Genomic DNA, 57,671 nt, shown 5'->3' on the forward strand with positions numbered 1-57,671 from the left:
TGGGGTCGCGCCGGCCGGCGTCGCCGCGCCGGCCGGCGTTGCCCCCGCGGTCGGCGTCGCGCCCGCCGCGCCGGCCATCACTCCCGCGGCGTCGGGCACCATCCGGGACTACTTCCGCGAACACAACGTCGCCATGGAGCCCCAGACCAGCAACGGGTTCACCGCGCTCAACATCGTGATGCCCATGCCCACCGGCTGGAGCCACGTGCCCGACCCCAACGTCCCCGATGCCTTCGCCGTCATCGCCGATCGCAGCGGAGGCGACGGCCTCTACACCTCGAACGCCGCACTCAACGTCTACAAGCTGGTCGGCGACTTCGATCCGCGCGAGGCCATCAGTCACGGCTTCATCGAGAACCAGCAGCTGCCCGCGTGGCGCTCCACCGACGGCTCCATGGCCGACTTCGGCGGCATGCCGTCGTCGATCATCGAAGGCACGTACCGGCAGAACAACATGACGCTGAACACCTCGCGCCGCAACGTGATCGCGCAATCCGGGGCCGACCGCTACCTGGTCACGCTGTCGGTGACGACGAGCGCCAACGTCACGGTGGCCGCCGGTGAGGCCACCGACGGCATCGTCAACGGCTTCCGCGTCAGCGCTCCCGCTCCCGCTCCCGCCGCGCCGCCGGCCATCCCCGGTCTGCCGCCGCTGCCGGCACTGCCGCACCTGCCCGGCGTGCCCAGCTAGCGCTGCCGGATTAGGCGCCCGCGCCTGACCACTCGTATCCTCGACCGCATGCTGATCGCCGCGGTGCTGTGCCTGTGCGCCGCCACCGTCGTGGCCGCATCCGGGCTGTGGCAGCTCACCCGCACCCGGCCGGGTGACGCCGTCGCCGCCGTGTTGCGCGCAGTCGCCCCGACCCAGCTGGCCGGTGCCGTCATGATGGCCGCCGGTGGCGCCGCCGCCCTGTCGGCGCCCGCGGGTGCGGCCGTGCTGCTGCTGGGACTGTGCGTCGCCGGCGCCATCGGCACCATCGCCGCCGGGTGGTATCAGGCGGCCAAGGCCGTCGCCCGCACCGAGGCGCGCCAGGCCGCCGGCCGGTCCGGGGGCTGCGGCAGCGCGTGCGCGTCGTGCACGCTGTCCTGCAAGTGATCTAGTTGCGGCTGACGTCGATGGGATGGGTCGCCAACATCGCCGTGGGCAGCGGCTGACGCCGCAACACCCGCCCCCACAGGTCGACCCGCGGTTCCACCAGCACGTCGGTGGGCAACGCCGACGACACGATCCAGTCGTCGCGCTCGATCTCACCCTCGAGTTGCCCGATGGTCCACCCGGAGTAGCCCGCATAGATGCGCACGCCCTCCACTGCGGGGGCCACGTCGTCGGGGTCGGCGTCGAGATCCACCATCGCGATGCGCCCCTGCACGTGCCGCAGCCCGGGGACGTCGCCGGCGTCGACCCCGGGGCGCAAGCGGGCCAGACACAGCGCCGCGTCCCGCTTGACCGGACCGCCCACGAACATCGTCTTCGGCTTGGCGGCCAGCTTGGTCCACTGCGGCAACACGTTGTAGACGGCGGTCTCGCTGGGCCGGTTCAGCACCACGCCCAGCGTGCCGCCGTCGTTGTGCTCGACGACGTAGATCACGCTGCGCCGGAACGTGGGCTCGAGCAGATCCGTGTTGGCCAGCAGCAGCGTGCCCGCCCGGACACGCTGCGGCGCAGGAGCCAGGTAGTCCTCCGGGTCCTCTGACTGCGCCACCCGACCATCATGACACCCGCGGCAGCCGCTCGGGGCGAACGGGCGCGGCGATGCTCGGGACTTTTGGAAAGATTCAGGGGTGGACCCGGATCGCCCGGAAATCCGACGACGGAGCAGGATCGATCAGGTGGCAGGCACGCGAAGGCATACGGTGCTGTGGCGGGCCATGCGTGCCCTCCCGGAGTTCCGTCGGCTGGTCGAACTGAGGGTCGTCAGCCAGTTCGGCGACGGGCTGTTCCAAGCGGCGCTCGCGGGCGCGCTGCTGTTCAATCCCGAACGCGGGGCCACCCCGTGGGCCATCGCGGGCGCGTTCGCCGTGCTGTTCCTGCCGTACTCGATCCTCGGACCCTTCGCCGGTGCCCTGCTCGACCGGTGGGACCGCCGGCTGGTCCTGGTCGGAGCGAACGCCGCGCGCGTGCTGATGATGCTCGCGGTGGCCACGCTGCTGCTCGTCGGCGTCGGCGACATCGGCATCCTGTGTGGGGCGCTCATCGTCAACGGATTCTCGCGCTTCGTCTCGTCGGGTCTGTCCGCGGCACTGCCCCACGTGGTGCCCCGGGAGCAGGTGGTCACCATGAACTCGCTGGCCACTGCCGCAGGCGCGGCGGCCGCGTTCTTCGGTGCCGGCTTCATGCTGGTGCCGCGCTGGCTGTTCGGCGCCGACGACACCGGCGCGTCGGTACCAATCTACTGCGCGGTGCTCCCCGTGGCGTTGGCACTGGTGTTGTCCATCCGATTCCGGCCGCACGTGCTCGGGCCCGACCACACCCGCCGCGAGGTGCACGGATCCGTGCTCTACGTGGTGGCGACCGGCTGGGGCTACGGGTTGCGGGCCGTCGCCGGGGTGCCGACGGTCGCGGCGACGCTGACCGGGCTGGCCGCCCACCGGTTCGCGATCGGGATCAACACGCTGCTGGTGCTCATCCTGGTGCGCCACGGCGACGCCGACGCCGACGTCGCCGGCCTCGGTCTGGGCACCGCCGCCGTGTTCGTCGGCTCCGTCGGAGTCGGTGGCTTCGTGGCGAACCTCCTCACGCCGTTCGCGGTGCGACGCTGGGGGCGCTACCGCACCGCCAACGGCGCCCTCGCGCTGGCGGCGGGCGTGCAACTCTGCGGTGCCGGACTGGTGCTTCCGGTGATGATCACGTGCGGTCTGCTGCTCGGCACGCTGGGCCAGATGGTCAAACTGTGTGCCGACACGGCCATGCAGATCGACGTCGACGACGCCCTGCGCGGTCACGTGTTCACCGTGCAGGACTCGCTGTTCTGGGTGTCGTTCGTCGGGGCCATCGCCGCGGCGGCGACCGTCATCCCCGGTAACGGCGACTCGCCCGGTCTCGTCGTCGCCGGCGCATTGGCCTACCTGCTGGGCCTGTTCGGTCACCTCAGCCTGGGGCGCCGGTCCAAGCCGGCGCCGTGACCACCGCGGTCTAGGGTCACTCGAGTGGCCACCGACGTCCTCACGAGCACCGTCAACGATCTCCGCGACGAGAGCGCCGACCTCGACGCGCTGGTCGCCGACCTACCCGCCGACACATGGCGGACCGCCACGCCCGCCGCGGGCTGGACCATCGCCCATCAGATCGCGCACCTGCTGTGGACCGACCGGGTGGCGACACTCTCGGTCGGCGACGAGCCCGCGTTCGCCGCGGTGGTCGCCGAGGCGGGCAAGAACCCCCTCGGCTTCGTCGACGACGGTGCCGAGGAACTGGCTCGCACGCCCCCCGCCGAACTGCTCGCGCAGTGGCGTGCGACCCGCACCGCACTGCACGACGGTCTGCTCCACGTCGCCGACGGCAGAAAACTACCCTGGTTCGGACCGCCGATGAGCGCGCCGTCGATGGCGACCGCGCGGTTGATGGAGACCTGGGCGCACGGGCTCGACGTCGCCGACGCCCTCGGGGTGCGGCGGCCACCCACCCCTCGGCTGCGTGCCATCGCCCACCTCGGCGTGCGTACCCGGGACTTCGCCTTCACCGTGCACGGGCGCACCCCTCCCCCGGCACCGTTTCACGTGAAACTAACGGCACCGGACGGCAGCGCCTGGACGTGGGGGCCCGACGACGCCGAGCAGCGCGTGACGGGGTCGGCCGCGGACTTCTGCATGCTCGTCACCCAGCGCAGACCGCGGGCCGACCTCGACGTCACCGCCGAGGGTGCCGACGCGCAGGAGTGGCTCACCATCGCGCAGGCGTTCGCGGGGCCGCCGGGGGCCGGCCGCGGCTAACGGAATCGCCCGCCGGCCCACCACGTCAGCACGCGCCACGCCGCCAGCGTGAGCCACTTCGACGGTTCACCCTCGGGCACGTCGACGTCGAACCACGTCCGCCCCGGGAGCCGCTCGCCCTGCAGCCAGCGGCCGTCGGGGCCGCCTGCCGCGCGGACGATCTCGACCGCGTCGGCCAACCGCGGGTCCAATGCCACGCCGTCGTGCGCCGCCGCCACCCGGAAGTGGTCCAGCGCACCCAGCACGCTGTACATCCAACGCTGCGGATACCGGAACCGGTGCGCCCACGACCCGACGACGCCGCCCGTCGACAACCGCCGGTCCAGACGGCGAACCAGCAGGTACTCCTCACCCGCGCGCCGCGGCCCCGCGGCCGCACCGGTGGCCTGCTCGTGGGCCAGCAGGCCCCGGCACGCGTTGAGCGTCGAGTGGAACGACGACCGCGTCGAACCCTCCACCCACTCGCAATTCCACCCGCCGTCGGCCAGCTGGTGCTCGCCGAACCACGCCGCCAGACCGGCGACGTCGACGCCCAACCATGCGCCGTTGGCCAGCGTCCACGCGTTGATGCAGACGTCGACCTCCCCGTCCCAGTACGGCAGGTCCTCGTACTCCCAGCGGGCGTTCGCGGCGATCAGTTCGGCGGTCCGGCGAGCCCGCAGCACCTCGGCGTCGACGCCCCACTCCCGCAGGTCGTTGAGCGACCACGTGGTGGCCGTCCACGGCTGGCCTTCGGTCTCCATGGCGGCGACGTCGAAGTCCGCGGGAAAGAACGCGCCGCCGTCCCACAGCCCGGTGCCGACGTCCTGCAGCGCCAGCAACCGCGCGCCGAACCCCTCGACGGCGACGCGCGCCCGCGTGGCCTGCCACGTCGGATCCGGCGCCCCCAGCAGGTCGCGCTCCACCTGCCAACGCAACGCCGGGTCGGAGTCCAGCAGCCAGGCCAGCACGTCCGCCGGCATCTCGATGGGCAGCTCTGGCATCTCGCTGGGCGCCACCCGCCCAACCTAGCGAGGCCGCCTACGGTGTCCCCGCCGAATCGGCGAACCCGTCACTGTCGACGTCGCCGAGCATCAGGTCCCAACGTCCGTCACCGTCGGCGTCGACGTAGGCCCGGCCGCCGTCCCGCCCGCCGTCCCGGCCGTCGTCCCGGCCGTCATCCCGCCCGCCGGTGAGGACGCGATCGGCCAGGCCGTCGCGATCGTGGTCCAGCAGCCGGTCGTCGGCCTGGCCGTCGCCGTCGAAGTCCACCAGCGGTCCGCCCGTCGCCTCGACGCCGTCGAGACCAAACCAGCGCAGTGCCGCGCCCCGCTGCGCCGCGACCGCCCAGGTACCCGAGCCGTCGTCGGTGAACCGCGCCTCCCCCGCGCCGACGTCGAGCACCAGGTGATCGGCGTGCCCGTCGCCGTCCAGATCGGCCAACGCGTCGTCGGGCCTGCCGTCCCCGTCGAAGTCCAACCCGATTGCGTCGAGCACGCCGTCGGCGTCGACGTCCAGCGTCGGCTCCCCCGGCCAGACGACCGCGTCGCCCAACCCGTCACCCATGCAGTAGTCCACGTGCATCCCCTCGATCCCCTCGACGAGGTTGGACGCATCAGGTCTGCCTGGCGTTCCACCACTTCTGCAACTCGGCGACGGCCTCGTCGTGGTCCAGGGGCCCGCGGTCGAGCCGGAGCTCCTTGAGGAAGTTCCACGCCTGCCCCACCACCGGACCCGCCGGGATGTCGAGGATCGCCATGATCTCGTTGCCGTCCAGATCCGGGCGCACGCGCGCCAGATCCTCCTTGGCCGCCAACTCGGCGATGCGGTGTTCGAGGTCGCTGTAGTTCGCCTGCAATCGCGCCGCCCGACGCTTGTTGCGCGTCGTGCAGTCGGCGCGCACCAGCTTGTGCAACCGCGGCAGCAGCGGACCGGCATCGGTGACGTAGCGCCGCACCGCCGAGTCCGTCCACGTGCCGTCACCGTATCCGTGGAACCGCAGGTGCAGATACACCAGCTGCGAGACGTCGTCGACCATCTGCTTGGAGTACTTCAGCGCCCGCATCCGCTTGCGGGTCATCTTCGCGCCCACCACCTCGTGGTGGTGAAAGCTCACGCCGCCGTCTTGCTCGTGCCTGCGGGTGGCGGGCTTGCCGATGTCGTGCAACAGGGCCGCCCAGCGCAGCACCAGGTCGGGGCCGGCCTCCTCGAGATCGATGGCCTGCCGCAGCACCGTCAGGGAGTGCTGGTAGACGTCCTTGTGCTGATGGTGCTCGTCGATGGCCATCCGCATGTCCCCGACCTCGGGGAGGACCTCGGCACCCAGCCCGGTCCGGACCATCAGGTCCACCCCCGCCACCGGGTCGGCGCCCAGCAGCAGCTTGTCGAGTTCGGTGGCCACGCGCTCGGCGGTGATGCGCCGCAGCTCCGGGGCCATCCGCGTCATCGCCTCGGCCACCCGCGGGGCGGGCGTGAACTCCAGCTGGGAGACGAACCGCGCCGCTCGCAGCATCCGCAGCGGGTCGTCGCCGAATGACACCTCGGGGGCCGACGGCGTGTCGAGGATGCGCTCGGCGGCCGCGCTCAACCCGTCCATCGGATCGTGGAATCGGCCGACGCCGCCGGGCTGGTCGGGGTCGACGCGCACCGCCATCGCGTTGACCTTGAAGTCGCGCCGCACCAGGTCGTCGGCGAGGCTGTCGCCGAACTCGACGGTGGGGTTGCGCGACACCTGGTCGTAGCTGTCGGCCCGAAACGTCGTGATCTCGATCCGGTTCGCGCCCTTGGCGGCCCCGATGGTGCCGAACTCGATGCCGGTGTCCCACAACCCGTCGGCCCACCGCCGGATGATGCGCGCGATGGCGTCCGGGCGGGCGTCGGTGGTGAAGTCCAGGTCGTTGACCGGTCGGTTGAGCACGGCGTCGCGCACGCTGCCGCCGACGAGGTACAGCTCGTGCCCGGCCGCGGCGAACAGCGCACCCAATTCGGTGAGCACGGCCTGGTGCGGCGCGAGGCTGCGCATGGCGGCGGCGAGCAGCGCTGCTTCCGCACTGGGGTCGGTCGGCACGTTCGGTGAGCCTACTGGGGCGTCGGCGGTGGCACGGGCCGTGGGGCCCGCGGCGGTACCGGCCACGGGGCGGACCGTAACGAGTGCGCATCAGCCCGGCGCCTTCGGCCAGTGGCGCCCAGGTCCAGAGGAGGTGGCAGCTACTATCGCTTGGGTGTCGGAGGGCGAACAGGCCAAACCACGACGGCGCCGGGGAAGGCGCCGCGGCCGACGCTCGGCAGGTCCGCCCCAGAGTGCCGCCCCCAACAGTGCCGCCCCCAACGCCGCCGCCCGCAACGCCGCGCCCGCGCCCGGCACCCCCGTCGACCCCGCAACCGGGCCGCCGCCCGCCGCCGACGCACCCCGCCCCGTGCCCAGGGCGGTGCCAGCACCCGGCCCCCGGGGCGCGGCCACCGCCCGCCGCCCCCACGACCGGCTGCGCACCGTGCACGAGACCTCTGCGGGCGGCCTGGTGATCGACGGCATCGACGGCCCCAAGGACGGGCAGGTGGCGGCGCTGATCGGCCGCGTCGACCGCCGGGGCCGCATGCTGTGGTCGCTGCCCAAGGGCCACATCGAGATGGGTGAGACCGCCGAGCAGACCGCCATCCGCGAGGTCGCCGAGGAGACCGGCATCCGAGGTGACGTACTGGCCGCGCTGGGCAGCATCGACTACTGGTTCGTCACCGAGGGCCGCCGCGTCCACAAGACCGTGCACCACTACCTCATGCGCTTCCTCGGCGGAGAATTGTCCGACGAGGACGTCGAGGTGACCGAGGTGGCGTGGGTGCCGCTGCGCGAACTGCCCTCCAAACTGGCGTACGCCGACGAACGCAAGCTCGCGCAGGTCGCCGGCGAACTCATCGACAAGCTGCACACCGACGGACCGGAGGCACTGCCGCCGCTACCGCGCACGGCGCCACGCCGCCGGCCCCAGACGCACTCGCACACCCGCAACCGGCGCACCGAGGAGCCCCCATCACCGAAGCCCGGCCGGCGGGCGAACGGCTGCGGTCAGGGCCCATGATCGAACGCGCGGCGCGGGTGACGGCCTCTCCGATCGCCCTGCGGCTGCTGGTCGCCGTCCTGTGCCTGCTGCTGGCGGTGGCGCCTGCCCTGCTGGCCCCCGGCGCGGCGGCTGCCCCCGGCGGCACCCAGTTCCTCAAGATCAGCATCGAGACCGTCACCCCCGACATCGTGAGCACCGCCGGTCCCCCCGTGGTCACGGTCTCGGGACGGGTGGCCAACATCGGCGACCGATCCGTGCGCGACGTCGTGATCCGCCTCGAGCACGGCGACGCCGTCACCGCCTCGGCCGGGCTGCGCACCAGCCTTGCCGGGGGGCTCGAGGAGTACCAACCCGTCGCCGACTTCATCACCGTGGCACCGGAACTGAACCAGGGCGACAGCGTGCCGTTCACGCTGTCCTATCCCGTGCGCGGGACCGGCGGGCCGTCGTTGCGCATCGCCGAACCGGGCGTCTACCCGCTGCTGGTCAACGTCAACGGCACCCCCGACTACGGCGCCCCCGCACGCCTGGACGACGCCCGTTTCCTGCTGCCGGTGCTGGGGGTACCGCCGGACCCGCAGGAGGCGGCCGCCGACGCGGCGAACCCCCTGGCCGCCGTCGTGGCGCCGGACACGTCGCGCCCGGTGCGCATCACGATGCTGTGGCCGCTGGCCGACCGTCCCCGGCTGGCGGCCGGGGTTCCGGGCGGCACGACGCCCGCCCGGCTCGCCGACGACGACCTGGCGACCTCGCTGGCACCGGGCGGCCGGCTCGACACCCTGCTCTCGGCCGCCGACTTCGCGACCAGCCCACGGGTGGATCCATCGGGTCAGGTGCGCAGCGCGATGTGCCTGGCCGTGGATCCCGACCTGCTGGTGACGGTCAACGCGATGACCGTCGGGTACGTCGTCGTCGACTCCCCCGACGCCGGCCTGACCGGGACGACGCATCCGGGTACCGGCCAGGAGGCCGCGGTCAACTGGTTGAGCCGGCTGAAGGCGCTGGCGCAGCGGTTGTGCGTGACGTCGTCGGTGTACGCGCAGGCCGATCTGACCGCGTTGCAGCGCGTCGGCGACCCCGGGTTGTCCTCGATCGCGACCGTCGACGCCGCCGACGTGGTGGATCAGATCCTGGGCGTGCAGTCGGTGCGCGGTGCGACGCTGGTGGGCGACGGCGCGTTGACGGGGCCCGCCGCGCGGTTGCTCGCGGACCGCGGGCCGACCGTGGCGATCGCCGCGCCGCAGTACGTGGCGCAGGATGCCAACGGCGTGCCGCCCCAGGTCGACCTGACGCCGCAACGCTACGGACCGCAACTGGTCACCGCGCCGTTCGATCCGACGGTCGGGGCGGCGCTCGCGGGCGCGGGGACGCGCCCGACGACGCCGTCGTACCTCGATCCGTCGCTGGAGGTTCCGGTGGCGCACGACTCGCCCGTGGCGCGCCGCCAGGACGCGGTGGCCGCGATCCTGTGGCGCGGGCTGCGCCCGGCGGCCCAGCCGCGCACCGAGATCCTGATGCCGCCGCTGGTGTGGGACCTGCAGCAGGAGGACGCCGCGGCCGTGCTCTCGGCGCTGGCCACCTCGATCCACTCGGGTCTGACGACCCCCCGCCCCCTGACCGCGGTGGTCGACGAGAGCGAGGCCGTGGGTCCCCCGACCGACCGGACGCCCGCGGACGCCTTCGGCAATCCCCGCGCGACGTTCACGGCCGGGGTCACCGGCGAGATCGCGTCGGTGACGGGACGGCTGTGGGGGTTGACCGCAGCACTGACCACCGACCCGCGTACCGGCCTGACCGGCGCGCGCTACACCGCGCCGCTGCGTGAGGACATGCTGCGCGCGCTCAGCCAGTCGGTCCCCCCCGATGCACGCAACGGGTTGGCCGAGCAGCGCATCCGCCGCACCGACGCCACCGTCGACGACCTGTTCAACGCCGTGACGATCGTCAACCCCGGCGGCTCCTACACCTTGGCGACCGAGCGCAGTCCGCTGCCGCTGGCCCTGCGCAACGACCTTCCCGTCCCCATCCGCGTGCGCCTCGACGTCGACGCCCCACCGGGGATGACGGTGACCGACATGGGTGTCATCGAACTGCCGCCCGGCTACCTCCCCCTGCGGGTGCCCATCGAGGTGCACTTCACCCAGCGGGTCGCCGTCGACGTCGCCCTGCGCACCGCCGACGGGCTCCCGCTGGGCGAGCAGGTCCGCCTGTCGGTGCACTCGAACGCCTACGGCAAGGTGCTGTTCTTCATCACGCTCACCGGCGGCGTCGTGCTGGCGCTGCTGGTCGGCCGCCGGTTGTGGCATCGGTTCCGCGGCCAGCCCGACCGGGCCGACCTCGATCGTCCGCCGCGCCGCGACGCCGAGCGGGGCGATCCGTTGGAGACCGCCATCGCCCACGGCGGGGACGACACGTGACCACGCCGCGTCGGCCCGCTCCCGCCCCGCCCCGCCAGCGCATCCCCCGGGGCCCCGCCCCGCGTCGTCGTGCGGGCAAGGCAGGCCCCGTCCGCGAGGAACTGTCGGACGCGGCGGTGGTGTCCCGGTCGTGGGGCATGGCGTTCGCGACGTTGATCAGCCGCATCACCGGGTTCATCCGCATCGTGCTGCTGGCCGCGATCCTGGGCGCCGCGCTCTCCAGCGCGTTCTCGGTGGCCAATCAGCTGCCGAACATGGTGGCGGCGCTGGTGCTCGAGGCGACGTTCACCGCGATCTTCGTGCCGGTGTTGGCACGCGCCGAGCGCGACGATCCCGACGGCGGAACGGGTTTCGTGCGCCGCCTGGTGACGTTGGCGACGGCGCTGCTGCTGGTCACCACGATCCTGTCGGTGGCCGCCGCGCCGCTGCTGGTGCACCTGATGCTGGGCGACGACCCGCTGGTGAACCGGCCGTTGACGACGGCGTTCGCGTATCTGCTGCTGCCGCAGGTGATCTTCTACGGCCTGTCGTCGGTGTTCATGGCGATCCTGAACACCCGCAACGTCTTCGGTCCCCCGGCCTGGGCGCCGGTGGTCAACAACCTGGTGGCGATCGCGACGCTGGGTCTCTACGTGCTGGTGCCCGGTGAGCTGTCGCTCGATCCCGTGGAGATGGGCAACGCCAAGCTGCTGGTGCTCGGCATCGGCACCACGCTGGGGGTGTTCGCCCAGAACGCGGTGCTGTTCGTCGCGATCCGGCGGGAACGGGTCAGTCTGCGCCCGCTGTGGGGCATCGACAAGCGGCTGAAGAAGTTCGGCATGATGGCGCTGGCGATGGTGCTGTACGTCGTGATCAGCCAGATCGGCATGATCGTCGGCAATCAGATCGCCAGCGGCGCCGCCGCGTCCGGGCCCGCGATCTACAACTACACGTGGCTGGTGTTGCAGCTGCCGTTCGGCCTGATCGGGGTGACGGTGCTGACCGTCGTCATGCCGCGGCTGTCGCGCAACGCGGCGGCGGGTGACGGGCCCGCCGTCCTGGCCGATCTGTCGCTGGCCACCCGCCTGACCATGGTGACGCTGATCCCGGTGGTGGCGTTCATGACGGTCGGGGGGCCCGCGATCGGCAGCGCGCTGTTCGCGTACGGCAACTTCGGCGCGACCGACGCGGGCTACCTGGGCATGGCGATCACACTGTCGGCCTTCACGCTGATCCCCTATGCGATGGTGCTGCTGCAGCTGCGGGTGTTCTACGCCCGCGAGCAACCGTGGACGCCGATCGCGCTGATCCTCGTCATCACCACCGTCAAGATCGTCGCCTCGCTGGCGGCGCCGCATCTGACCGACGACCCCGACCTCGTCGCCGGCTACCTGGGTCTGGCCAACGGCCTCGGCTTCCTCGCCGGCGCCACCCTGGGCCACGTCCTGTTGCGTGCCAACCTCAAACCGCCGGCGGGGCGTCTCATCACGCTGCCGGTGATCCGCACCATCCTGGTCACCATCGCCGGGTCGCTGGCGGCGGGCCTGGTGGCGCACGTGATCGACCAGCTGACGGGCCTGGAGACGCTCACCGAGTCGGCGGGCGCCGGCGGTTCCCTGCTGCGCCTGCTGGTGCTCGGCCTGGTGATGTTGCCGATCATCGGTGCGGTGATGGTGGCGGCCAAGGTGCCCGAGGCCGCTGCTGCGCTGGCGTTCGTGCGGCGCCGACTGGGTCGCGGTACGGCGTCGACGCCTGCCGCCGCATCGGCTCCCGCGGCGCTGTCCGGCGGCACGGTGAGCGGTCCGCGAGGACCCTCGGCGGCACCGGCCGTCCCGCCTGATCGGCGACACCCCTTCCCGTACCCTGAGCACATTGATTCGCATCCGCGAGCCGCCGGCCCGTCCCGGCCGGCCCCGCGGGTGATCCCTCCGGCAGGAGTTGCCGGAGTCCCTCCGTGGAAAGGACCAGCGGTGAGCGACGACTCCGCACACGGTTCCGCGGCGGGCGCCGACGCCGGAGCCACCACGCGCCTCCCGGTGCCGTCGGCCGACGACTTCGAACCCGACGTCTCCGATCACGAGTCGGCGACGGCGTCGGTTCCGGTGTCCGGCCGCCCACCGGCCGACTACGCCGGGGATCCCACGCGCGAGCCCATGACGTTCGGCGTGCCCAGCGAGCCCGCCATCGAGGCCGCCACCGACGACGAGGTGCACCTCATCCCCGGCGCCACCATCGCGGGCGGTCGCTACCGGTTGCTCGTCTCCCATGGCGGACCACCGCACCTGCAGTTCTGGCATGCCCTCGACACCGCACTCGACCGGCAGGTGGCGTTGACGTTCGTCGACCCCGACGCGCAACTGCCCGACGCCGAGTTGCAGGAGATCCTGGCCCGCACCCTCAAGTTGAGCCGGCTCGACATGCCCGGTGTGGCCCGGGTGCTCGACGTGGTGCACACCGGTTCCGGCGGGTTGGTGGTCTCGGAGTGGATTCGTGGCGGGTCGCTGGTCGAGGTGGCCGAGACGGCCCCGTCGGCCATCGGCGGTGCGCGGGCCATCCAGTCGCTCGCGGCGGCTGCCGAAGCGGCCCACCGGCTGGGTGTCGCGCTGTCGATCGATCATCCCGGCCGCGTCCGCGTCAGCATCGACGGCGACGTCGCGCTGGCCTTCCCCGCCACGCTGCGCGAGGCCACCCCGGAGGGTGACATCAGGGGCATCGGCGCCGCGCTGTACGCGCTGCTGGTGAACCGCTGGCCGCTGCCGGAGATCGGGTCGCCCAGCGGGTTGGCACCTGCAGGCAAGGACACCGCCGGTCAGGCGCAGGAGCCGCGCGCCATCGATCGGGACATCCCGTTCCAGATCTCGGCGGCGGCGGCGCGGGCCGTTCAGGAGAACGGCGGCATCCGCACGGCGGGCACGCTGCTGAACCTGCTGCAGCAGGCGACGGCCGTGGCCGACCGCACCGAGCTGCTCTCCCCCGTGAACGGGCCGGACGGTTCCGAGGGCGGCGCGCCCGACGGCGCGGTGGGCAGCGGTGCTGCCCTGAGCAGGCGGCGCAAGGGCCTGATCATCGGGTTGGCGGTGGGCGCGGTGATCCTCGTCGGCGGTCTGGTGGCGTTGGCGTCCGCCCTGCGGGGCGTGTTCGGCGACGTCGGCGGCGGCATCGACCGTCAGCAACTCGGTCTCAACGCGCCCACCAGCGAGACCAGCACCGCGAACACCGGTGTGGTGAAACCCGTTCGCGCAACGGTGTTCTCACCGGGCGGCGAGGCGGACAACCCGCAGGACGCGGGGCTTGCCATCGACGGCAACCCGGCGACGGCGTGGCCCACGGACACCTACAGCGACGCGGCGCCCTTCCCGTCGTTCAAGAGTGGCGTCGGGCTCATCCTGCAGCTGCCCGAACCCACGGCGGTCGCGTCGGTGACGCTGAACCTCAACAGCACCGGCACCTCGATCCAGATCCGCTCCGCACAGTCTGCGACGCCCGCGGCGCTGTCGGACACCACCGAACTCACGCCTCCGACGCCCATGCGGCCGGGGTCCAACACCATCGACATCGCCAATCCCACGCCGACGTCGAACCTGCTGGTGTGGATCACCACGTTGGGCACCGTGGACGGCAAGAGCGAAACCGCGCTGTCGGACATCCAGCTCAAGACGGCAGGCTGAGTTCGGGCGCCCAAACTGGTGTCACGAGGGGGCCTCGAGCCGACCTAGGGTTTTGCTGTGAGCAGCTTCGCCGATGGGGACGGCACCGAGCCGTCCGACGCCGAACTCCTGGCAGCCCACGTCGCCGGTGACCGGCACGCGTTCGCCACGCTGTTCGGCAGGCACCGGCTGCAGCTGCGCCGGGTGGCGCATCGGGCGAGCTACAACCGCGACGACGCCGACGATGCCCTGCAGGATGCCCTGTTCTCGGCGCATCGCGCGGCGGCAGGGTTCCGCCACGATGCGTCGGTGAGCAGCTGGCTACACCGCATCGTCGTCAATTCGTGCGTGGACCGCTTGCGCCGCAACAAGATCCATCCGACGGTGCCGCTGGAGGACGACGCGCACCCGAGCGCTGACCCGACCGCGAACGTCGACACGGCCGTGGTGGTGCAGCGCGCCTTGCTGCGCCTGCCCGTGGAGCAGCGTGCCGCCATCCTCGCGGTGGACATGCACGGCTATTCGGTGGCGGAGGCAGCCGCCCTTCTGGGCGTACCCGAGGGCACGGTCAAGAGTCGACGCGCCAGGGGGCGGGCCCGCCTGGCGGAGTATTGCCGACCGCTGGTGGCCGACGGGCCGTCAGTAGCCGTAGCCCCCGAACCCATAGCCCGGCCCGCCGTTGACGACGGACGACAGGCATCCCGGGATGTTGCGGCAGGCGATGATGGCCCCGGCGCCGGGTGAGGCGCCCCGCACCGCGGGTGGGTTGTTCGGGATGCCGCAGGTCTGCAGGTAGGGGTTGAACGGCTGGATGAACTGAACGCACGGCTCGGCCGACGCGACACCGGGCGCCGCCGCGATGGTGACCGCGGCCGCCAGGGTTCCGGCTCCCGCGAAGGCGGCCGATGCCAGGGCCATCAGCCTTCGACTAGACATCAGTGCCGACCTTCTTCCATCACGTGCGCAGCTTCTTCGTCCAACCATTGAACGCCCGCCGGGGGCTGAACATTCCCTGAATGCGCGAACGAGTGCGTACCACCGGCCGCGCCGGGGAACAGCGGGCCCTACGCTGGTGTTATATGCGTGCCGACGCGCAACGCGCGCACCGGCGAGAAACGAGAAGGGTGGACATGACCTCCAATCCCACGGTTCACGACGTCATCATCATCGGTTCGGGCCCTGCCGGCTACACGGCCGCGGTCTACACGGCGCGGGCGCAGCTCAAGCCCTTGGTGTTCGAGGGCGTGCAGTTCGGTGGCGCATTGATGACCACCACCGAGGTGGAGAACTACCCCGGGTTCAAGGAGGGCATCACCGGCCCCGAGCTCATGGCGGAGATGCGCGAGCAGGCCGAGCGCTTCGGCGCGGACCTGCGCATGGAGGACGTCGACGCGGTGTCGCTCGAGGGACCCGTCAAGACGGTCACGGTCGGTGACGAGACGTTCCAGGCCAAGGCCGTCATCCTCGCCATGGGTGCGGCGGCCCGTCATCTCGGGGTGCCCGGGGAGCAGGAGCGCATCGGCACCGGTGTCAGCACCTGTGCGACGTGTGACGGCTTCTTCTTCCGCGACCAGGAGATCGCCGTCGTCGGCGGTGGCGACTCGGCGATGGAGGAGGCGCTGTTCCTGACGCGGTTCGCCAGCCACGTGACGCTGATCCACCGGCGCGAGGAGTTCCGGGCCAGCAAGATCATGCTGGAGCGCGTGCAGGCCAACGAGAAGATCACGGTGCTCACCAACACGGTGGTCACCGAGGTCGAGGGCGAGCCCAAGGTGTCGGGTCTGCGGTTGAGCAACACCGTCACCGGCGAGGAGTCCAAGCTGGCGGTCACCGGTGTCTTCGTCGCGATCGGGCACGACCCGCGGTCGTCGCTGGTGCGCGGCCAGGTCGAGCTGGACGACGAGGGTTACGTGAAGGTGCTCGGCCGCACCACCTCCACCACGATCGACGGCGTGTTCGCCGCGGGTGACCTCGTCGACCACACCTACCGCCAGGCGATCACGGCGGCGGGCAGCGGCTGTTCGGCGGCCATCGACGCCGAGCGCTGGCTTGCCGACCACAAGTGACGCCGTTCCCGAACACGCTGCACCAGAACCACATCCACCGAACACACGTCCACCGAACAACCCCATCGAAGGAGCGCAACCATGAGCAGTGACGGTGCGACCGTCAAGGTCACCGACGACACGTTCGCGGCCGACGTCCTCTCCAGCTCGACCCCCGTGTTGGTCGACTTCTGGGCCACCTGGTGCGGTCCGTGCAAGATGGTCGCGCCCGTGCTCGAGGAGATCGCCACGGAGAAGGCCGGCGCGCTGACCGTCGCCAAGATCGACGTGGACGCCAACCCGGCGACCGCACGCGACTTCCAGGTGGTGTCCATCCCCACCATGATCTTGTTCAAGGACGGCCAGCCGGTGAAGCGCATCGTCGGCGCCAAGGGCAAGGCCGCGCTGCTGCGCGAGATCGGCGACGCCGTCTGACGTCGTGACTCCCGGATGCGGGGGTGTGGCACACGCCGCGCCCCCGGCCTCCGGGTTTCCGGATTCTGCGGCCGGTCTGAGACAATACTGGCTAGTCCGTCAGCGGCCGCCACCATGCGGGTCGCGGCCGTCCGTGACTGAAAGGCCTGGTTATGTCGAGTCTGCGCCGCGGCGACCGGGGAGGCGCGGTCGTCGAGATCCGTGCGGCCCTCGCCGCCCTGGGACTCATCGACAACCCCGACGCCGATCTCACCACCGGCAAACACGTCGCCTTCGACGCGTTCGACGACGAACTCGATCACGCCGTCCGGGCCTTCCAACAGCACCGTGGCCTGCTCGTCGACGGCGTCGTCGGCGAGGCCACCTACCGTGCCCTCAAGGAGGCGTCCTACCGGCTGGGCGCCCGTACGCTGGCCCACCAATTCGGTGCCCCGATGTACGGCGACGACGTCGCCACGCTGCAGGCCCGGTTGCAGGAACTCGGGTTCTACACCAACCTCGTCGACGGCTACTTCGGGTTGCAGACCCACAACAGCCTGATGTCCTATCAGCGGGAGTACGGCCTGTACCCCGATGGCATCTGCGGTCCCGAGACGCTGCGGTCGCTCTACTTCCTGGGTTCTCGCGTCACCGGCGGATCGCTGCACGCGATTCGCGAGGAGGAGTTGGTCCGCCGCTCCGGACCGCGACTGTCGGGTAAGCGGGTGATCATCGATCCGGGCCGCGGCGGTGCCGATCACGGCGCCATCATGAACGGGCCCTCGGGTCCGATCAGCGAGGCCGACATCCTGTGGGACTTGGCGAGCCGTCTGGAAGGTCGCATGACGGCCATCGGCATGGAGACGTTCCTGTCGCGCCCGGTGGCCGGCAGCCCGACCGACGCCGAGCGCGCGAACACCGCGAACACCGTCGGCGCGGACCTGATGATCAGCCTGCGCTGCGCCAGCCTGCCGGCGTCGGCGGCCAACGGGGTGGCGTCGTTCTACTTCGGCAACGCGCACGGCTCGGTGTCGACCATCGGCCGCAACCTTGCCGACTTCATTCAGCGAGAAGTGGTGGCGCGCAGCGGTTTGCGTGATTGCCGCACCCACGGTCGGACTTGGGATCTGTTGCGGCTCACCAGGATGCCCACCGTACAGGTGGACGTAGGCTACACCAGCAGCCAGCACGATCGAGAGCTGATGGCGTCTCCGCAGATTCGCGACTGCATCGCCGAGGGCATCCTGGCCGCGGTGAAGCGGCTCTACCTGCTGGGCAAGAACGACCGCCCGACGGGTACCTTCACCTTCGCCGAGTTGCTCGCCCACGAGATGTCGGTGGAGCAGCAGGCCGCCAACGGCTGACCGCCGCCTTGGCGCCTCGCCTCAGAGGCACGGGCCCGCTCCCGCACCCACCGGCTGGGTGAGTTGGGCGGTGGCCAGCAGGCGTTCGAGCGCCGCCTCCACGTCGGCCTTCCATCCCAGGCCCTGTTCGAGTTCCAGTCGCAGCCGCGGAAAGTAGCGGTGCTGCGCGACGACGACGAACCCGACGTCGGTGAGGAAGTCGGCGTCGACGATGCACTGCTCGGCCGAGCAGTCCCCCAGCGCCTGCAGGACCGGACGCACGTCCGGGGTGACGAGCCGGGGGTCCGTCAGTTCGGCGGCCTCGGCGGTACAACCGAACGCCTCGAGAGCGCGCACGCCGCGACGCACCAGGTCCTCGACCACCGCCGCGATCAACCCCTTCGGAAGCGCGTGTGCGTCCTCGTCCGAGGTGTCGACTCCGACCGTGGTGAGCAAGACTGCGTCGGCGCTGACCGGACCGGTCGGGAAGACTCCGGCACGGGGGATGGCGCGGGGCGGCGCGTAGAAGGCGTACCCCAGGCAGGCGGCGTCCGCGTCGGGCAGCACCGGGGCGCGGTCGGCGTCCTCGGGCGGGCAGTGCACCGCCACCTGGCCGCAGGACCCCCACTCGAGCATGACCATCGACAGCCACGCTTCCTTCTCGAACTCGGGGTCGACGAGGTGATCGTCACCGTTCATCGCCGCGGGATCGACTTCCCAGAACACGCACCGGCGGGCGTGCTTGGGGAGCTGCTCGAAGGCTTCGAGCCGCAACGCGGTGATTCGTGCGGGCACTACGCTCCCCCGGTCTGTGCTGACGACGTCTCGTGCCCCTCCAGGATAGGAGACTGGCGCGGCTTGGGCCCGACGCGTCGGCTCTGCTCGACCGTGACGCTCATCGCCGATGAATCTGGCTGGGACACAACGTCTTTCTCCTCGATACCGGAATCCGTCACCCCGACGGCCAGGTGGCCGTCACAGTGACGGAATGACCCGGTGTCGTCGTGCATGCCTCGACAGCGCCGAAAATCGCCTCCGGGCCGTCCTCAGTCCTTCGCCGAATTCATCAGGTCGACGATTCGCTGCAGATCGTCCACCGAGCCGAACTCGACGACGATCTTGCCCTTGCGCTTGCCGAGGCTCACCGTCACCCGGGTGTCGAACGCCGAGGACAACTGCTCGGCCACGTCCTGTAGGCCCGGCATCTGGATCGGCTTGCGTCGCGGCGTCGGGCCCGACTCCTTGCCGTCGCGGTTGGCCAGGGTCACGGCCTCCTCGGTCGCGCGAACCGACAGGCCCTCGGCGACGATGCGCGCCGCGAGTTCCTCCTGCTGTTCCGGGCTGCCCTCGAGTGCCAACAGCGCTCGCGCGTGGCCCGCCGACAGGACGCCCGCCGCGACGCGGCGCTGCACCGCCACCGGCAACCGCATGAGACGGATCATGTTGGTGATCACCGGCCGCGACCGTCCGATGCGCGCCGCCAACTCCTCGTGCGTCACGTCGAACTCGTCGAGCAGTTGTTGGTACGCCGCCGCCTCTTCGAGGGGGTTCAGCTGGGCACGGTGGATGTTCTCCAACAACGCGTCGCGGAGCATTGCGTCGTCGGCGGTCTCCCGGACGATGGCCGGCAACGTGGCCAGCCCGGCCTCCTGCGCGGCACGCCACCGCCGCTCCCCCATCACCAATTGGTAGCGGGCGCCGCCGGCGGAACCGTCGACCGGTCGCACGACGATCGGCTGCATGAGACCGAACTCGCGGATCGAGTGCACCAGCTCGGCGAGAGCGTCACCGTCGAACACGCTGCGCGGCTGCTTCGGGTTGGGTTCGATGGCCGCGGGATCGATCTCGCGGTACACCGCCCCGACGTCCGACACCGGCAGATCGGGAACCGCCGTCGGTGCGGGCTGCCCTCCGCCGATCACGACGTCGGCGGCGGCGTTGCCCATGCGCAGATCGCTGCGCTCCCCGTCGGGCGGCCCGGTGGGGATCAGCGAGGCGAGGCCGCGGCCGAGACCACTCTTCTTGCTCCGCGGCTGGTTCACTGGCGTCCTCTCGTCGTTCCGCGTTCTGCGATCTCCCGGCTGGCGTCCAAGTAACTCATGGCACCGCGCGATCCCGGGTCGTAGTCGAGGATGGTCATCCCGTATCCGGGTGCCTCGGAGACCTTGACGCTGCGTGGGATCACGGTTCGCAAGACCTTGTCGCCGAAGTGCGCCCGCACGTCGACCGCCACCTGGTCCGCGAGCTTGGTGCGGCCGTCGTACATCGTGAGCACCACGGTGGTGACGTCCAAGCTCTGGTTCAAGTGCGCCTTCACCATCTCGATGTTGCGCAGCAGCTGCCCCACGCCTTCCAGCGCGTAGTACTCACATTGGATCGGAATCAACACCTCGGGTGCCGCGACCAAGGCGTTGATGGTCAAGAGTCCGAGCGACGGTGGGCAGTCGATGAAGACGTAGTCGAAGTCGTAGTTGGTGAGTGCGGCGAGCGCGCTCCGGAGCCGCGTTTCACGTGCGACCATGCTCACCAACTCGATCTCAGCGCCCGCGAGGTCGATGGTCGCGGGGACGCAGTAGAGCCGCTCGTTGTGCGGGCTCTGCTGCAACGCCTCCTCGAGCGAGATCTCGCCGATGAGGACCTCGTACGACGACGCGGTACCCGGACGGTGCTCGATGCCCAACGCCGTGCTGGCATTTCCCTGCGGGTCCAGGTCGATCACCAAGGTCTTCAGTCCCTGCAGTGCCAGGGCCGCCGCGACGTTGACCGCAGTGGTCGTCTTGCCGACGCCACCCTTCTGATTCGCGATCGTGAAGACCCGTTGCCGCTCGGGGCGGGGCAGCCCCTGCCCCTTGGCCTTGTGCAGCAGCCGTACCGCGCGCTGTGCTTCCGCACCGATCGGGGTGTCCACCGCGGGCTCCTGCCACGTCGGCTCTTCCGGCGCCACCCATGTTTCACGTGAAACATCGCTCGACTTTGCGTCCGCACCAGACGGCGGCGGTGCCCCGGGGGGAACGTCCTGACGACTCATCGGCGCGCTCCCCCGCGGCTCGCTGGACGACCCTGCCGCGGCTTGCGCACCACGCGCCGCGCGACGACCACGGTCGCGGGTGGAGTCAAAAAGTTCACGCCACATTTCACCACTTTCACGTCCTCGGCACCCAACGACTCCATGACACCGCGGTGTCTGATGATCTCGTCCTGCGCACGTTCACCCTTCATCGCCAGCATCCGGCCGCCGTCACGCACCAGCGGCAGACACCAGCGGCTCAGCTTGTCGAGGGAGGCCACGGCTCGTGACGTGACCGCGTCGATCTGGCCGACCTGCTGCCGAACGTCCTTGTCCTCGGCACGACCGCGGACGACGGTCACTTCGATGCCCAACTCGTCGACGACCTCCTGGAGGAAGTCCGCGCGACGCAGCAACGGCTCGATCAGGATGACACGGACTCCCGGCTTGGCCAACGCAATGGGGATGCCGGGAAGGCCGGCGCCACTGCCGACGTCGGCCACGGTCTCCGCGGGGTGTATGAGGTCGGCGACCGCCGCACCGTTCAGGACGTGGCGGGTCCACAACCGGTCGACTTCGCCGGGTCCGATGAGACCGCGTTCGATGCCGGCGCCGGCCAAGATCTTGGTATACGTGGTCGCCTGGTCGACGCGCGACCCGAACGCCTGCTCGGCCTCCGGGGGCGTCGGCGGGACTTCACCATGTTTCACGTGAAACATCCTCCGCGGCCGAAACAGGGAAACTACATCTATGTAAGTAGGGCCGGCACGATCTTCGTGCCGGCCCCGGTGCCATCAGGCGGGGAGAACCACCACGCGTCGGGATGGCTCCGCGCCCTCGCTCTCGCTACGGACCCCGTCGACGACGGCGACCGCGTCGTGGACGATCTTGCGCTCGAACGGCGTCATCGGATCGAGGACTTCGCGCTGCCCCGTCTCCACGACGCGCCGCGCGATCCGGTCACCCAGTTCCGCCAACTCGTCCCGGCGGCGTCGCCGCCAACGCGCGATGTCGAGCATGAGGCGACTGCGCTCGCCGGTCTTCTGGTGCACGGCCAGTCGGGTCAGCTCTTGCAGCGCATCGAGCACCTCGCCCTTGCGCCCCACCAGCTTGTTGAGGTCTCCCCCGCCGTCGATGCTCACCACCGCGCGGTCACCCTCGACGTCGAGGTCGATGTCACCGTCGAAGTCGAGCAGGTCGAGCAACTCTTCCAGATAGTCGCCGGCGATCTCGCCCTCGGCGACCAACCTCTCCTCGAGATCGGCAGCCTTGGTCGACTCGCCAGCGGCGCGTTCGGTGGTATCGGCGTCTGTCATGTTCGTCCTTCCTGATCTGCAGGTGAATCACGGAGAGTCGGCATGGGGATCGAGCCCCGACGCCTCCCCGTCAAGATCGTCGTTTCCGCGGACGGTTGTTGGTGCGTCGCGCGGTGGCACCCTTCGCGGTGCCGTTACGAGGTGTCGCCTTCGGCGGGGACGCCTTCTGGGTCTCGCCTACCGCCGGCGCGTCGGACGACGTCGGCACGTCGTCGGCGTCGGCCCCGCCGGGCGTCAGGGGCTCCGAGGACTCCGCGGACTCCGCGTCGTCGCCGGCCGGTGTGGCCGCCCCGGGCTTGCCGCCGGGCACGGGCTTGGCACCGGGGGCGGGCTTGTTGCGCTTGGGCCGGGCACCGGGGGCCGGGGCATTGGACGACTGCCGCTCCTTGGCGGCGAGCTTCGCCTCTTCTTCGCGCTTCTCGATCTTGCCGAACACGTAGTGCTGCTGGCCGTAGGTCCAGATGTTGTTCGACACCCAGTACAGGATGATGGCGAGCGGCAGGAACGGACCACCGACCACGACGCCCAGCGGGAAGACGTACAGCGCCAGCTTGTTCATCATCGCGGTCTGCGGATTGGCCGCGGCTTCTGGACTCTGTCGTGCCACCGACGCCCGGCTGTTGAAGTGCGTCGCGATGCCGGCGATCACCATGAGCGGCAACCCCACGCAGATCACGGCGATGCGATCGAACTCGGTGAACGCGTCCAGGCCGACCGTCTGGATCATCGACGCACCCAACGGCGCACCGAACAGGTTCGCGTCCAGGAAGTGCGCGACGTCCGTCGCGCTGAAGAGGTAGTTGCCGATCGAGCGGTTCTCTTCGACGCTGAGGCCCAGTCGACCGATCCCGGTCTGGGTGCGGTTGAACGACATCAGCACGTGGTAGAGACCGAGGAACACCGGTACCTGAGCCAGCATGGGCAGGCAGCCCAGGATGGGGTTGAAGCCGTGATCCTTCTGCAGCTTCTGCATCTCCAGCGCCATCCGCTGACGATCCTTGCCGTACTTCTTCTGGAGCGCCTTGATCTGCGGTTGCAGTTCCTGCATCTGCCGCGTCGTCTCGATCTGACGCACGAAGGGGCGGTACAGGATCGCGCGCAGCGTGAAGACCAGGAACATGACCGACAGGGCCCAGGCGAAGAAGTTGGTCGGTCCGAGCAGGAAGGCGAACAGCTTGTACCAAAGCCACATGATCGCCGAGACCGGATAGTAGATGTAGTCCAGGCTCGCCCAGTTAAACACGTAAATCGCTCCTCAACGTCGCGGCCGGGTCGGCGGTGGTGCCGTCATCGGCATCGGCATCTGACTTGGTGGACGGCCGCGGGTCCGGTATCGGATCCCATCCTCCCCGATGCCAGGGACCGCACTTGCCCAAGCGGACGAGAGTGAGGCCCACACCCCGCAGCAAGCCGTGCACGCGAAGGGCGTCGACGGCGTACTGACTGCACGTCGGGGTGAACCGACACGCGGGGGGCCGGAACGGCGAGATCATGTTGCGGTACAGCTCGATGAGCTGGATGGCGGCGCGGGCCACGACGCGCGACGGCGAACGATCCGTCATCGTCGGGCTTTCCGCAGCGCCGTACGTAGGTCGCCGTCGAGCCGCGCGGATTCGGCGCCGGCGCTCTTGGGCAGCGCACGGATGACCAGACGATCGCCCGGTTCGAGTTCGGCGAGGACGCCGCGCGCCACGTGCCGCAGCCGACGGGACACCCGGTGGCGTACGACTGCGTTGCCGACGGACTTGGAGACCACCAAGCCGACGAGGGGTGGACGGGTGTCTTCGGCCGATCCGCGCAGCGCGTGCACCACGAGGTGCGGCTGGGCGGCTCGCACTCCTCGAGTGACCGTCAGCCCGAAGTCCGTCGACCGTGTCATCCGGTACTGGGCCGGAAGCACCGCGCTGGAACCTGCGTCACATCACGCAGTGAGGGAGCGGCGACCCTTGCCCCGGCGAGCGGACACGATGGCCCTACCGGCACGGGTGCGCATGCGCAGCCGGAAACCGTGCACACGCGCGCGGCGACGGTTGTTGGGCTGGAACGTCCGCTTGCCCTTGGCCACGGCTGTCACTCCTCAGTTACGTTTGGCGGCACCGCAGTCATCACGCGTGAGCGAGACGGTGCGAACCACTGGGTAGTCCCGGCGCGTACCCCGAAAGCCTCTCGGGTCGCTGCCGTGTCGCCACGTTCGGGCCGACCGTTCGAGGGTACTGACGAGATTTCCCTAGGTCAAACCGCTCCCGTCCCGCCCCCACCCCGGGTCGACGACGCCGGAACCGCGGTGTTTCGCAGACCACTTCCGACGACCGCTGCGACGCACGTCCGCCGCTGCCGCGAGCCCTCCCGGATCGATCCCCGCCAATGTTGCAGAACGGTTGGCACCCGCGGCGAAAACTGTTAGCTTCTGGCAGTGCCGTTTCGGAATGGAGCGGCAGACGACCACAAATCGAGGATGGCCACCAACCCGCGAGCCCACAGCCGATCACTGTGACGAGCCCAGGGTGCAACCGTCCCATGCACACGACATCGACACGACGCCGCTGCACGCTGTCCACAGACTGTGGATAAGTATGTGGACAGTTTCGTCGTCGTTCTATATGGCCACGTCAGCGCGGTGGCTTCAAGGGGGTACGCCACGTGACCGGTGACCCCGACGCACCCTTCGTCACCATCTGGAACGACGTCGTCGCCGAACTCAACGGCGACGGCAGTTCGTCGCGGGGCTCCGACGGCGTCGCGTTGTCCACCTTGACGCCGCAGCAGCGTGCGTGGCTCAAGCTGGTCAAGCCACTCGTCTTGGCCGAGGGCTTTGCGCTGTTGTCGGTCCCGTCGTCGTTCGTCCAGAACGAGATCGAACGCGGGCTGCGTGAGCACATCGTCACCAGCCTCAGCCGCCGGCTCGGCCAGCGCGTCGAACTCGGGGTCCGCATCGCCGACCCCGAGCCCGACACCGAGCATGCCGACGATCGCGGACCTGCCGCGGCCCCGGCGCACTCCGACACCGACGAGGTCGACGAAGACGGTGAGGCGCTCGCCAGCGCGGAGGCCAGTTGGCCGAGTTTCTTCACCAGCCGCCCGCCGGCGTCCACCACCTCCACCGACGTCAGCCTCAACCGGCGCTACACGTTCGAGACGTTCGTCATCGGTGCCTCCAACCGGTTCGCGCATGCGGCCACGCTCGCCATCGCCGAGGCGCCGGCCCGCGCGTACAACCCCCTGTTCATCTGGGGAGAATCCGGTCTCGGCAAGACGCACCTGCTGCACGCGGCCGGCAACTACGCCCAACGTCTCTTCCCCGGGATGCGCGTGAAGTACGTCTCCACCGAGGAGTTCACCAACGACTTCATCAACTCCCTGCGCGACGACCGCAAGGCGTCGTTCAAGCGGAGCTACCGCGACATCGACGTGCTGCTGGTCGACGACATCCAGTTCATCGAGGGCAAGGAAGGCATCCAGGAGGAGTTCTTCCACACCTTCAACACCTTGCACAACGCGAACAAGCAGATCGTCATCTCGTCGGATCGGCCGCCCAAGCAGCTGGCCACCCTCGAAGACCGTCTCCGGACCCGGTTCGAGTGGGGTCTGATCACCGACGTCCAGCCACCCGAACTCGAGACGCGCATCGCGATCTTGCGCAAGAAGGCCCAGATGGACCGCCTGGACGTCCCCGACGACGTCCTGGAGCTGATCGCCAGCAGCATCGAGCGCAACATCCGCGAGCTCGAGGGCGCGTTGATCCGCGTGACGGCCTTCGCCTCGTTGAACAAGACCACCATCGACAAGTCGCTGGCCGAGATCGTCCTGCGCGACCTGATCTCCGATGCCAGCACCATGCAGATCAGTACGGCCACCATCATGGCGGTGACGGCCGACTACTTCGAAACGTCGGTGGAGGAGCTGCGGGGGCCCGGCAAGACGCGCGCCCTGGCCCAGTCGCGTCAGATCGCGATGTACCTGTGTCGCGAGCTCACCGACCTCTCGTTGCCCAAGATCGGCCAGGCCTTCGGCCGCGATCACACCACGGTGATGTACGCCGAGAAGAAGATTCGCAGCGAAATGGCCGAGCGGCGCGAGGTTTTCGACCACGTCACCGAACTCACCACGCGCATCCGCCAGCGTTCCAAGCGCTGACGCACGGCGTTTCTCGTCGACTCCTGATCGACTGCCGGTCGACTCCCCCGCGACGCCCGTCGGACCCCGGCGAGCGCGTCCACGTCGCCCTGCCGTGCCGTCTGACGGCGTCTCGTCACGCTCGCACGTAGCCGGCCGCGCGGCGACGTGTCCGGCGTGTCCCGCACCCGACACGCTGTCGGCGCTGCCATACTGCGGACCGTCGGCCAACACATCGCGTCACATCCGCACCACCCGTCACCCCGAGACCTCGTGGACACGCTCGTGCACAACCGTCTAATGGACACCCGTCAGCCGAGGCGGGCCGTGGATGAGACACCACTCATCCACGAGCACTCCCGGACACCTCCGCCGACGTCCACGAGCCATCCACACCCGCCGAACCGCTCCGACCTGCGATGAGGTGGTCTGGTCCACAGCTTCCACACCCCCTAATACTGTTACCTAGATATCTTCTAGAGAAATCCCTTAGAACACAGGGCTTGGGGACGCACCGAACGAGCGCCGGTGGCACCCCCTCGGACGGCGGTCCGTCGGTGGCATCGATTAGCTTTCAACTTGGAGCCGGAGGCTCTACGGTGGTTCTTCGACGACCCGCCGCGGTCGTCGCAGTGCAGCGTCACGAACGACCGCGAGAGCGTCGCAGGTCCGCTGCTTGACGCATGTAGTTCGGGTCATCGAAGGGACGCTATGGACGTGGCGACGACAGCCGGTCTGACCGACTTGAAGTTTCGCCTGGTGCGCGAAGACTTCGCCGACGCCGTCGCGTGGGTGGCACGGATCCTGCCGAGCAGGCCCACGGTCCCGGTGCTCTCCGGTGTGCTGCTGACCGGCTCCGACGACGGGCTGACCATCTCGGGCTACGACTACGAGGTGTCGGCCGAGGTTCGCGTGGCAGCCGAGATCGCCTCTCCTGGAAGCGTTCTGGTGTCCGGACGACTGCTGTCCGACATCACCAAGGCACTGCCCGCAAAGCCGGTGGACGTCAGCGTCGAGGGCACGCGCGTCGCGCTGAGCTGCGGTAGCGCTCGGTTCTCGCTGCCGACCATGGCCGTCGAGGACTACCCGACCCTGCCCACCATGCCGGAGGACACCGGCGTCGTGCCGTCGGACGTCTTCTCCCAGGCGATCGGTCAGGTGGCGGTGGCGGCCGGCCGTGACGACACGTTGCCCATGCTCACCGGCATCCGCGTCGAAATCTCGGGTGAGAAGGTCGTTTTGGCGGCCACCGACAGGTTCCGGCTCGCCGTGCGCGAACTCACGTGGGCCAACGCCGCCGCGGACGTCGAGGCCGCCGTGTTGGTTCCTGCGAAGACGCTGTCAGAGGCAGCGCGCGCCGGATCCGACGGTGCCGACGTGCAGTTGTCACTGGGCTCCGGCGAGGCCGTCGGGCGCGAGGGTCTGCTCGGCATCCGCAACGGGGGCAAGCGCACCACCAGCCGCCTGCTCGATGCGGAGTTCCCGAAGTTCCGGCAGCTGCTGCCCGCCGAGCACACGGCGGTCGCGACCATCGGCGTCGCCGAGCTCACCGAGGCCATCAAGCGCGTCGCGCTGGTCGCCGACCGCGGCGCCCAGGTGCGGATGGAGTTCGACGGCGACGTGCTGCACCTGTCCGCCGGCGCGGACGACGTGGGTCGCGCCGAGGAGGACCTGCCGGTGGAGTTCTCCGGCGAGCCGTTGACCATTGCGTTCAACCCCGGGTATCTCACCGACGGTCTGGGTTCGTTGCACTCCGAGAAAGTGACGTTCGGTTTCACGACACCCAGCCGTCCCGCGGTGTTGCGGCCCGCGGGGGATGATGGTGGGTACGCGGAATCCAGCGGGCCGTTCCCGGCCGCGCAGACCGATTACGTGTATCTGTTGATGCCGGTGCGGCTTCCGGGCTGACCGGTCCGACGTCCAGGAGAGCGCACATGCAGATGGGGTTGGTTGGCCTCGGCAAAATGGGTTTCAACATGCGCGAGCGGTTGCGCAAGGGTGGTCACGAGGTGATCGGATACGACCCCCGCCCCGAGGTCAGCGACGTCGAGTCGCTGGCGGCTCTGGCCGAAGCCCTGGAGGCCCCGCGCGTGGTGTGGGTCATGGTGCCCTCGGGCGACATCACCCACGAGACCATCGGGTCGCTGGCCGACGTGCTGTCGGAGGGCGACCTGGTGATCGACGGCGGCAATTCTCGGTACACCGAGGATGGTCCGCACGCGAAATTGTTGGCGGAGAAGGGAATCGGCTTCGTCGACGCCGGCGTCTCGGGCGGGATCTGGGGTCTCACCGAGGGATACGGCCTGATGGTCGGCGGTAGCGATTCCGATGTCGCCAAGGTGATGCCGATCTTCGACACGCTGCGCCCCGAAGGCGACGTGGCCGACGGCTTCGTGCACGCCGGCCCCGTGGGCGCCGGGCACTTCGCCAAGATGGTGCACAACGGCGTCGAGTACGCGTTGATGACGGCCTACGCCGAGGGCTACGAAATGCTGGCCGCCGAAGATCTGATCAAGGATCCGCAAGCGGTGTACCAGGCGTGGACCAACGGCACCGTCGTGCGGTCGTGGCTGCAGCAGCTGCTGGCCAAGGCGCTCAAGGAGGATCCCGAGCTCGCCGAGATCAGCGGCTACACCGATGATTCCGGCGAGGGACGGTGGACGGTGGAAGAGGCCATCCGGTTGCGGGTACCGGTGCCCGGCATCGCCGCGTCGCTGTTCGCGCGTTTCCTCTCGCGGCAGGACGACTCCCCCACCATGAAGGCCGTTGCGGCGCTTCGGAATCAATTCGGTGGGCATGCCGTCAAGCGGGTGAGTCAGTCCGGTTAGTCCGGCTCGACCGCGAGGAGCAGCTGCTTGTACGTCCGTCGTCTTGCCCTGATCGACTTCCGGTCGTGGCCCCGGGTGGAGGTGGACCTCACCCCCGGTCGCACCGTCTTCGTTGGTCGGAACGGTTTCGGCAAGACGAATCTCGTTGAGGCGCTGTGGTATTCGACGACTCTTGGTTCACACCGGGTGGCGTCGGACGCCCCTCTGATCCGTGCGGGTGCACCGCGCGCGGTGGTGTCGACCATCGTCGTCAACGAAGGACGCGAGCTGGCGATCGACCTGGAGATCACGTCGGGCAAGGCGAACAAGGCGCGGTTGAACCGCTCCCCCGTGCGCAGCCCGCGTGAGGTCCTCGGCGTGCTGCGGGCGGTGCTGTTCGCACCGGAGGATCTGGCGCTGGTGCGCGGCGACCCCGGCGATCGACGCCGGTATCTCGACGAGCTCGCGACGACCCGGCGGCCGGCGGTGGCCGGCATCCGGGCCGACTACGACAAGGTGGTGCGACAACGGACGGCGCTGCTGAAGACCGCCTCGGGCGCGCGGTTCCGTGGTGACGGCGGGGCCCTGGCGACGCTGGACGTGTGGGACGGTCACCTGGCGACGTACGGCGCCCAGCTCATCGCGGCGCGGGTGGGTCTGACGACCGAACTCGCGCCCGAGGTGGCCAAGGCCTACCAACTGTTGGCACCGGCGTCGCGGCCCGCCGCCATCGCCTATCGCAGCGGGGTCGAGACCGTGGAGTCCGAGGCGGCCGCGGGCACGGTCGACGTCCAGGTGTACGAGGCGGCGTTGCTCGCCGAACTGGCCCGACGACGGTCGGCCGAGCTGGAACGCGGTGTGTGTCTGGTGGGCCCGCACCGCGACGATCTCGAATTGCGACTGGGTGACCAACCGGCGAAGGGTTTCGCCAGTCACGGCGAGTCGTGGTCCATGGCGTTGTCGTTGCGGTTGGCGGCCTACGAACTGCTGCGTGCCGACGGCAGTGACCCGGTCCTGCTGCTCGACGACGTGTTCGCCGAACTCGACGCCGCCCGCCGCCGGGCACTCGTCGACGTGGCGGCGTCGGCCGAACAGGTGTTGGTGACCGCCGCGGTGCCCGAGGACGTCCCCGGGGACTGGGATGCCCGGCGCATCGAGATCGGAATGCGCGACGACGACGAGGGAAGGATGTCGGAGGTGGTGACATGACCGACGAAGAGTCCTATCCGCCAGCACATCTGGCTCATCTCAAGGGGATGGACCTGGTGCGCCGCACCCTGGAGGAGGCGCGGGGTGCGGCCAAGAGTCAGGGCAAGGACGTGGGCCGGGGTCGCAGTACGCCACCGGCCCGCAAGGTGGCGGGCCGCGGGAATCGGCGCCGGTGGTCCGGCCCGGGACCCGACGTGCGGGACCCCCAGCTCCTCGGATCGCTGACGCTGGACTTGGCTCGGCAGCGGGGGTGGACCACCAAGGTCGCCGAGGGAGCGGTGTTCGGAAAGTGGTCGGAGGTGGTCGGTGACCAGATCGCCGAGCACGCGGCACCCACCGCGTTGCACGAGGGCGTCCTCACCGTCACGGCGGAGTCGACGGCCTGGGCCACGCAGTTGCGCATGGTGCAGTCGCAGTTGCTTGCCAAGATCGCGGCCGCGGTCGGCGACGGGGTGGTGACGGCGGTGAAGATCGTGGGTCCGACGGCGCCGTCGTGGCGTAAGGGGAAGTATCACATCGCGGGCCGCGGGCCTCGCGACACCTATGGCTGAGAGCCGCGCCAGGGCCGATTTGGCATTCGCCGAGCGGCCGGACGCATGGATCACCGAAAAATCGCGACTCTGGCGCAATCAGGTGCATGGAAACGCCGCCTGAGATCCTGTGCCACCGGTTGCGGACGGTAGACTTGGGAGAGGCCCGCGCGCGGTGTTTCGACACCACACCGGGCATTCCGTCAGAGATCAAGGAGACGCGTCCAACGTGGCTGCCCAGAACAACGCTCCGAGCGAGTACGGTGCCGATTCGATCAAGGTCCTGGAAGGCTTGGAAGCGGTTCGCAAGCGGCCCGGCATGTACATCGGCTCCACCGGAGAGCGCGGTCTGCACCACTTGATCTGGGAGGTCGTGGACAACGCCGTCGACGAGGCCATGGCGGGCTTCGCCAGCAAGGTGCAGGTGCGCATCCTCGCCGACGGCGGTGTCGAGGTGACCGACGACGGCCGTGGCATCCCCGTGGCGATGCACAGCACCGGCATCCCCACCGTGGACGTCGTCATGACGGTGCTGCACGCCGGCGGCAAGTTCGAGGAAGGCGCCTACCAGGTGTCCGGCGGCCTGCACGGCGTCGGCGTGTCCGTGGTGAACGCGCTGTCCACGCGGCTCGAGGCCGACATCCGCAAGGACGGCTACGAGTGGTTCCAGACCTATGACAACTCGGTGCCCGGCACGCTGCGCCAAGGCGACAAGACCACGAAGTCCGGCACCACCATCCGGTTCTGGGCGGACCCGAACATCTTCGAGACCACGAACTACGACTTCGAGACCATCGCGCGGCGACTGCAGGAGATGGCGTTCCTGAACAAGGGTCTGACCATCGAACTCACCGACGAGCGGGTGGCCCCCGACGAGGTGGTCGACGAGGTGGTCAGCGACACCGCTGCGGCCCCGAAGTCCGCCGACGAGAAGGCTGCCGAGCCGGTCCACAAGGTCAAGCACCGCGTCTTCCACTACCCCGGCGGGCTGGTCGACTTCGTCAAGCACATCAACCGGACCAAGACCGCCATCCAGCAGAGCATCATCGACTTCGAGGGCAAGGGCCCCGGACACCAGGTCGAGATCGCCATGCAGTGGAACGCGGGCTACTCCGAGTCGGTGCACACGTTCGCCAACACCATCAACACCCACGAGGGCGGCACCCACGAGGAGGGTTTCCGCAGCGCCCTGACCACCGTGGTGAACCGGTACGCCAAGGACAAGAAGCTGCTCAAGGAGAAGGACCCCAACCTCACCGGCGACGACATCCGCGAGGGCTTGGCGGCGGTCATCTCGGTGAAGGTGTCGGAGCCGCAGTTCGAGGGCCAGACCAAGACCAAGCTCGGCAACACCGAGGTCAAGTCGTTCGTGCAAAAGATCTGCAACGAGGAGTTGCAGCACTGGTTCGACGCCAACCCGGCCGAGGCCAAGATCGTGGTGAACAAGGCGGTGTCGTCCGCGCAGGCGCGGATGGCGGCGCGCAAGGCCCGAGAGTTGGTGCGCCGCAAGAGCGCAACGGACATCGGCGGACTCCCCGGCAAGCTGGCCGACTGCCGTTCGACGGATCCCAAGAAGTCCGAGCTGTACGTGGTGGAGGGCGACTCGGCCGGTGGCTCGGCCAAGAGCGGCCGCGACTCGATGTTCCAGGCGATCCTGCCGCTGCGCGGCAAGATCATCAACGTCGAGAAGGCGCGCATCGACCGCGTGCTGAAGAACACCGAGGTCCAGGCGATCATCACGGCGCTGGGTACCGGCATCCACGACGAGTTCGACATCGCCAAGCTGCGCTATCACAAGATCGTCCTGATGGCCGACGCCGACGTCGACGGTCAGCACATCTCGACCCTGCTGCTGACCCTGCTGTTCCGCTTCATGAAGCCGCTGGTCGAGAACGGCCACATCTTCCTGGCGCAGCCGCCGCTGTACAAGCTCAAGTGGCAGCGCAGCGAGCCCGAGTTCGCGTACTCCGACCGCGAGCGCGACGGGTTGTTGGAAGCGGGTCGTGCGGCCGGCAAGCGCATCAACGTCGACGACGGCATCCAGCGCTACAAGGGTCTGGGTGAGATGGACGCCAAGGAGCTGTGGGAGACCACCATGGATCCGTCGGTGCGCGTGCTGCGCCAGGTCACGCTCGACGACGCCGCGGCCGCCGACGAGCTGTTCTCGATCCTGATGGGCGAGGACGTGGAGGCGCGCCGCAGCTTCATCACGCGCAATGCCAAGGACGTCCGCTTCCTCGACGTCTGAGTCGTCCGAGGCCACGAGTTCCACGAATTAAGGCTGAACACACATGACTGACACCACTCTGCCGCCCGGCGACGAAGCCGGCGACCGCATCGAACCGGTCGACATCCAGCAGGAGATGCAGCGCAGCTATATCGACTACGCCATGAGCGTGATCGTGGGCCGTGCGCTGCCCGAGGTCCGCGACGGTCTCAAGCCGGTGCACCGCCGCGTGCTGTACGCCATGTACGACAGTGGTTTTCGGCCCGACCGCGGGCACGCCAAGTCGGCGCGCTCGGTCGCCGAGACCATGGGCAACTATCACCCCCACGGCGACTCGTCGATCTACGACACGTTGGTGCGCATGGCGCAGCCGTGGTCGCTGCGCTACCCGCTGGTGGACGGCCAGGGCAACTTCGGCAGCCCCGGCAACGATCCGCCGGCCGCCATGCGGTACACCGAGGCGCGGCTCACTCCCCTGGCCATGGAGATGCTGCGTGAAATCGACGAGGAGACAGTCGATTTCATCCCGAACTATGACGGCCGCGTGCAGGAGCCCACGGTCCTGCCCAGCAGGTTCCCGAACCTGCTGGCCAACGGTTCCGGCGGCATCGCCGTCGGCATGGCCACGAACATGCCGCCGCACAACCTGCGTGAGCTCGCCGACGCCGTCTACTGGTGCCTGGAGAACCACGAGGCCGACGAAGAGGCGACGCTCGCCGCGGTCTGCGAGCACGTCAAGGGTCCGGACTTCCCGACGCACGGTTTGATCGTTGGCTCGCAAGGCATCTCGGACACCTACAGCACCGGTCGTGGTTCCATCCGGATGCGTGGCGTCGTCGAGATCGAGGAAGACCAGCGGGGTCGCACCTCGATCGTCATCACCGAGTTGCCCTACCAGGTCAACCACGACAACTTCATCACCTCCATCGCCGAGCAGGTGCGCGACGGCAAGCTGGGCGGCATCTCGAACATCGAGGACCAGTCCAGCGATCGCGTCGGTCTGCGCATCGTGGTGGAACTCAAGCGCGACGCCGTGGCGAAGGTGGTGCTGAACAACCTCTACAAGCACACCCAGCTGCAGACGAGCTTCGGCGCGAACATGTTGGCGATCGTCGACGGCGTGCCCCGGACGCTGCGGCTCGATCAGCTGATCCGCCATTACGTCAACCATCAGTTGGACGTCATCGTCCGGCGGACGCGGTACCGGTTGCGCAAGGCCAACGAGCGCGCCCACATCTTGCGCGGCTTGGTCAAGGCCCTCGACGCGCTCGACGAGGTGATCGCGCTCATCCGCGCGTCGGCCAACGCCGACGTGGCCCGCAGCGGCCTCATGGAGCTGCTCGACGTCGACGAGATCCAGGCGCAGGCCATCCTCGACATGCAGCTGCGCCGACTGGCCGCCCTCGAGCGTCAGAAGATCGTCGACGACCTCGCCAAGATCGAAGCCGAGATCGCCGATCTCGAGGACATCCTGGCGAAGCCGGAGCGGCAGCGCGCCATCGTCCGCGACGAGCTCAAGGAGATCGTCGACAAGTACGGCGACGACCGTCGGACCCGGATCATCGCGGCCGACGGCGACGTGGCCGACGAGGATCTGATCGCGCGTGAGGACGTCGTGGTGACGATCACCGAGACGGGCTACGCCAAGCGCACCAAGACCGACCTGTACCGCAGCCAGAAGCGCGGCGGCAAGGGCGTCCAGGGCGCGGGCCTCAAACAGGACGACATCGTCAACCACTTCTTCGTGTGCTCGACGCACGACTGGATCCTGTTCTTCACCACGCAGGGGCGGGTGTACCGAGCCAAGGCGTACGACCTGCCGGAGGCGTCGCGCACGGCGCGCGGCCAGCACGTGGCGAACCTGCTGGCGTTCCAGCCGGAGGAACGCATCGCTCAGGTCATCCAGATCAAGTCCTACGAGGACGCGCCCTACCTGGTGCTGGCCACCCGCAACGGGCTGGTGAAGAAGTCCAAGCTGGTCGACTTCGACTCCAATCGCTCCGGCGGCATCGTCGCGGTGAACCTGCGCGACGGTGACGAGTTGGTCGGTGCGGTGCTGTGCTCGGCCGACGACGACTTGCTGCTGGTGTCGGCGAAGGGGCAGTCGATCCGCTTCTCGGCGAACGACGAGGCCCTGCGTCCGATGGGTCGCGCCACCTCCGGCGTCCAAGGCATGCGGTTCAACGAAGAGGACACGCTGCTGTCGCTCAACGTGGTCCGGGAGGGCACGTATCTGCTGGTCGCGACATCGGGCGGGTACGCCAAGCGCACGGCGATCGAGGAGTACAGCCCGCAGGGCCGAGGCGGCAAGGGCATCTTGACCATCCAGTACGACCGCAAGCGTGGCAACCTGGTGGGTGCGTTGATCGTCGACGACGACACGGAGCTGTACGCCATCACCTCCGGTGGCGGTGTCATCCGGACCGCGGCACGTCAGGTGCGCAAGGCCGGGCGGCAGACCAAGGGGGTGCGCTTGATGAACCTGGGTGACGGCGACACACTGATTGCCGTCGCACGTAATGCCGACGAGGATGCCGCGGAGGAACTGGCGGCCCTTGACGACGACGGCGCGACCGAAGGTGCCGGCGAGGGCGACGTGCAGGACACCCAGCAGGACACCGTGCAGGGCGACGAGTCGGACTCCGGCGACGCCGCAGACGAAGGGACCACCGAGGAATCGTGACGCGACGCGCAGCGATCGGTAGCCCCACCGAGCGAAGGAGCCGAGGGTGACCTCACCGAACGACCCGGGACACCCGCGTACGGGTGACGGGCCAGGAAGTGGCACCGCCAACGGTTCCGGCGCCGGGTCCCCGGAGGGCACGCCCACCGGCCCCGCGCATCGTGCCGCTCCGGCGGGCGAGCATGCCGACGTGCCGCCGTGGCAGCGCGGGGCGGCACGGGCCCGGCAAGCGCAAGGCCCCGGCCAAGCGCAGGGTCCCGGTCAGGCGGCGGCACAGTCGCGGACCGGCGAGGCGCCGGGGCACGGGTCGGGAGTGGACGCCCGCATCAACCGGTTCATGTCCGGTGGGCCGGCGGCGCCCGCGCGCGAGGCCGACGCGGCGCCGCGCACCGAACGTCCGGATACGCCCCGCCCGGAACCGCGTCCGGAGCAGCCCCGTCCGGAGCAGCCCCGTGCCGAACAGGCCCGTCCCGAGCAGCGGCAGGACGCCCGTCCGGAACCGCGCAAGGAGAAGTACGGCAGCGAGCTGCCCGACCTCTCCGGTCCCGCGCGTTCCGGTGCGCGCAAGCAGGCGGCGTCCGACTCGCCGCAGCGACCCGCGACGCGGACGCAGGTGATGAACCGGCCGCACGGTGGTCCGGTGCGCGCGAGCATGCAGGTGCGCCGCTTCGATCCGTGGAGCGTGCTCAAGGTTTCGCTGGTGCTGTCGGTGGCGCTGTTCTTCGTGTGGATGATCGCGGTGGCGTTCCTGTACCTCGTCCTGGGCGGTATGGGCGTGTGGACCAAGTTGAACAGCAACGTGGGCGACCTGCTGACGAGCGCAGGCGGCAGTGGTGGCGAGCTGGTGTCCAGCGGGGCGATCTTCGGCGGCGCAGCGTTGATCGGGTTGGTCAACATCGTGCTGCTCACCGCCATGGCGACCTGTGCGGCGTTCATCTACAACCTGACCACCGACCTGGTGGGTGGCATCGAGGTCACGCTGGCCGATCGGGATTGATGCTCGGGCAGCTGCCGTTTTGGGAGTTGGGCGGTGCTTGCGGTAATCTCGCTCGGTCGCTTGCGACATCCGGGCCTATAGCTCAGGCGGTTAGAGCGCTTCGCTGATAACGAAGAGGTCGGAGGTTCGAGTCCTCCTAGGCCCACGGTTTTCCCTCCAGGAAGGTGTGCCGTGAGGCGGTTCGTCGTACTGGCCACGGTGGTGGCGGGTGTGCTGATCATCCGGTCCCGCACCCGTGACGAGGTCTGGCACGTCGCCGCAGAACAGTCACACTGACCCCCAAGGGGCCTTAGCTCAGTTGGTAGAGCGCTGCCTTTGCAAGGCAGATGTCAGGAGTTCGAATCTCCTAGGCTCCACTCATCCGATCGTCGGGCCAGACCGTAGAGGTCTGGCCCGTTGTCGTTTCCGGCGGTGGGCGACCGGCGTCAAACGTGCGGCCATGGCGGGAATCAGGCGTATGCCCCGCCATGGCCGCACGTTCGATGGCCGTCAGGGTTTGGGCGTGACGTCCACGCTCGGCGGCAGGGGCGACGGCTCCGGCTGCGTGGAGCGCCGCACGATCGAGAACGTCACCGCCCCCACCGCCAACACCGCGACGCCGGCGGCGGCGAGCACGACCGGGCGCGGGCGCCGCTTGCCGCGGCGGGCCTTGTCCAGCTTCTCCGGCAGCGCCGTGACCGCCTGCTGCGCGTTCGCCAACTCCGCCACGATGGCCTCCTGGGCCGCTTCGAGGTCCTTGCGCAGCTTGCCGCTGCGGTACCGGTCGCGCGCCCACCCGGCGGTCGACCCAACGGACTGCACGCTCAGACCCAACGCTCCCCTGGTGACGTCCACCGGGCCCACCGTCGAATACTTCAACCCCCTGGCGAAACGCTCGCGGGGCGACAGTGCGGGGGCTTTGATGCGGCTCATGGTCTTGGCCTCTCTCGGGTGTCAGCGGTGCTGTGCGACAACGGTACCGACGCCGGGAGCGGGCGTGCACGAGAACCACGGCCACGCGGTCACGCCCGGGTGGCCCTGCGCTTGGGTGCGGCCTTCTTGGCCTGCCGCGCCGCCTTCGCGGCGACCGGCGGTACCGCAGACGCCATCACGGCCTCAGCCCGGTCCCAGACCCGGTGCAGTCCAAGGGCGGCGAGCAGGTCGGTACCGAACGACTTGTCCGCAGCCCCGGAGACCAGCACCCCGGCGGAGTCGGGCAGGATGCCGGCCGCCTGCAGCAGCACCGCGCCGTCGGCCCACGCTCCCAGTGGCTTGCAGTGGCGATGGGCCTCTTGCAGCAGCACCGTCAGCTTGATGTCGGTGGTGGGCGCGGTGCCACCGGCGATCACCACCGCGTCGAACTCGATGGAGCGCGCCGTGGCGAACGTGCGCTCGACGACCAGGGTGCGTCGCCCGGACTTCAACGTGCCGCCGGCGGCGGAGAGCACGTGGGCCACCACGCCCTTGGCCCTGAGCGTGCGTGTCAGCTGCGTGATGCCGGCGAAGTCGGAGTCGGCATCGGCCACGATCGCGACCTTGCGGCCCGCCACCGGACCCGGGGCCGTGACCACCTGGGTCAGCGCCGCGGAGGTGACGACGTCCTGCGGCGGGGTGCCCTTCGGGGCGGGGAGGCCGAGGCCCTGGGCCACCTGCTGGCACAGGTCGGCATCGACATTGGCCAGGACCTGCAGCTGACGCTCCTTGACGGCCTGCCCGTAGCACTTGCCGAGTTCGAAGGTGAACGCCTCGACGACGTGCACCTTCTCGACGGCGGTGAGGCTGCGGTAGAACATGGCGGGCTGGGTGAAGTGGTCGTCGAACGACGCCGGGTTGGCCCGCACCACGGGACCCTCGACGGTGCGGGGGGTCTGGACGTAGCCGCCGTCGGCGGCGTCGGCGACCACCGGTTCACCGTCGTCGAGCGAGTTGGGGCGGTACGGTGCGATGCCGGTGTGGATCGCGGTCTGGTGCATCCCGTCGCGCAGCATGTCGTTGACCGGGCAGTGCGGCCGGTTGATGGGCAGTTGCGTGAAGTTGGGGCCGCCCAGCCGCGTGAGCTGGGTGTCCAGGTAGGAGAACAGCCGCGCCTGCATCAGCGGATCGTTGGTGACCTCGATGCCCGGCACGAGGTTGCCGGTGTGGAAGGCGACCTGCTCGGTCTCGGCGAAGTAGTTGGTGGGGTTGCGGTCGAGGGTGAGCTTGCCGACGCGGCGGACGGGCACCAGCTCTTCCGGAACCAGCTTGGTGGGGTCCAACAGGTCGATGCCCTCGTAGGCGTCGGTGCCGTCGTCGGGCATCACCTGGATGCCCAGCTCGTACTCCAGCGGCGCCCCTGCGGCGATGCCCTCGGCCATGTCGCGACGGTGGAAGTCGGGGTCGCATCCCGCCGCGATCTGGGCTTCCTCCCACACCAGCGAGTGCACCCCGGCCACTGGCTTCCAGTGGAACTTGGCCAGGCTGGTGCGGCCGCCCGCGTTGACCAGCCGGAAGGTGTGGACGCCGAACCCCTCCATGGTGCGGTAGGAGCGCGGGATGCCGCGGTCGCTCATGTTCCAGAACACGTGGTGGGTGGCCTCGGTGTGCAGTGACACGAAGTCCCAGAAGGTGTCGTGCGCCGACTGCGCCTGCGGAATCTCGATGTCCGGGTGCGATTTTGCCGCATGCACCACGTCGGGGAACTTGATGCCGTCCTGGATGAAGAACACCGGCATGTTGTTGCCGACGAGGTCGAAGTTGCCCTGCTCGGTGTAGAACTTCACCGCGAACCCGCGGGTGTCGCGGACGGTGTCGGCCGAGCCCCGGGATCCCAGGACCGTCGAGAACCGACAGAACACCTCGGTGCGCGTGCCCTTGGCCAGGAACGCGGCCGACGTGACGTCGGAGGCGTTGCCGTAGGCCTCGAAGTTGCCGTGAGCCGCCGCTCCGCGGGCGTGCACCACGCGCTCCGGGATGCGTTCGTGGTCGAAGTGCGTGATCTTCTCGCGTAGGTGGCAGCCCTCGAGCAGGGTCGGCCCGCGCGGCCCGGCCTTCAACGAGTGATCGGTGTCGGGTAGCCGGACCCCCTGTGCGGTGGTCAGGTAGCGCCCGGTTTGAGAACGTGGAACATCCTGCGGCACAGCCGTTTCGGCGTCTCCGGTCGGGCCGACGGGAGGTGGCGCGGATTGGTCGCGGCGACGGGAGGGGGGCACGGAGGCTCCTTTCGAGCACGGGTACGTGCTTATCGGGTGCCGTGCGCAGTACCCCTCGTCAGCGGTCGAAAACGTCTCGGAACGCCTCGAAATCGGCGACACCCGAGGTGAATACGCCGTGATCGTGGACGTCAACGGGGGTGATGAGGCGCAGGACGCCCGCGGTGACGGTCTCGAATTCCGCTGAGTTTTGCGAGAATTCGCCGATCAGCACCGTGGCCAATGCCCGTCGCCGCCCGTGTCCCCGTCCGTGTCCCTGGTGGGCGTACTCGCCCGCCGCCAGGATCGGAGGCAGTCGCGTGGGTCGAGTGCGCATGGGGTCGCGGCTACCCGCGTCGGCGGACGTCATGCGGGCAATGGCAGACTGGGATTCCGTGACGAGCCCCATTCAGACCGCGACTGCAACCCTGCACACCAACCGCGGCGACATCAAGATCGCCCTGTTCGGTAACCACGCCCCCAAGACCGTCGCCAACTTCGTCGGCCTGGCCCAGGGCACCAAGGACTACAGCACCGAGAACGCGACCGGCGGTGCGTCGGGTCCGTTCTACGACGGCGCGGTGTTCCACCGCGTCATCGCCGGCTTCATGATCCAGGGCGGTGACCCAACGGGTACCGGCCGTGGTGGGCCGGGCTACCAGTTCGACGACGAGTTCCACCCGGAGCTGCAGTTCGACAAGCCCTACCTGCTGGCCATGGCCAACGCGGGTCCGGGCACGAACGGCTCGCAGTTCTTCATCACGGTGGGCAAGACGCCGCACCTCAACCGTCGGCACACCATCTTCGGCGAGGTCGTCGATCCGGAGTCGCAGAAGGTGGTCGACGCCATCGCGACCACGGCGACCGACCGTGGCGATCGCCCCACCGAGCCCGTCGTGATCGAGTCGGTCACGATCTCCTAGTTCGACGGCGCAGCCGATCTTCGACCGCCGCGGCCGGACGTGCATGGCACGTCCGGCCGTCGCGCGTCAGGGGACGTAGCCGGCGGCGGTGAGCGCGTCGAGCACGTCGAGGGGGTCGGTGCCCAGGTCCCACCGCGAGAACACGATCAGCCGGTCGTCGGGCGCGGTGTCGATCTCGAGTAGCCGCACCTTGCGGCCGATGCGGCGGAACTCGGTGATCCGCACGGATGCGATCGCGGTGCGCGGAAGCGTCCGCACCTGCCACCAGCCGCGGACGACGAGGCCGTCGCCGGTGATTGCCAGTTTTGGACGCGCGCGCCACGAAACGACTGCAAAGCCCACCAGCCCGGCGCCGGCAACACCGGCGAGGAAGCGTCCCGGAGCGTCTGTGACTGCGGTCACAGCGGCCACCAGCATGACGAGGCCCACGATTCCGCTCACGGCGATGGATGCCGGGCGCGGACCCCAGGATGTTTGCTGCATGGTCTCGTCACACCCCGCGAGCTTGACCGACGTGGTTATCCACAGGCGCTATCCCCAATGGGGATGAATCACATCGATGTGATTGGGTTTCGAACAGGTTGCGAAACGGACAACGACCAGGCGGCGGGATGAATTCATCTGCCCCGCGGCCGGGGTCACCGCCACCGCATCGTGAGCAACAGACCCGTGATCATGAAGGCAAACGCGATGGCGTAGTTCCACTGCGCCAGGTTCGCCATCCACGTCAGCCAACTGGGGGCGTCGACGGGGTTGGTGGCGGCCAGCTGGAACACCAGCAACCACATCAGGCCGATCAGCATCAGCCCGATGAAGAGGGCCACGAACCACACGCTCGACGGGCCTGCCTTGACCTTCACCGGAGTACGACTCACCGGGTTGACGGTGAAGTCGTTCTTCTTGCGGACCTTCGACTTGGGCATGGGTACCTTCAGGCGGTTCGACTACTGCGACGATTTCCATCTCATGGTGCGACGATGGAGCGGATGCACCCAAGAGAGTAGCTCAGCGGACTGGACGGCCGGTACGTCCACCGACGCGCATCCGACACGACACGGGAGGCAGCATGCAGGACACGCCCGCCGTGACGCCCCCGCCGGGGCGGCGCTCGATCTGGCGATTCGGCGTACCCGTGGTGTGCCTGTGGGCCGGTCTGCTGCTCGCGACCACCCACACGGTGTCCGGCGGCACCGAGATCCGCCGCAGCGACGCTCCACGCCTGGTCGACCTGGTGCGAGAGGCGCAGCAGTCCGTGGACCGGCTCTCGGCGCAACGCGACGGCCTGGCCGCCGAGGTCGACAACCACCACGGGGGCTCCCCCGGCGCCACCGCGGCGCTGACCGCGATCACCGCACGGGCCGACGCGCTGGCCGCCGATGCGGGCGTGGCGCCCCTGCGCGGCCCCGGGCTGGTGGTCACCCTCAACGACGCCCAACGCGACGCCAACGGCCGATTCCCCGGGGACGCCTCGCCCGACGACCTGGTGGTGCACCAGCAGGACGTGCAGGCGGTCTTGAACGCCATGTGGAGCGCGGGCGCCGAGGGCATCCAGATGCAGGACCAGCGCATCATCGGGACGTCGGCGCCGCGATGCGTCGGCAACACGTTGCTGCTCAACGGGCGCACCTACAGCCCGCCGTACGTCATCACCGCGGTCGGCGACGTCCGTGCGATGCAGGCCGCCCTGGCCGCCGCTCCCCTGGTGACGCTCTACCGCCAGTACGTGGTGCGGTTCGGGCTGGGCTACACCGAGCAGCCTCGGCAGGCGGTCGACCTCGTCGGCTACGACGCACCCGTGCGGATGCGCTACGCCCAGCCGACCGGGCCGCTGGGCTACTGAGCGACGACCCCGCAATCGAGTTGCGCATACCCAGTAACCTGGGGTGATGCAGGTCCTCGTCGTCGACAATTACGACAGTTTCGTGTTCAACCTGGTGCAGTACCTCGGCCAGCTCGGGGTCGACGTGCAGGTGTGGCGCAACGACGACGAGCGCCTGGCCGATCGCGACGCCGTGGCCGCCGAGTTCGACGGCATCCTGCTGAGCCCCGGGCCCGGTACCCCCGAGCGGGCGGGCGCGTCCATCCCGCTGGTGCGGGCGTGCGCCGCCGCCAAGACCCCGCTGCTGGGCGTCTGCCTGGGTCACCAGGCCATCGGGGTGGCGTTCGGCGGCACCGTCGACCGCGCGCCGGAACTGCTCCACGGCAAGACCAGCGTGGTGCATCACGACGACAGCGGCGTCCTGACGGGCCTGTCGGATCCGTTCACGGCCACCCGCTACCACTCGCTGACGATCCTGCCCGAGACGCTGCCCGCGGAGCTGGTGGCCACCGCGCACACCGACGGCGGGGTGATCATGGCGGTGCGCCACCGCGGGCTGCCGATCCACGGCGTGCAGTTCCACCCGGAGTCGATCCTCACCGAGGGTGGGCACCGCATGCTGGCCAACTGGCTCGAGCTCTGCGGCCAGGCGCCCGACGAGGCACTGGTGCGGCGGCTCGAGCAGGAGGTCGCCGACACCGTGCGGGCCGCCACGGCGCACAGCGCCGTCTGACGCCGCGGGTTACTGCGCGAAGCTGATCGTGATGGATGCGCCGAACGTGGTCGGCGTGCCCGCCGCCGGGTCCTGCGTCGCGACGCCGTTGGTCGGTGCCCCGCTGTTCTGCGCATTGGGCAGCTTGATCAGCTCGCCGGTCCAGCCCAGCGACCGCAGCAGGGGCTCGGCGTCCACCCAGAACATGTTGCGCAGGTTCGGCATCACGAACTGATTGCCGCGCGACACCTGGATCTGCACCAAGCTGTCCCTCGCGACCTGCTGACCGGCCGCGGGATCGGTGCCGATGACCTGGTTCTGCGGCTTGGTGTTGTCGATGTCGATGCGGATGGTCTTCGTGAAGCCCGTGGTCTTCAACAGTCGATCGCAGTCGTCGAAGCTGAAGCCGGCGCAGTCCGGTATCGGCAGGTCACCCGGCCCGCTGCCGACGATGATGGTCACCTGATTGGTGATCGCCGAGGTCGAGTTGGCCGGTGGGTTGGTCCCGATGACGCGGCCCTTGGTCTCGGGCGTCGACGGTGACTCCGACTGCTTGAGGTTCTCGAAGCCCGCATCCCGCAGCTTCTGCGCGGCCTGCTCCGGGCTGAACGTCGAGACGTCGGGCACCTGCTCCTGCTTGGGGCCCGACGAGACGTTGATGGTCACCACGTCACCGGCGGCCGACATCGAGCCCGACGGCGGCTGGGTGTCGATGACCAGGTTGGGGCGCACGGTGGTGCTGTCGTGGTTCTCCACGCGCGTCTCGAAGCCGCGGTTCTGCAGGTCGGCCTGCGCCTCCTCGACGGTCTTGCCCGCCACGTCGGGAACCTGCTGCTCGCGGGTGCCGCCGCCGAACATGTTGATGCCGATGGTCACCACGACCGTCAGCACCGCCAGGATGGCGACCACGGTCAACCACCGGCGCACCGACCGGCTGCGCTCGGGCTCCAGACCCTGGCGGCGCAGCGGGATGCGCTCGGTGGACTCGTGCCGGCCCACCGGCGCGGCGGCCAGCAGCGACGTGCGCTCGGCGTCGGTGAACACCTTCGGTGCCTCCGGCGCCTCGCCGCTGTGCACGCGGATCAGGTCGGCGCGCATCTCCGCGGCACTCTGATAGCGGTTGTCGGGGTTCTTGGTCAGCGCCTTGAGCACCACCGCGTCCAGCTCCGGCCCGATGCCGGCATGCCGCTGCGACGGCGGCACGGGGTCCTCGCGGACGTGCTGATAGGCCACCGCGACCGGGGAGTCGCCCACGAAGGGCGGCTCGCCGGTGAGGATCTCGTAGAGCACGCATCCCAGCGAGTACACGTCCGAGCGGGCGTCGACCTTCTCGCCGCGCGCCTGCTCGGGTGACAGGTACTGGGCCGTGCCGATGACGGCGGCGGTCTGCGTCACGCTGTTGCCGGCGTCGGCCAGGGCGCGGGCGATGCCGAAGTCCATCACCTTCACCGCGCCGGTCTTGCTGATCATGATGTTGGCCGGCTTGACGTCCCGGTGGATGATGCCGTGCTGGTGGCTGAAGTTGAGGGCCTGGCAGGCGTCGGAGATGACCTCCAGCGCCCGCTTGGGCGCCATCGGACCCTCGGTGTGCACGATGTCGCGCAGCGTGACGCCCTCGACGTACTCCATCACGATGTACGGCAGCGGGCCGTTGGCGGTCTCCGCCTCGCCGGTGTCGTACACCGCGACGATGGCCGGGTGGTTCAGGGCGGCGGCGTTCTGCGCCTCACGGCGGAAGCGCAGGTAGAAGCTGGGGTCACGCGCCAGGTCCGCGCGCAGCACCTTGACCGCGACGTCGCGGTGCAACCGCACGTCGCGGGCGAGGTGGACTTCGGACATCCCGCCGAACCCGATGATCTCTCCGAGTTCGTAGCGGTCTGACAGGTGTTGTGGCGTGGTCATGGGGCCGTCATCGCGACATCTGCTCATGGGGGGCGCTGGGGTGCGCCGCCTCCGCGTGCCTCAAAGCTTCCACGATCGCCCCCGTGGCTGTCGAATCGCCCAGCTGGAGCCCACCGCGCGGTGTCATGGCCGACGGCGTCGCCTCCGCACCGCTCTGACCTGGTGGCGGGGCCTCGGTGGTGATGGTGTTGGTGATGGTGGGCGGGGGCAGCTGCGTGTCCTTGCGGTCCTGGGCGTTGAGCACGATGAGGATCGCGATGACGATCGCCAGCGCCCCCAGGACGCCGGCGGCCCACAGCAGCGCGCGCTGCCCCGAGGAGAACGTGCGCCGTGCCGGCGGCGGGGCCTGCCGGTGGCTGCCGGTGGTGGGCCGCGGCCGCGCCTGCGTGGGCGGCCTGCTGCCGAAGTCGACCGCGCGGGCCTGCACGCTCGACGGGATGGCCGCCGGGGTGGCGCGCCCGATGGCCGGTGTCTGGTTGGGACGCGGGGGTCGACGGCCCGCGCGCACCGCGGCGACGGCGTCGGCGAACGCGCCGCCGGTGCGGTACCGCGCGCCGGGTTCCTTCTGCAGCGTGATCTCGATGAGTTCGCGCACGTTGGGCGGCAGGTCCGCGGGCAGCGGTGCGGGCTGCTCCTTGATGTGCTTCATGGCGACGGTCAGCGCGCCGTCGCCGGTGAACGGGCGGCGACCCGAAACCGACTCGTAGCCAACGACTCCCAGGGAGTAGACGTCACTGGCGGCGGTGGCGTCGCGGCCCAGCGCCTGCTCCGGCGCGATGTACTGGGCGGTGCCCATCACCATGCCGGTCTGCGTCACCGGTGCGGCGTCGACGGCCTTGGCGATGCCGAAGTCGGTGAGCTTCACCTGACCCGTCGGCGTGATGAGGATGTTGCCGGGCTTGACGTCGCGGTGCACCAGGCCGGCGGTGTGGGCGACCTGCAGGGCGCGGCCGGTCTGCTCCAGCATGTCCAGCGCGTGGCGCAGCGACAGCCGTCCGGTGCGCTTGATGACGGCGTTGAGCGGCTCGCCGTTGACGAGCTCCATGACCAGGTAGGCGGTACGCCCTTCGCCGTCGAGTTCGGTCTCGCCGTAGTCGTACACGCTGGCGATGCCGGGGTGGTTGAGCATGGCGACGGTGCGCGCCTCGGCGCGGAATCGTTCGACGAACTCCGGGTCGGTGGAGTATTCGGCCTTGAGGACCTTGATGGCGACCTGACGGCCGAGCCTGCTGTCGAGACCCTCCCACACCTGCCCCATGCCGCCGGTGGCGATGAGACGCTGAAGTCGGTACCTGTCGGACAGCATCACTCCGACGCGCGCGCTCATGATCCCTCCCGCAGCGCAGCGGCGATGGTCGCCCGCCCGATCGGGGCGGCCACGGCTCCACCGGTGGCGGACAAACGGTCACCGCCATTCTCCACCAGGACGGCAACGGCCACCTTGGGCGCCTTCGCCGGCGCAAACGCGATGTACCAGGCATGCGGCGGCGTGTTGCGCGGATCGGTACCGTGCTCCGCCGTGCCCGTCTTGGAAGCGATCTGCACCCCGGCGATGGCCCCCTTCTGCTGAGTCACCTGCTCGGCGTCGATCATCAGGTCCGTAAGTGTAGTAGCGACCTGCGCAGACACTGCGCGACGTGCTTCCGTGGGGGCCGTGGTGCTGAGGTTGGACAAGTCGGGGCCCTTGAGATCGGCGACGAGGAACGGGTTCATCGTGACACCCCCGTTGGCAATGGTGGCGGCCACGACGGCGTTCTGCAGCGGGGTGAGCGCGACGTCCTTCTGACCGATGCTCGACATGCCGAGCGCGGCGGCGTCGCTGATGGGACCGAGCGACGACTCGACCACTTGCAGCGGGATGGCGGGCGGCTCGGCGTCGATGCCGAACGCGTCGGCGGTGCTGCGGAGCTTCTCGACTCCGGTGTCGATGCCCAGCTGCACGAAGGCCGTGTTGCACGACCGTGCGAACGCTTCACGCAGCGTCGTCGAGGGGCCGTTGCCACACGACGTGCCGCCGTAGTTCTCCAGCGTTGCGGTGCTGTCCGGCAACACGATTCGCGGAGCCGACGTCAGCGGAGTGTCGGGGTTGGCGCCGGCGTCCAGCGCGGCGGCCGTCGTGATGACCTTGAACGTCGACCCGGGCGGGTAGGTCTCGGAGATGGCGCGGTTCACCAGCGGCGACGACGGGTCGTCGCGCAACCGCTCCCACGTCCGGCCCTGCTCCTCGACGTCGTGCGACGACAGCAGGTTCGGGTCGTAGGAGGGTGCGGAGACCATGGCCAGGATCTTCCCGGTCGACGGTTCGAGGGCGACGACGGAACCCTTGCACGGCCCGTTGCAGCCCTGGGCCAGCGCGTCCCACGCGGCTTCCTGGACGTCGGGGTTGATGGTGGTGCCGACGTTGCCGCCGCGCGGATCGCGGCCGGTGAAGAAGTCGGCGAGCCGACGGCCGAACAACCGCTCGTCGGAACCGTTGAGGATCGAGTTCTCGGCCCGCTCGAGGCCGGTGCTGGAGTACCGCAGCGAATAGAAGCCCGTCACCGGCGCGTAGGCGAACGGGTTCGGATACTTGCGCAGGAAGCGCAGCCTGCCGTCGGTGGCCACCGAGTAGGCCAGCAGCTGACCGCCCGCGGTGATCTGGCCCCGCTGGCGCGAGTACTCGTCGAGCAGGACGCGCTGGTTGCGCGGGTCGGCGCGGTAACCGTCGGCGGTGAACACCTGGGTGAACGTGGCATTGGCCAGCAGCAGCACGATCAGCGCCATCACCGCCATGGAGATGCGTCGCAGAGACCTGTTCATGTCTTCGCGATCACCTCCGTCCCCGCGGCGGCGATGGGCGTGGGTGCGGGACCCTGCGAGGCCGAGAGGGGCCTGCGGGCCGAGTGGGAGATGCGCAGCAGCAGCGCCAGCAGCACGTAGTTGGCCAGCAGCGACGATCCGCCATAGGACATCCACGGGGTGGTCAGGCCGGTCAACGGGATGAGCTTGGTGACGCCACCGACCACGATGAACAGCTGGATGGCCAGCGTCGACGCCAGCCCGGCCGCCAGCAGCTTGCCGAAGCTGTCGCGCACGGCGATCGCCGTCCGCAGGCCGCGCACGATCAGGATGGTGTAGAGCATGAGCACGCCGGCGAACCCGACCAGGCCCAGCTCCTCCCCCACCGCGGCGATGATGAAGTCGGTGGACGCGGCGGGCACCGTGCCGGGCTGGCCGTTGCCCAGACCGGTGCCGAAGATGCCGCCGGTGGCGAAGCTGAACAGCGACTGCACCATCTGGTATCCGGTGCCGTCGGGATCGGCGAACGGGTCGATCCAGTTCTGCACCCGCACCCGCACGTGCCCGAAGGCGAAGTACGCGGCGACGCTGCCCGCGGCGAACAGCATCAGCCCCAGGGCCACCCAGCTGATGCGGTCGGTCGCGACGTAGACCAGCACCAGGAACGAGGCGTACAGCAGCAGCGACGTGCCCAGGTCCTTCTCGAAGACCATCACGCCCACCGAGGCCAGCCACGCCACCAGCAGCGGCGCCAGGTCGCGCGGCCGCGGCAGGTTCAGACCCAGTACGTGCTTGCCTGCGCTGGTGAACAGGCTGCGCTTGGACACCAGCACCGAGGTGAAGAACACCAGCAGCAGGATCTTGGAGAACTCGGCGGGCTGAATCGAGAAGCCGGGCAATCGAATCCAGATCTTCGCGCCGTTCTGCTCGGACATCGACGCCGGCAGCAGGGCGGGGATGACGAGGAGCACCAGACCGGTGAGCCCGCAGACGTAGCCGTAGCGCGACAGCATCCGGTGATCGGTCAGGAAGAACACGACGAGCGCGAACGCCACCACGCCGACGAGCGTCCACAGCATCTGCTGGTTGGCGCTGGGGCCCGGCGCGGCGCCCTCGGACAGCGGTGCGGCGGCTAGGTCGAGGCGGTGGATCATCACCAGGCCCAACCCGTTGAGCAGCGCGACGACGGGCAGCAGCAGCGGGTCGGCGTACGGGGCGAAACGGCGCACCGCGAGGTGCGCGCCGCCGAACAGCGCGACGTATCCGACGAGGTACTGCAGCACGTCCCACCGCAGGCCCTGTTCCTGGTTGGCCTCGACGATCAGCAGCGCCACCGCGGTGATGACGGTGGCGAAGCCGAGCAGGAGCAGTTCGGCGTTGCGCCGGTTGGGCATTGGCGGAACGACGGTGACGGCGGCCTGCGGTTGGGTCGTCATGACGCAGCCCGGCAGGTGGTGCCCGGCTCCTGAGGGGGTGGCGGCAGGGCCGTCACGGTGGGCGACGGCGGAGGGGCGGGGCTGGTAGAGGAGTCGGGGGACGGCGCGGTGGTGGACGGCGCGGTGGTGACGGTGGTCGGGGTCTCGGTCGCGGTCGGCCGCGGGCTCACCGACGGCACGGGTGGACGCCCGCTCGGAGTGACGGGGGTGCCCGCCGAGCCGGACGCCGGCGCACCCGAGGTGGTGGGGGCCGGGAACGTGACCGTGGTGGGCGGGGCCGGCGGCGTGCAGATCGGCAGCAGCGAGCCCTGGCCCAGGTCCCGCAGCTGCCGGATGGCCTCGTCCACCGAACCCGCGGGCAGGCCGGCGGTCACCTGGGCGCGTTCGGACTCGCGCAGGTCGCCGACCTGCAGCGGCTGACAGCCGTCGCGGTTGTCGTCGACGCCGATGATCTTCAGCTCGTTGCGGTCGTCGAGGCAGGCCAGCCGGAACGGTTCCTGCATCGGGATGCCCAGCAACGAGCCCTGCACGCCCCGCATGATGTAGACGCCGCCGTCGTACTCGGCGACGTAGTAGTTGCTGCGAATCACCATGCGGCCGATGGCAAGTCCGGCGACCACCAGCAGTACCAGCACCGTGACGGCGACGATGAGGGTGCGGCGCGAGCGCTTCTTGGGGGCGGGTTCGGGTTCGACGGCGGGCCGTTTCACCGGTGCGGCGCGCTTGGGGTTGAACGCCGACGCCCGGCCCGCCGCGGTATTGGGCGGCGCCGTCTGGTCGTCGTCGCCGGAGACGGCGCCGGCGAGGATCGGTTGGGTCTGCCCGTAGTCGTAGTCGACGACGTCGGCCACCACCACCGTGACGTTGTCCGGGCCCCCACCGCGCAGCGCCAATTCGATGAGACGGTCGGCACTCTCGGCGACGTCCTCGATCTGCAGCGCCTCGGCGATGGTGTCGCGGCTCACCGGGTCCGAGAGGCCGTCCGAGCACAGCAGGTACCGGTCCCCCGCCTTGGCCTCGCGCATCGTCAGCGTCGGCTCGACCTCGTGGCCGGTGAGCGCCCGCATGATCAGCGAACGCTGCGGGTGGCTGTGTGCCTCCTCGGCGGTGATGCGACCCTCGTCGACGAGGGTCTGGACGAACGTGTCGTCCTTGGTGATCTGGGTCAGCTCGCCGTCGCGCATCAGATACCCGCGGGAGTCGCCGACGTGACACAACCCAAGGCGATTGCCCGCGAACAGGATTGCGGTGAGGGTGGTCCCCATGCCCTCGAGTTCGGGATCGGCCTCGACGTGGGCGGCGATCGCCGAGTTGCCCTCGTGCACGGCCTCGTTGAGCTGGCTGAGGAGGTCGCCGCCCGGCTCGTCGTCGTCGAGGTGCGCCAGGGCCGCGATCACCAGCTGGGAGGCCACCTCGCCTGCGGCGTGCCCTCCCATGCCGTCGGCGAGGGCCAGCAGTCGCGCACCGGCGTAGACGGAGTCCTCGTTGTTCGCGCGGACCAGACCGCGGTCGCTACGAGCCGCGTAGCGCAGGACGAGAGTCATTTCCCTCCTCGGCTCACGGGCGCAACTCGATCACCGTCTTGCCGATTCGTACCGGCGTCCCCATCGGAACCCTTACCGCCGTAGTCACCTTCGCCCTGTCGAGGTACGTGCCGTTGGTCGATCCTAGGTCTTCCACATACCATTCGTGGCCCCGCGGAGACAGCCGCGCATGCCGTGTCGAGGCGTAGTCGTCGGTGAGGACCAGGGTGGAATCGTCGGCGCGGCCGATGAGGACGGGCTGCGCGCCCAGGGTGATCCGCGTTCCGGCGAGCGCGCCCTCGGTGACCACGAGCACGCGTGCGACGTTGCGCTGCTGCTTGCTGGGCAGCAACGTCCCGCGCAGTGCCAGACCCCGTTTCACCATCACGGCGCCGGTGGGCGCGTAGATGTCGGTGCGCAGGATGCGCAGCACCGACCAGATGAAGAGCCACAGCAGCAGCAGGAAACCGACACGCGTCAGCTGCAGTACTAGCCCCTGCATCCGACGTCCTCTCCGTCACCGTCCAGATCACGCGTCGAAGGCCCGAGCAGCCGTTCGCTCGACTTCGTCGACGTCACGATACTTGGACGGCCTACGGTTCGAGCGACAAGCAACGGCTTCGGCGCGGCCGCGACTCAGTGAACGCGGACGATGATCTCGGAATGACCCAGCCGGATCACGTCACCGTCGGCCAGCTGCCACTCCTGGACCGGGGCGTTGTTGACCGTGGTGCCGTTGGTGGAGTTCAGGTCCGACAGCAGCGCGACGTGCCCGTCCCAGCGGATCTCGAGGTGGCGGCGCGAGACACCGGTGTCGGGCAGCCGGAACTGGGCGTCCTGACCGCGGCCGATGACGTTGGCGCCCTCGCGCAGCTGATAGGTGCGGCCGCTGCCGTCGTCGAGCTGCAGCGTGATGGTGGTCGCCGCGGCGCCGGCACCGTAACCGCCGCCGTAGCCGCCCTGCTGGCCGTACCCGGCGTCGTAGCCGCCCTGCTGGCCATAGCCGGCGTCGTAGCCGCCCTGAGCAGGGGGCTGACCGTAGTCGTAACCGCCGTAGCCGCCCTGGCCGCCTGCGGGCTGGCCGTAACCGCCGCCGTAGCCACCCTGATCCGGGTAGCCACCCTGGTCGGGGTAGCCGCCCTGATCGGGGTAACCGGGCCGCTGCTGCTCGGGACGACCGTAGTCATCCTGGCGGGCCGGCGGGCGGCCGTAGTCGTACTCCCCGGCGGGAGGCGGCGGGTAGCCGCCCTGGCCGCCACCCTGCTGGCCGTAACCCTGCGCGCCGTACCCGGCGTCGCCGTAGCCCTGCTGGGCGGGCGGCTGACCGTAGCCACCGGCGGCGGGAGGACGCTGGTCGTACGACGGCGGCGGGTAACCCTGCTCGGAGTAACCGCCCTGCTGCTCGCCGTAGCCGCCGCCCTGCTCGGCGGCGTAGCCGCCCTGTTCGGGGTAGCCGCCCTGCTCGTAGCCCTGCCGCGGCGGGTATCCGGGAGCGCCCTGGGGCGGGTAGCCGCCACCCTGCTGCTCCTGGGGGGCGTAGGGACGCTCGCCCTGGCGGCCGTAGTCGTAGTAGTCGTCGCCGGGCTGCTGACCTTGCCCCTGGCCGCCGCCGCGGTAGCTCGGGTTGTCACTCATCGTTGGAACTCCTGGTTCTGCGGTGTTCGCGTGGTCTGATGATGCAGGGGCGGGTGCGCCCTTCGAGTCTGGCTGCTGGTCCGACGTGACGTCGGGGTTGACCGCTCCGCGCACGCGGAATTGGCCGGTGTGCAGGTGCGGGGCCGCCTCGAATCGAACGACCACCTCACCATACGTTTGCCACCCTTGGTCATGGATGTATCCCTCCAGGTGTTTGGCAAAACTGAACGGCGTGAGGTCGGGGTCGGCACTTACCTTCTGATGATCGGGCACACTGAGGGTAATGACGTAGTCGTTCGGTGCCAAAATGTGACCGCCGCCCAGCTCGCGCACCTTCGCCTCGGCCTCGCGCCGTAGCCCGATCTCCACTTCCTGCGGCACGATGGCCCCGCCGAAGACGCGGGCGAAGGCATCACCGACGCTGGATTCGAGACGTCGTTCGAAGCGGCCGACCAGACCCATGTCCGCGCCCACCTCGTCTCGTTCTCGTCGTCGGTCACCGGACGCCTGCGTGTCGAGGCGCCGAATGTCTACGGGCATGGTATCGGCCGTGGCTGCCAAGACGTGACCACGGGAACTCTGAGAATCCACTAACGCCAGGTCACGACGGTGCAGGCGGTGCGCGACCGTGCGTTTTCGGAGAACGCCGGGGTGCGTGATAGCCTTTCGAGCGTCATTACGGGCGAGTGGCGGAATGGCAGACGCGCTGGCTTCAGGTGCCAGTGTCCTTCGGGACGTGGGGGTTCAAGTCCCCCTTCGCCCACATCGAGCGGTTCTACGAACTGCAGGCATAGAGGTCACGAACCAGAAATGGTTCGTGACCTTTGTGTTTTGGTGAGAAGTGGCGCCTTTAGGGCTGATCCGGCCTTGTACGGGGACTTCGCTGGAGAAATCCCCAAAGTGACGGCAACGTCGTCGGCGCCATATTCACTTCGGACTTCGGGCCGCTCTCGCTAGACCCCGTTTCGCCAGACACTGTCCCGATTGACTGCCAAAATTTGCAGCGGGTGGGGCTATGAGAGTGGCGCCCGCTAAGTCGTGCTGTCCCGCGGCAGCGTTGAGATGAACCGCACGGTCTCGGAAGTGCAGGACCCTCCGCCGTGGCTGTTCAAAGGGGGGACAGACCGTGACTAGCCAATCCGCTGGCGACAACGCCGAGACAAAACGCGAAGTCCTAAGCGGCTTCACCGGCAGGTCCTGGCAGACCCTGGAGGCCGACAACGATGCGGATGACGACACAAAGGGCCTGTGCTGACTGAGGTCAAGGTCTCGCTGCGGTTGCATCTATCGAGTCTTCGGTGCCGAGCAGCACTTCATCCGGCACCTCGGGCCACTCGTCGCCATCTGGGACCTGCCAGCCGACGACTTCGAGCCAGGCCAAGGGGTCATGTACTCCCACGCCGGACGGACCATCGCAGTCGAACGACTCACCGATGACGCACCGGCACGCGCGTTCCTGGCCTCCGTCCACGACGACCCGGGCACGGTGGACACCCGCGACCGGGCCACCGCCGCCGCGATGATCCGAGCTGCCTTCGCTGAATACCGTTGGCGCACAGCGGATATCATCGACACCCTGATCGACGCCGAAGAAGTGTACTTCGACACTGTCAGCCAAATCCGGATGGACCGATGGAGTACTGACCGCGTCGCATTGGTCGGTGACGCGGCCTACGCGCCGGCGTTCCTGTCCGGTCAGGGCACCAGCACCCGCGCGACGCATTCGAGGCCTACGAGCGCAGGCTGCACCGCTACGTCGAGAAGAACCAAGACCTCGCGCTGCGGACCGACTCGTCGGTGATCGCTCGCAGCCGAACGGAACTGCTGCGCCGCAACATCCGTCTGTCGATCGTGCCGCTGCCGTAGCGGCTTGGACTCGCCGCGACGTCGAGACCCCCGCTCCGCGAGGCGGCGACGGATCTGACGCTGGGGGCCGACGACCTACGACGGAGCCGCATTCCATGCCAAGATGCTCGCGCTCATCATCGACCCACCGCGGGCGACCACGAACCCCGCCGCCGACGCCACCCAGCGGCTGTCGCGCGCCGCGCCGCGCGAGCCGTCGGCTTGACCTCGGAGGTCATCGACGAAAGCGCCGCCCGGCCCGATGCTGACTCCATGAACCTTCACCAGGCACCCTCCAACGGCTTCTGGGGCAGTTACGCCCTGGGCATCCTCAACGATCTGCGCTTCGGTGCACCGATCGTGGAGTACCTCGAACGCATCGAGGACACCCTGCGTCCCTTCGGGGGCGTGTTCCTCATCCACGGCGCACCGTGGCAGCAGGTCGAGGGTCAGCCAATCGGCGCCCCCGTGCTCATCGGCTTTCCCGGCCCCCGTGATGCACAGCAGTGGTATGAATCCGATGCCTACCAACGGATCGCGTCATTGCGCGTCGACAACAGCACCAGCCACGTGCTGCTGGTCGAGGGCGTCGGCGCCGACCATCGCAGCACCGACATCACCGTCCACCTGGCTCGTGGCGGTCGGTAGACGCCGCACCCCCGGCCGTCCGGTCCGGAATCTCGTGGCCGGTGTGAGACCTCGAGACGCGTCGTCGCGGCGACCTAGATCGGCGGATCGGGGCGTGGTTGGGGCGTGATGCCCGCCTCCAGCAGGCTCTCGGCGACGAACCCGGCCTTCGCCGCCGTGTAGGCCTCGCGGTCGTCCGAATGGCGTTCGGCCAGAATCCGTTTCAGGTCGGCGTAGCGGTCGCGCAGCTCAGCGTCGGCGCGCAGCCGGTCGCGGAACGCGAGCAGCTCGCGCAGGTGCACGTCGTCGTGCTGGATCAGGTACAGGTGGTGGGTCCGCCGCTCGGGATGGGGCCGCAGGAACCACATGCGCCAGGACGCGTTGGGGTCGTCGGGCCAGTGCCACCACCCCGCCGACTCCAGGACCGGCAGCGCGCGCTGGGCGTCGACGAACGAGCGCACCGGCGCAGCGATGTCGACCACGGGTTTGGCGGCGAGCCCCGGCACCGACGTGGAGCCGACGTGCTCGACCGCACCCGCCAGCCACGGTGCGAGCAGCGTCTGGAGCTCGTCGCGCTGAGCGGTGAAGGCGCGGCGCCAGGCAGGATCGTGGTCCACGATCCGAATGCGTGCGTCGCCCACCCGGTTCACCCTAGGCGCGTCGAGATCGCGGCGTTGCGGCCTCGTCCCCGGCTACGGGGTGATGATCCGAATGCCACGCACCATGGTGTCCAGATCGTGGCGGATCTGCTCCGACGACGAGTTGGCGGGCCCGTAGCCGATCTGCACGCCGTAGAACGTGCCGTCGACCTCCAGGACGGTCTGCGATTGGTACCCGGTGGTGGGGTGCGCGTCGTCCGCCGTGGGCTTGGGGGTGGTCAGGAAGTACCTCGACGCGTGACCGCACGCCGTCGCCGACGACGGACCGTCGATGGTGGTGCCGTCCGCACGTCCTTGGACGAAGCCGTCGACTAGGTCGTCGAGCGTGGCATCCACGGTCGGTGGCGTCCCCACGGGAGCCACCCGGTCGACGGACGCCATGAACACCGACGCCTTGGCGCCGCCCTCGGGAGGCGGGCCGATCAGGTATGTCGGCGCAGCGCGTGGCGTGCTCGGGTCGGACGACATGACCTCACGGGTCCATCGGGCCACGTCCTCGTCGAGTTCCCATCCCGGCGGCTGAGGTACGCGCAGCGAGACCGGCCCGCTGCCGGGGACGTCGAGCCAGCGTTGGACGTCGACGTCCTGGCAGCCGACCTGGGGCGGCGCCAGCACGGGTGCCTCGCTACCGCCGCAACCCACGACGACGCAGGCGGCCATCGACGTGGCGACGACGAGCTTGCCGAATCCGGTACCAGCGGTCCCCCCTGTCATGATCGAAGCCTAAGGGACGCAGCGGAGCCCGATCGACGGCTCTTCGCGCGTCGTCAGCCCGTCGGCCCGGGTACGTTCACGCCGATGGTGATGACGGGGTTGGCCGCGGGATCGAGCCACCGCAGCACCGATCGCATCTGCTCGCGTCCGATGGCCACGCAACCCCACGTGGGATCGCCGTCGGACACGTGCAGGAAGATCCCCGCCGACCGACCCGGGATGCGCTGCGGGTTGTGTTCGATGAGCACCGCATAGTCGTAGATCGGGCCGGAGTCGTAGAGGTTCTCGGCGTCGTCGGAGGCGATCTCCGCGGCGTGCACGTGCGTGTTGTAGGTAGGGGAGTCGACGTCCTCGTCCCACCAATCCTCGTCCGTGGCTTGGAAATACGGCATCTTGGTGCCCGGGTCGTCGGCGCGGCCGAACGCCTGTCCGAGGGGGAACGTGCCCACCGGGGTCCGGAACACGTCGTCGGCCGGAGCGCCGACACCCAACTCGCCGAGGTCGGCGGGCGTCGGACCGATGGCGATGCGCCAGCCGCCGTCCGTGCGCTCGTATGCCGTCAGCGTCGCGGTGGGGGAGTCGGCCGCCGGTGCACTGACGACGATCAGCTGTCGCGCATTCGCCGGTGCCGCACTGGCCGCGCCGGCCGCCGTCGTCCCGAGCACCGCCGTCGCCACGGCGGTCACGCCCATCCGTACGGCCCTCGCCGCCTGCCTGCGCATCCCGCCAATCTAGTTGCGCGTCACGCCTGAGCCGCGCCCACCATCTTCAGCAGCGGATCGTCCGGTCCGATGTCGAACGTGCAGTCGTCGGGTCGGGGATCGGGGACGAACGACCAGAACATGGCTCCGGCCGCACCGTGTTCGCGAGCGACGCCGACCAGGTTCGTCACGTCACGCTTGCGCTGATCCAGCGAGTTGCACGTGCCGGCCTTCATGCCGACCTCGGCCACCACGAGTGGCTTGTCGAGCGCGTGCGCCTGCTCGAGGCGCCTCCGGAGACCGTCGCGCGGATCTCCCGGGAAGGAGTCCCACTGCTGATAGAAGTGGTATTCGACGACGTCGATGCCGGGGGAGGCGGAGACCTTGGTGAAGTCGTCACCCACCGAGCCGCACTGGCCGCCACCGGTGTGGCCGCTGAAGATCAGCGAGTCGGGATCCAGTTTCCGGATCTCGGCACCCACCTCGTCGTAGAACGTGCGCAGCACGTCGGCGGCATCGGATGGGCAGTTGCGCTCTTGCCACCGGCACGTGG

Annotated in this window: 53 protein-coding genes and 3 tRNA genes (1 of these 56 running past the window's edge); 27 read left to right on the plus strand and 29 right to left on the minus strand. The window is 69.4% G+C overall.

Annotation, left to right across the window (positions count from 1 at the left end; genetic code table 11):
- Positions 1-691: LpqN/LpqT family lipoprotein (locus AC30CM_RS15685; RefSeq protein WP_490117821.1), on the plus strand; the 691-nt coding region annotated here is incomplete at its 5' end.
- Between the two features lie 48 nt (positions 692-739).
- Positions 740-1,096 carry a hypothetical protein gene (locus AC30CM_RS15690; protein WP_490117822.1) on the plus strand — a complete coding sequence of 119 codons (357 nt, stop codon included), beginning with the start codon at positions 740-742 and terminating at the stop codon, positions 1,094-1,096.
- Between the two features lies 1 nt (position 1,097).
- Here the strand turns inward: AC30CM_RS15690 and AC30CM_RS15695 are convergent, their stop codons facing one another.
- On the minus strand, positions 1,098-1,703 hold the full coding sequence (locus AC30CM_RS15695; protein ID WP_490117823.1) for a YqgE/AlgH family protein: 606 nt from the start codon (positions 1,701-1,703) through the stop codon (positions 1,098-1,100).
- 127 nt (positions 1,704-1,830) lie between these two features.
- Between AC30CM_RS15695 and AC30CM_RS15700 the strand changes: the two genes are divergently transcribed.
- A complete protein-coding gene (locus tag AC30CM_RS15700) occupies positions 1,831-3,123 on the plus strand; it encodes an MFS transporter (protein ID WP_490117824.1) in 1,293 nt (430 codons plus the stop codon).
- Between the two features lie 24 nt (positions 3,124-3,147).
- Positions 3,148-3,930 (plus strand): TIGR03084 family metal-binding protein, encoded by a 783-nt coding sequence (locus tag AC30CM_RS15705; RefSeq protein WP_490117825.1) that lies wholly within the window; start codon positions 3,148-3,150, stop codon positions 3,928-3,930.
- On the opposite strand, the gene AC30CM_RS15710 is transcribed toward AC30CM_RS15705, so the two are convergent.
- Genes AC30CM_RS15710 through AC30CM_RS15720 form a run of 3 tightly spaced genes read right to left on the minus strand, consistent with a single transcriptional unit; the run spans position 3,927 to position 6,931 of the window.
- Positions 3,927-4,928, minus strand: a complete 1,002-nt coding sequence (locus AC30CM_RS15710) for a squalene cyclase (RefSeq protein ID WP_490117826.1) — start codon at positions 4,926-4,928, stop codon at positions 3,927-3,929. The two genes, AC30CM_RS15705 and AC30CM_RS15710, sit on opposite strands and share 4 nt — an antisense overlap.
- Positions 4,929-4,950: 22 nt before the next feature.
- Entirely contained in the window at positions 4,951-5,487 is a 537-nt protein-coding gene (locus AC30CM_RS15715; RefSeq protein ID WP_490117883.1) for a pullulanase, read from the minus strand.
- A gap of 37 nt (positions 5,488-5,524) precedes the next feature.
- Positions 5,525-6,931, minus strand: a complete 1,407-nt coding sequence (locus AC30CM_RS15720; RefSeq protein ID WP_490117884.1) for a CCA tRNA nucleotidyltransferase — start codon at positions 6,929-6,931, stop codon at positions 5,525-5,527.
- A 199-nt stretch (positions 6,932-7,130) separates the two neighbouring features.
- Between AC30CM_RS15720 and AC30CM_RS15725 the strand changes: the two genes are divergently transcribed.
- The 7 genes from AC30CM_RS15725 to AC30CM_RS15755 all read left to right on the plus strand — a co-directional run bounded on the left by AC30CM_RS15725 (position 7,131) and on the right by AC30CM_RS15755 (position 17,830).
- Positions 7,131-7,982, plus strand: coding sequence for an NUDIX hydrolase (locus AC30CM_RS15725; protein WP_490117827.1), 852 nt, complete (start codon positions 7,131-7,133; stop codon positions 7,980-7,982).
- On the plus strand, positions 7,979-10,381 hold the full coding sequence (locus AC30CM_RS15730) for a DUF6049 family protein (protein ID WP_490117828.1): 2,403 nt from the start codon (positions 7,979-7,981) through the stop codon (positions 10,379-10,381). Before AC30CM_RS15725 ends, AC30CM_RS15730 begins: the two co-directional genes overlap by 4 nt.
- Positions 10,378-14,028, plus strand: coding sequence for a murein biosynthesis integral membrane protein MurJ (murJ, locus tag AC30CM_RS15735; protein WP_490117829.1), 3,651 nt, complete (start codon positions 10,378-10,380; stop codon positions 14,026-14,028). Before AC30CM_RS15730 ends, murJ begins: the two co-directional genes overlap by 4 nt.
- Before the next feature lie 57 nt (positions 14,029-14,085).
- Positions 14,086-14,751 (plus strand): RNA polymerase sigma factor SigM, encoded by a 666-nt coding sequence (gene sigM / locus AC30CM_RS15740; protein ID WP_490117830.1) that lies wholly within the window; start codon positions 14,086-14,088, stop codon positions 14,749-14,751.
- 386 nt (positions 14,752-15,137) lie between these two features.
- Complete coding sequence (gene trxB, locus AC30CM_RS15745; RefSeq protein ID WP_490117831.1) at positions 15,138-16,073, plus strand: thioredoxin-disulfide reductase; 936 nt, start codon at positions 15,138-15,140, stop codon at positions 16,071-16,073.
- An 81-nt stretch (positions 16,074-16,154) separates the two neighbouring features.
- Positions 16,155-16,487, plus strand: a complete 333-nt coding sequence (gene trxA, locus AC30CM_RS15750; protein ID WP_490117832.1) for a thioredoxin — start codon at positions 16,155-16,157, stop codon at positions 16,485-16,487.
- Between the two features lie 152 nt (positions 16,488-16,639).
- Positions 16,640-17,830: an N-acetylmuramoyl-L-alanine amidase gene (locus AC30CM_RS15755; RefSeq protein WP_490117833.1), complete on the plus strand. Its 1,191-nt coding sequence runs from the start codon at positions 16,640-16,642 to the stop codon at positions 17,828-17,830.
- A 21-nt stretch (positions 17,831-17,851) separates the two neighbouring features.
- Here AC30CM_RS15755 and AC30CM_RS15760 read toward each other — a convergent pair whose 3' ends face one another.
- The 9 genes from AC30CM_RS15760 to rpmH form a co-directional block, all read right to left on the minus strand.
- Positions 17,852-18,604 carry an acetyltransferase gene (locus AC30CM_RS15760; RefSeq protein WP_490117834.1) on the minus strand — a complete coding sequence of 251 codons (753 nt, stop codon included), beginning with the start codon at positions 18,602-18,604 and terminating at the stop codon, positions 17,852-17,854.
- Between the two features lie 251 nt (positions 18,605-18,855).
- Complete coding sequence (locus AC30CM_RS15765) at positions 18,856-19,851, minus strand: ParB/RepB/Spo0J family partition protein (RefSeq protein ID WP_490117835.1); 996 nt, start codon at positions 19,849-19,851, stop codon at positions 18,856-18,858.
- Positions 19,848-20,837, minus strand: a complete 990-nt coding sequence (locus AC30CM_RS15770) for a ParA family protein (RefSeq protein ID WP_490117836.1) — start codon at positions 20,835-20,837, stop codon at positions 19,848-19,850. Before AC30CM_RS15770 ends, AC30CM_RS15765 begins: the two co-directional genes overlap by 4 nt.
- On the minus strand, positions 20,834-21,535 hold the full coding sequence (gene rsmG / locus AC30CM_RS15775; RefSeq protein ID WP_490117837.1) for a 16S rRNA (guanine(527)-N(7))-methyltransferase RsmG: 702 nt from the start codon (positions 21,533-21,535) through the stop codon (positions 20,834-20,836). Before rsmG ends, AC30CM_RS15770 begins: the two co-directional genes overlap by 4 nt.
- A 75-nt stretch (positions 21,536-21,610) precedes the next feature.
- Positions 21,611-22,132, minus strand: coding sequence for a Jag family protein (locus AC30CM_RS15780; RefSeq protein WP_490117838.1), 522 nt, complete (start codon positions 22,130-22,132; stop codon positions 21,611-21,613).
- A 70-nt stretch (positions 22,133-22,202) separates the two neighbouring features.
- Positions 22,203-23,324, minus strand: a complete 1,122-nt coding sequence (gene yidC / locus AC30CM_RS15785) for a membrane protein insertase YidC (protein WP_490117885.1) — start codon at positions 23,322-23,324, stop codon at positions 22,203-22,205.
- A gap of 43 nt (positions 23,325-23,367) precedes the next feature.
- Positions 23,368-23,694, minus strand: coding sequence for a membrane protein insertion efficiency factor YidD (yidD, locus tag AC30CM_RS15790; protein ID WP_490117839.1), 327 nt, complete (start codon positions 23,692-23,694; stop codon positions 23,368-23,370).
- Entirely contained in the window at positions 23,691-24,032 is a 342-nt protein-coding gene (rnpA, locus tag AC30CM_RS15795; protein WP_490117840.1) for a ribonuclease P protein component, read from the minus strand. The genes yidD and rnpA overlap by 4 nt, the downstream gene beginning before the upstream one ends.
- A gap of 21 nt (positions 24,033-24,053) precedes the next feature.
- On the minus strand, positions 24,054-24,197 hold the full coding sequence (rpmH, locus tag AC30CM_RS15800) for a 50S ribosomal protein L34 (RefSeq protein WP_073695092.1): 144 nt from the start codon (positions 24,195-24,197) through the stop codon (positions 24,054-24,056).
- 575 nt (positions 24,198-24,772) lie between these two features.
- Between rpmH and dnaA the strand changes: the two genes are divergently transcribed.
- The 10 genes from dnaA (at position 24,773) to AC30CM_RS15850 (ending at position 37,054) form a co-directional block, all read left to right on the plus strand.
- Positions 24,773-26,266 carry a chromosomal replication initiator protein DnaA gene (gene dnaA / locus AC30CM_RS15805; protein ID WP_490117841.1) on the plus strand — a complete coding sequence of 498 codons (1,494 nt, stop codon included), beginning with the start codon at positions 24,773-24,775 and terminating at the stop codon, positions 26,264-26,266.
- Between the two features lie 690 nt (positions 26,267-26,956).
- Positions 26,957-28,153 carry a DNA polymerase III subunit beta gene (gene dnaN, locus AC30CM_RS15810; RefSeq protein ID WP_490117842.1) on the plus strand — a complete coding sequence of 399 codons (1,197 nt, stop codon included), beginning with the start codon at positions 26,957-26,959 and terminating at the stop codon, positions 28,151-28,153.
- The gene (gene gnd, locus AC30CM_RS15815) at positions 28,150-29,073 is read left to right on the plus strand and encodes a phosphogluconate dehydrogenase (NAD(+)-dependent, decarboxylating) (protein ID WP_490117886.1); all 924 of its coding nucleotides are present in this window, start codon (positions 28,150-28,152) and stop codon (positions 29,071-29,073) included. The genes dnaN and gnd overlap by 4 nt, the downstream gene beginning before the upstream one ends.
- Positions 29,074-29,100: 27 nt before the next feature.
- Positions 29,101-30,261, plus strand: a complete 1,161-nt coding sequence (gene recF / locus AC30CM_RS15820; RefSeq protein ID WP_490117843.1) for a DNA replication/repair protein RecF — start codon at positions 29,101-29,103, stop codon at positions 30,259-30,261.
- The gene (locus AC30CM_RS15825; protein ID WP_490117844.1) at positions 30,258-30,812 is read left to right on the plus strand and encodes a DUF721 family protein; all 555 of its coding nucleotides are present in this window, start codon (positions 30,258-30,260) and stop codon (positions 30,810-30,812) included. Before recF ends, AC30CM_RS15825 begins: the two co-directional genes overlap by 4 nt.
- Positions 30,813-31,020: 208 nt before the next feature.
- Positions 31,021-33,039, plus strand: a complete 2,019-nt coding sequence (gene gyrB, locus AC30CM_RS15830) for a DNA topoisomerase (ATP-hydrolyzing) subunit B (RefSeq protein ID WP_490117845.1) — start codon at positions 31,021-31,023, stop codon at positions 33,037-33,039.
- A gap of 43 nt (positions 33,040-33,082) precedes the next feature.
- Positions 33,083-35,701, plus strand: a complete 2,619-nt coding sequence (gene gyrA / locus AC30CM_RS15835; protein ID WP_490117846.1) for a DNA gyrase subunit A — start codon at positions 33,083-33,085, stop codon at positions 35,699-35,701.
- Positions 35,702-35,747: 46 nt separating this feature from the next.
- Entirely contained in the window at positions 35,748-36,698 is a 951-nt protein-coding gene (locus tag AC30CM_RS15840; protein ID WP_490117847.1) for a DUF3566 domain-containing protein, read from the plus strand.
- A 71-nt stretch (positions 36,699-36,769) separates the two neighbouring features.
- A tRNA-Ile gene (locus AC30CM_RS15845) sits at positions 36,770-36,843 on the plus strand.
- Between the two features lie 138 nt (positions 36,844-36,981).
- A tRNA-Ala gene (locus AC30CM_RS15850) sits at positions 36,982-37,054 on the plus strand.
- A gap of 133 nt (positions 37,055-37,187) precedes the next feature.
- Here the strand turns inward: AC30CM_RS15850 and cwsA are convergent.
- The 3 genes from cwsA to AC30CM_RS15865 form a co-directional block, all read right to left on the minus strand.
- Positions 37,188-37,610, minus strand: coding sequence for a cell wall synthesis protein CwsA (cwsA, locus tag AC30CM_RS15855; RefSeq protein ID WP_490117848.1), 423 nt, complete (start codon positions 37,608-37,610; stop codon positions 37,188-37,190).
- An 89-nt stretch (positions 37,611-37,699) separates the two neighbouring features.
- Complete coding sequence (locus AC30CM_RS15860; protein ID WP_490117849.1) at positions 37,700-39,865, minus strand: catalase; 2,166 nt, start codon at positions 39,863-39,865, stop codon at positions 37,700-37,702.
- A gap of 58 nt (positions 39,866-39,923) precedes the next feature.
- Positions 39,924-40,088: a hypothetical protein gene (locus AC30CM_RS15865; RefSeq protein WP_490117850.1), complete on the minus strand. Its 165-nt coding sequence runs from the start codon at positions 40,086-40,088 to the stop codon at positions 39,924-39,926.
- A 133-nt stretch (positions 40,089-40,221) separates the two neighbouring features.
- On the opposite strand from AC30CM_RS15865, the gene AC30CM_RS15870 reads away from it, so the two are divergent.
- Positions 40,222-40,767 carry a peptidylprolyl isomerase gene (locus AC30CM_RS15870; RefSeq protein ID WP_490117851.1) on the plus strand — a complete coding sequence of 182 codons (546 nt, stop codon included), beginning with the start codon at positions 40,222-40,224 and terminating at the stop codon, positions 40,765-40,767.
- Positions 40,768-40,833: 66 nt separating this feature from the next.
- Here the strand turns inward: AC30CM_RS15870 and AC30CM_RS15875 are convergent, their stop codons facing one another.
- Both AC30CM_RS15875 and crgA read right to left on the minus strand, forming a co-directional pair.
- Positions 40,834-41,250, minus strand: coding sequence for a PH domain-containing protein (locus tag AC30CM_RS15875; protein ID WP_490117852.1), 417 nt, complete (start codon positions 41,248-41,250; stop codon positions 40,834-40,836).
- 155 nt (positions 41,251-41,405) lie between these two features.
- Entirely contained in the window at positions 41,406-41,690 is a 285-nt protein-coding gene (crgA, locus tag AC30CM_RS15880) for a cell division protein CrgA (protein ID WP_490117853.1), read from the minus strand.
- A 143-nt stretch (positions 41,691-41,833) separates the two neighbouring features.
- Between crgA and AC30CM_RS15885 the strand changes: the two genes are divergently transcribed.
- Both AC30CM_RS15885 and AC30CM_RS15890 read left to right on the plus strand, forming a co-directional pair.
- Entirely contained in the window at positions 41,834-42,607 is a 774-nt protein-coding gene (locus tag AC30CM_RS15885; protein WP_490117854.1) for a DUF881 domain-containing protein, read from the plus strand.
- A gap of 46 nt (positions 42,608-42,653) precedes the next feature.
- Positions 42,654-43,319, plus strand: a complete 666-nt coding sequence (locus AC30CM_RS15890) for an aminodeoxychorismate/anthranilate synthase component II (protein WP_490117855.1) — start codon at positions 42,654-42,656, stop codon at positions 43,317-43,319.
- Positions 43,320-43,328: 9 nt separating this feature from the next.
- Here the strand turns inward: AC30CM_RS15890 and pknB are convergent, their stop codons facing one another.
- From pknB to AC30CM_RS15925, 7 genes are all read right to left on the minus strand, one after another.
- Positions 43,329-45,200 (minus strand): Stk1 family PASTA domain-containing Ser/Thr kinase, encoded by a 1,872-nt coding sequence (gene pknB, locus AC30CM_RS15895; protein ID WP_490117856.1) that lies wholly within the window; start codon positions 45,198-45,200, stop codon positions 43,329-43,331.
- Between the two features lie 7 nt (positions 45,201-45,207).
- Positions 45,208-46,527: a protein kinase domain-containing protein gene (locus AC30CM_RS15900; protein WP_490117857.1), complete on the minus strand. Its 1,320-nt coding sequence runs from the start codon at positions 46,525-46,527 to the stop codon at positions 45,208-45,210.
- The gene (pbpA, locus tag AC30CM_RS15905) at positions 46,524-47,999 is read right to left on the minus strand and encodes a D,D-transpeptidase PbpA (RefSeq protein WP_490117858.1); all 1,476 of its coding nucleotides are present in this window, start codon (positions 47,997-47,999) and stop codon (positions 46,524-46,526) included. Before pbpA ends, AC30CM_RS15900 begins: the two co-directional genes overlap by 4 nt.
- On the minus strand, positions 47,996-49,414 hold the full coding sequence (locus AC30CM_RS15910) for an FtsW/RodA/SpoVE family cell cycle protein (RefSeq protein ID WP_490117859.1): 1,419 nt from the start codon (positions 49,412-49,414) through the stop codon (positions 47,996-47,998). The genes pbpA and AC30CM_RS15910 overlap by 4 nt, the downstream gene beginning before the upstream one ends.
- Positions 49,411-50,958: a PP2C family protein-serine/threonine phosphatase gene (locus AC30CM_RS15915; protein ID WP_490117860.1), complete on the minus strand. Its 1,548-nt coding sequence runs from the start codon at positions 50,956-50,958 to the stop codon at positions 49,411-49,413. Before AC30CM_RS15915 ends, AC30CM_RS15910 begins: the two co-directional genes overlap by 4 nt.
- A gap of 13 nt (positions 50,959-50,971) precedes the next feature.
- Positions 50,972-51,439: an FHA domain-containing protein FhaB/FipA gene (locus AC30CM_RS15920; RefSeq protein WP_490117861.1), complete on the minus strand. Its 468-nt coding sequence runs from the start codon at positions 51,437-51,439 to the stop codon at positions 50,972-50,974.
- A gap of 134 nt (positions 51,440-51,573) precedes the next feature.
- The gene (locus tag AC30CM_RS15925) at positions 51,574-53,034 is read right to left on the minus strand and encodes an FHA domain-containing protein (RefSeq protein ID WP_490117887.1); all 1,461 of its coding nucleotides are present in this window, start codon (positions 53,032-53,034) and stop codon (positions 51,574-51,576) included.
- 218 nt (positions 53,035-53,252) lie between these two features.
- Here AC30CM_RS15925 and AC30CM_RS15930 point away from each other — a divergent pair.
- The 3 genes from AC30CM_RS15930 (at position 53,253) to AC30CM_RS15940 (ending at position 55,065) form a co-directional block, all read left to right on the plus strand.
- Positions 53,253-53,335 (plus strand) — tRNA-Leu (locus tag AC30CM_RS15930).
- A gap of 624 nt (positions 53,336-53,959) precedes the next feature.
- Entirely contained in the window at positions 53,960-54,373 is a 414-nt protein-coding gene (locus AC30CM_RS15935; RefSeq protein WP_490117862.1) for a hypothetical protein, read from the plus strand.
- Positions 54,374-54,690: 317 nt separating this feature from the next.
- Positions 54,691-55,065: a DUF1330 domain-containing protein gene (locus AC30CM_RS15940; RefSeq protein ID WP_490117863.1), complete on the plus strand. Its 375-nt coding sequence runs from the start codon at positions 54,691-54,693 to the stop codon at positions 55,063-55,065.
- A 74-nt stretch (positions 55,066-55,139) separates the two neighbouring features.
- Here the strand turns inward: AC30CM_RS15940 and AC30CM_RS15945 are convergent, their stop codons facing one another.
- The 4 genes in view from AC30CM_RS15945 to AC30CM_RS15960 are tightly spaced (at most 53 nt apart) and all read right to left on the minus strand, a layout consistent with a single transcriptional unit that may run on beyond the window.
- A complete protein-coding gene (locus AC30CM_RS15945; protein WP_490117864.1) occupies positions 55,140-55,685 on the minus strand; it encodes a GrpB family protein in 546 nt (181 codons plus the stop codon).
- A gap of 51 nt (positions 55,686-55,736) precedes the next feature.
- Entirely contained in the window at positions 55,737-56,417 is a 681-nt protein-coding gene (locus AC30CM_RS15950) for a hypothetical protein (protein WP_490117865.1), read from the minus strand.
- A gap of 53 nt (positions 56,418-56,470) precedes the next feature.
- Positions 56,471-57,139: a L,D-transpeptidase family protein gene (locus AC30CM_RS15955; protein ID WP_490117866.1), complete on the minus strand. Its 669-nt coding sequence runs from the start codon at positions 57,137-57,139 to the stop codon at positions 56,471-56,473.
- Positions 57,140-57,159: 20 nt separating this feature from the next.
- On the minus strand, positions 57,160-57,671 hold the 3' portion of the coding sequence (locus AC30CM_RS15960; protein ID WP_490117867.1) for a cellulase family glycosylhydrolase. Its footprint extends 445 nt past the window's final position; the window shows 512 of its 957 coding nt (coding positions 446-957); its start codon lies off the right edge, out of view — the gene reads right to left on this strand; it ends in the stop codon at positions 57,160-57,162.

The organism is Mycobacterium sp. DHQP2018-32-09, from assembly GCF_058148405.1.

Bases quoted from the DNA above. Each gene is read 5' to 3' on its own strand.
- AC30CM_RS15690 (WP_490117822.1), top strand. From the start codon at position 740: ATGCTGATCGCCGCGGTGCTGTGCCTGTGCGCCGCCACCGTCGTGGCC.
- AC30CM_RS15720 (WP_490117884.1), bottom strand. From the start codon at position 6,931: ATGCGCAGCCTCGCGCCGCACCAGGCCGTGCTCACCGAATTGGGTGCG.
- AC30CM_RS15730 (WP_490117828.1), top strand. From the start codon at position 7,979: ATGATCGAACGCGCGGCGCGGGTGACGGCCTCTCCGATCGCCCTGCGG.
- trxB (WP_490117831.1), top strand. From the start codon at position 15,138: ATGACCTCCAATCCCACGGTTCACGACGTCATCATCATCGGTTCGGGC.
- trxA (WP_490117832.1), top strand. From the start codon at position 16,155: ATGAGCAGTGACGGTGCGACCGTCAAGGTCACCGACGACACGTTCGCG.
- AC30CM_RS15755 (WP_490117833.1), top strand. From the start codon at position 16,640: ATGTCGAGTCTGCGCCGCGGCGACCGGGGAGGCGCGGTCGTCGAGATC.
- AC30CM_RS15770 (WP_490117836.1), bottom strand. From the start codon at position 20,837: ATGAGTCGTCAGGACGTTCCCCCCGGGGCACCGCCGCCGTCTGGTGCG.
- rsmG (WP_490117837.1), bottom strand. From the start codon at position 21,535: ATGTTTCACGTGAAACATGGTGAAGTCCCGCCGACGCCCCCGGAGGCC.
- AC30CM_RS15780 (WP_490117838.1), bottom strand. From the start codon at position 22,132: ATGACAGACGCCGATACCACCGAACGCGCCGCTGGCGAGTCGACCAAG.
- yidC (WP_490117885.1), bottom strand. From the start codon at position 23,324: ATGTGGCTTTGGTACAAGCTGTTCGCCTTCCTGCTCGGACCGACCAAC.
- yidD (WP_490117839.1), bottom strand. From the start codon at position 23,694: ATGACGGATCGTTCGCCGTCGCGCGTCGTGGCCCGCGCCGCCATCCAG.
- dnaN (WP_490117842.1), top strand. From the start codon at position 26,957: ATGGACGTGGCGACGACAGCCGGTCTGACCGACTTGAAGTTTCGCCTG.
- AC30CM_RS15825 (WP_490117844.1), top strand. From the start codon at position 30,258: ATGACCGACGAAGAGTCCTATCCGCCAGCACATCTGGCTCATCTCAAG.
- gyrA (WP_490117846.1), top strand. From the start codon at position 33,083: ATGACTGACACCACTCTGCCGCCCGGCGACGAAGCCGGCGACCGCATC.
- cwsA (WP_490117848.1), bottom strand. From the start codon at position 37,610: ATGAGCCGCATCAAAGCCCCCGCACTGTCGCCCCGCGAGCGTTTCGCC.
- AC30CM_RS15870 (WP_490117851.1), top strand. From the start codon at position 40,222: ATGGCAGACTGGGATTCCGTGACGAGCCCCATTCAGACCGCGACTGCA.
- AC30CM_RS15875 (WP_490117852.1), bottom strand. From the start codon at position 41,250: ATGCAGCAAACATCCTGGGGTCCGCGCCCGGCATCCATCGCCGTGAGC.
- crgA (WP_490117853.1), bottom strand. From the start codon at position 41,690: ATGCCCAAGTCGAAGGTCCGCAAGAAGAACGACTTCACCGTCAACCCG.
- AC30CM_RS15885 (WP_490117854.1), top strand. From the start codon at position 41,834: ATGCAGGACACGCCCGCCGTGACGCCCCCGCCGGGGCGGCGCTCGATC.
- AC30CM_RS15890 (WP_490117855.1), top strand. From the start codon at position 42,654: ATGCAGGTCCTCGTCGTCGACAATTACGACAGTTTCGTGTTCAACCTG.
- pknB (WP_490117856.1), bottom strand. From the start codon at position 45,200: ATGACCACGCCACAACACCTGTCAGACCGCTACGAACTCGGAGAGATC.
- AC30CM_RS15900 (WP_490117857.1), bottom strand. From the start codon at position 46,527: ATGAGCGCGCGCGTCGGAGTGATGCTGTCCGACAGGTACCGACTTCAG.
- pbpA (WP_490117858.1), bottom strand. From the start codon at position 47,999: ATGAACAGGTCTCTGCGACGCATCTCCATGGCGGTGATGGCGCTGATC.
- AC30CM_RS15910 (WP_490117859.1), bottom strand. From the start codon at position 49,414: ATGACGACCCAACCGCAGGCCGCCGTCACCGTCGTTCCGCCAATGCCC.
- AC30CM_RS15915 (WP_490117860.1), bottom strand. From the start codon at position 50,958: ATGACTCTCGTCCTGCGCTACGCGGCTCGTAGCGACCGCGGTCTGGTC.
- AC30CM_RS15920 (WP_490117861.1), bottom strand. From the start codon at position 51,439: ATGCAGGGGCTAGTACTGCAGCTGACGCGTGTCGGTTTCCTGCTGCTG.
- AC30CM_RS15925 (WP_490117887.1), bottom strand. From the start codon at position 53,034: ATGGGTCTGGTCGGCCGCTTCGAACGACGTCTCGAATCCAGCGTCGGT.
- AC30CM_RS15935 (WP_490117862.1), top strand. From the start codon at position 53,960: ATGTACTCCCACGCCGGACGGACCATCGCAGTCGAACGACTCACCGAT.
- AC30CM_RS15940 (WP_490117863.1), top strand. From the start codon at position 54,691: ATGAACCTTCACCAGGCACCCTCCAACGGCTTCTGGGGCAGTTACGCC.
- AC30CM_RS15950 (WP_490117865.1), bottom strand. From the start codon at position 56,417: ATGACAGGGGGGACCGCTGGTACCGGATTCGGCAAGCTCGTCGTCGCC.
- AC30CM_RS15955 (WP_490117866.1), bottom strand. From the start codon at position 57,139: ATGCGCAGGCAGGCGGCGAGGGCCGTACGGATGGGCGTGACCGCCGTG.